General features: G+C 63.1%; 58 protein-coding genes (2 of these 58 only partly in view). 31 read left to right on the top strand and 27 right to left on the bottom strand.

Annotated features, from left to right (window positions below):
• Positions 1-257: the 3' portion of a hypothetical protein gene (locus ACFWXH_RS15755; protein WP_379121732.1), read on the top strand. It extends 844 nt beyond the left edge of the window; the window shows 257 of its 1,101 coding nt (coding positions 845-1,101); its start codon lies off the left edge, out of view; the stop codon is at positions 255-257.
• 102 nt (positions 258-359) lie between these two features.
• Entirely contained in the window at positions 360-977 is a 618-nt protein-coding gene (locus tag ACFWXH_RS15750; RefSeq protein ID WP_379121730.1) for a nucleoside triphosphate hydrolase, read from the top strand.
• Positions 978-983: 6 nt separating this feature from the next.
• Here ACFWXH_RS15750 and ACFWXH_RS15745 read toward each other — a convergent pair whose 3' ends face one another.
• From ACFWXH_RS15745 to ACFWXH_RS15735, 3 genes are all read right to left on the bottom strand, one after another.
• The gene (locus ACFWXH_RS15745) at positions 984-1,688 is read right to left on the bottom strand and encodes a glutathione S-transferase N-terminal domain-containing protein (protein ID WP_379121728.1); all 705 of its coding nucleotides are present in this window, start codon (positions 1,686-1,688) and stop codon (positions 984-986) included.
• A 190-nt stretch (positions 1,689-1,878) separates the two neighbouring features.
• Complete coding sequence (locus tag ACFWXH_RS15740) at positions 1,879-3,087, bottom strand: beta-ketoacyl-[acyl-carrier-protein] synthase family protein (protein WP_379121726.1); 1,209 nt, start codon at positions 3,085-3,087, stop codon at positions 1,879-1,881.
• 10 nt (positions 3,088-3,097) lie between these two features.
• The gene (locus tag ACFWXH_RS15735) at positions 3,098-3,352 is read right to left on the bottom strand and encodes an acyl carrier protein (RefSeq protein ID WP_054310099.1); all 255 of its coding nucleotides are present in this window, start codon (positions 3,350-3,352) and stop codon (positions 3,098-3,100) included.
• A 267-nt stretch (positions 3,353-3,619) separates the two neighbouring features.
• Here ACFWXH_RS15735 and ACFWXH_RS15730 point away from each other — a divergent pair, with 267 nt between their 5' ends.
• The 6 genes from ACFWXH_RS15730 to ACFWXH_RS15705 all read left to right on the top strand — a co-directional run bounded on the left by ACFWXH_RS15730 (position 3,620) and on the right by ACFWXH_RS15705 (position 7,079).
• Positions 3,620-3,874, top strand: a complete 255-nt coding sequence (locus ACFWXH_RS15730) for a DUF1272 domain-containing protein (protein ID WP_379121724.1) — start codon at positions 3,620-3,622, stop codon at positions 3,872-3,874.
• An 86-nt stretch (positions 3,875-3,960) separates the two neighbouring features.
• Positions 3,961-4,317: a GFA family protein gene (locus ACFWXH_RS15725; RefSeq protein ID WP_379121722.1), complete on the top strand. Its 357-nt coding sequence runs from the start codon at positions 3,961-3,963 to the stop codon at positions 4,315-4,317.
• Between the two features lie 122 nt (positions 4,318-4,439).
• A complete protein-coding gene (locus ACFWXH_RS15720; protein WP_379121720.1) occupies positions 4,440-5,033 on the top strand; it encodes a hypothetical protein in 594 nt (197 codons plus the stop codon).
• A 60-nt stretch (positions 5,034-5,093) separates the two neighbouring features.
• Entirely contained in the window at positions 5,094-5,696 is a 603-nt protein-coding gene (locus ACFWXH_RS15715; RefSeq protein WP_379121718.1) for a glutathione S-transferase family protein, read from the top strand.
• 41 nt (positions 5,697-5,737) lie between these two features.
• A complete protein-coding gene (locus tag ACFWXH_RS15710; RefSeq protein ID WP_379121716.1) occupies positions 5,738-6,178 on the top strand; it encodes a DUF3995 domain-containing protein in 441 nt (146 codons plus the stop codon).
• A gap of 136 nt (positions 6,179-6,314) precedes the next feature.
• Positions 6,315-7,079: a class II aldolase and adducin N-terminal domain-containing protein gene (locus ACFWXH_RS15705; RefSeq protein ID WP_379121714.1), complete on the top strand. Its 765-nt coding sequence runs from the start codon at positions 6,315-6,317 to the stop codon at positions 7,077-7,079.
• Between the two features lie 7 nt (positions 7,080-7,086).
• Here the strand turns inward: ACFWXH_RS15705 and ACFWXH_RS15700 are convergent, their stop codons facing one another.
• The 3 genes from ACFWXH_RS15700 to pncA all read right to left on the bottom strand — a co-directional run bounded on the left by ACFWXH_RS15700 (position 7,087) and on the right by pncA (position 9,854).
• On the bottom strand, positions 7,087-7,719 hold the full coding sequence (locus tag ACFWXH_RS15700) for an HAD family hydrolase (protein ID WP_379121712.1): 633 nt from the start codon (positions 7,717-7,719) through the stop codon (positions 7,087-7,089).
• Between the two features lie 75 nt (positions 7,720-7,794).
• On the bottom strand, positions 7,795-9,192 hold the full coding sequence (locus tag ACFWXH_RS15695) for a sodium:proton antiporter (RefSeq protein WP_379122232.1): 1,398 nt from the start codon (positions 9,190-9,192) through the stop codon (positions 7,795-7,797).
• 62 nt (positions 9,193-9,254) lie between these two features.
• Positions 9,255-9,854 carry a bifunctional nicotinamidase/pyrazinamidase gene (gene pncA / locus ACFWXH_RS15690; protein ID WP_379122230.1) on the bottom strand — a complete coding sequence of 200 codons (600 nt, stop codon included), beginning with the start codon at positions 9,852-9,854 and terminating at the stop codon, positions 9,255-9,257.
• Positions 9,855-10,252: 398 nt separating this feature from the next.
• On the opposite strand from pncA, the gene ACFWXH_RS15685 reads away from it, so the two are divergent.
• Genes ACFWXH_RS15685 through ACFWXH_RS15660 form a run of 6 tightly spaced genes read left to right on the top strand, consistent with a single transcriptional unit; the run spans position 10,253 to position 17,323 of the window.
• Positions 10,253-11,113, top strand: coding sequence for an FAD binding domain-containing protein (locus ACFWXH_RS15685; protein ID WP_379121710.1), 861 nt, complete (start codon positions 10,253-10,255; stop codon positions 11,111-11,113).
• Positions 11,110-13,872, top strand: a complete 2,763-nt coding sequence (locus ACFWXH_RS15680; RefSeq protein WP_379121708.1) for a molybdopterin-dependent oxidoreductase — start codon at positions 11,110-11,112, stop codon at positions 13,870-13,872. The genes ACFWXH_RS15685 and ACFWXH_RS15680 overlap by 4 nt, the downstream gene beginning before the upstream one ends.
• Complete coding sequence (locus tag ACFWXH_RS15675) at positions 13,869-15,404, top strand: 6-hydroxynicotinate reductase (RefSeq protein WP_379121706.1); 1,536 nt, start codon at positions 13,869-13,871, stop codon at positions 15,402-15,404. The genes ACFWXH_RS15680 and ACFWXH_RS15675 overlap by 4 nt, the downstream gene beginning before the upstream one ends.
• Positions 15,401-16,294 carry a UPF0280 family protein gene (locus tag ACFWXH_RS15670; RefSeq protein ID WP_379121704.1) on the top strand — a complete coding sequence of 298 codons (894 nt, stop codon included), beginning with the start codon at positions 15,401-15,403 and terminating at the stop codon, positions 16,292-16,294. Before ACFWXH_RS15675 ends, ACFWXH_RS15670 begins: the two co-directional genes overlap by 4 nt.
• On the top strand, positions 16,287-16,871 hold the full coding sequence (locus ACFWXH_RS15665; protein ID WP_379121702.1) for an amino acid synthesis family protein: 585 nt from the start codon (positions 16,287-16,289) through the stop codon (positions 16,869-16,871). Before ACFWXH_RS15670 ends, ACFWXH_RS15665 begins: the two co-directional genes overlap by 8 nt.
• A complete protein-coding gene (locus ACFWXH_RS15660; RefSeq protein WP_379121700.1) occupies positions 16,868-17,323 on the top strand; it encodes a MarR family winged helix-turn-helix transcriptional regulator in 456 nt (151 codons plus the stop codon). The genes ACFWXH_RS15665 and ACFWXH_RS15660 overlap by 4 nt, the downstream gene beginning before the upstream one ends.
• A gap of 205 nt (positions 17,324-17,528) precedes the next feature.
• Here ACFWXH_RS15660 and ACFWXH_RS15655 read toward each other — a convergent pair whose 3' ends face one another.
• The 3 genes from ACFWXH_RS15655 to ACFWXH_RS15645 are packed head-to-tail and all read right to left on the bottom strand — an operon-like array spanning position 17,529 to position 22,799.
• On the bottom strand, positions 17,529-20,585 hold the full coding sequence (locus ACFWXH_RS15655; protein WP_379121698.1) for an efflux RND transporter permease subunit: 3,057 nt from the start codon (positions 20,583-20,585) through the stop codon (positions 17,529-17,531).
• Positions 20,586-20,595: 10 nt separating this feature from the next.
• On the bottom strand, positions 20,596-21,657 hold the full coding sequence (locus ACFWXH_RS15650; protein WP_379121696.1) for an efflux RND transporter periplasmic adaptor subunit: 1,062 nt from the start codon (positions 21,655-21,657) through the stop codon (positions 20,596-20,598).
• The gene (locus tag ACFWXH_RS15645) at positions 21,654-22,799 is read right to left on the bottom strand and encodes an efflux RND transporter periplasmic adaptor subunit (RefSeq protein ID WP_379121694.1); all 1,146 of its coding nucleotides are present in this window, start codon (positions 22,797-22,799) and stop codon (positions 21,654-21,656) included. The genes ACFWXH_RS15650 and ACFWXH_RS15645 overlap by 4 nt, the downstream gene beginning before the upstream one ends.
• Before the next feature lie 261 nt (positions 22,800-23,060).
• Here ACFWXH_RS15645 and ACFWXH_RS15640 point away from each other — a divergent pair, with 261 nt between their 5' ends.
• Complete coding sequence (locus ACFWXH_RS15640; protein WP_379121692.1) at positions 23,061-24,335, top strand: 4-aminobutyrate--2-oxoglutarate transaminase; 1,275 nt, start codon at positions 23,061-23,063, stop codon at positions 24,333-24,335.
• Positions 24,336-24,411: 76 nt separating this feature from the next.
• On the opposite strand, the gene ACFWXH_RS15635 is transcribed toward ACFWXH_RS15640, so the two are convergent.
• Together ACFWXH_RS15635 and ACFWXH_RS15630 are read right to left on the bottom strand one after the other, a co-directional pair.
• Complete coding sequence (locus tag ACFWXH_RS15635) at positions 24,412-25,287, bottom strand: DMT family transporter (RefSeq protein WP_379121690.1); 876 nt, start codon at positions 25,285-25,287, stop codon at positions 24,412-24,414.
• A 234-nt stretch (positions 25,288-25,521) separates the two neighbouring features.
• The gene (locus tag ACFWXH_RS15630; protein ID WP_379121688.1) at positions 25,522-26,766 is read right to left on the bottom strand and encodes an NAD(P)/FAD-dependent oxidoreductase; all 1,245 of its coding nucleotides are present in this window, start codon (positions 26,764-26,766) and stop codon (positions 25,522-25,524) included.
• Positions 26,767-27,270: 504 nt separating this feature from the next.
• Between ACFWXH_RS15630 and ACFWXH_RS15625 the strand changes: the two genes are divergently transcribed.
• The 6 genes from ACFWXH_RS15625 (at position 27,271) to ACFWXH_RS15600 (ending at position 33,242) form a co-directional block, all read left to right on the top strand.
• Entirely contained in the window at positions 27,271-28,566 is a 1,296-nt protein-coding gene (locus tag ACFWXH_RS15625; protein ID WP_379121686.1) for an imelysin family protein, read from the top strand.
• 92 nt (positions 28,567-28,658) lie between these two features.
• Positions 28,659-28,970, top strand: coding sequence for a (2Fe-2S)-binding protein (locus ACFWXH_RS15620; protein WP_101939490.1), 312 nt, complete (start codon positions 28,659-28,661; stop codon positions 28,968-28,970).
• Entirely contained in the window at positions 28,936-29,421 is a 486-nt protein-coding gene (gene bfr, locus ACFWXH_RS15615) for a bacterioferritin (protein ID WP_054312639.1), read from the top strand. The genes ACFWXH_RS15620 and bfr overlap by 35 nt, the downstream gene beginning before the upstream one ends.
• Before the next feature lie 11 nt (positions 29,422-29,432).
• Positions 29,433-31,055 carry a di-heme oxidoredictase family protein gene (locus tag ACFWXH_RS15610; protein WP_379121684.1) on the top strand — a complete coding sequence of 541 codons (1,623 nt, stop codon included), beginning with the start codon at positions 29,433-29,435 and terminating at the stop codon, positions 31,053-31,055.
• On the top strand, positions 31,055-32,134 hold the full coding sequence (locus ACFWXH_RS15605) for an imelysin family protein (RefSeq protein WP_379121682.1): 1,080 nt from the start codon (positions 31,055-31,057) through the stop codon (positions 32,132-32,134). The genes ACFWXH_RS15610 and ACFWXH_RS15605 overlap by 1 nt, the downstream gene beginning before the upstream one ends.
• Positions 32,135-32,144: 10 nt before the next feature.
• Positions 32,145-33,242, top strand: coding sequence for a DUF1513 domain-containing protein (locus ACFWXH_RS15600; RefSeq protein ID WP_379121680.1), 1,098 nt, complete (start codon positions 32,145-32,147; stop codon positions 33,240-33,242).
• Positions 33,243-33,329: 87 nt separating this feature from the next.
• On the opposite strand, the gene iolB is transcribed toward ACFWXH_RS15600, so the two are convergent.
• The 6 genes from iolB to ACFWXH_RS15570 form a co-directional block, all read right to left on the bottom strand.
• On the bottom strand, positions 33,330-34,127 hold the full coding sequence (iolB, locus tag ACFWXH_RS15595; protein WP_379121678.1) for a 5-deoxy-glucuronate isomerase: 798 nt from the start codon (positions 34,125-34,127) through the stop codon (positions 33,330-33,332).
• Positions 34,128-34,137: 10 nt separating this feature from the next.
• Positions 34,138-34,374 (bottom strand): DUF3329 domain-containing protein, encoded by a 237-nt coding sequence (locus ACFWXH_RS15590; protein WP_379121676.1) that lies wholly within the window; start codon positions 34,372-34,374, stop codon positions 34,138-34,140.
• A 117-nt stretch (positions 34,375-34,491) separates the two neighbouring features.
• A complete protein-coding gene (iolE, locus tag ACFWXH_RS15585; RefSeq protein WP_379121674.1) occupies positions 34,492-35,406 on the bottom strand; it encodes a myo-inosose-2 dehydratase in 915 nt (304 codons plus the stop codon).
• Positions 35,407-35,441: 35 nt separating this feature from the next.
• Positions 35,442-37,292 (bottom strand): 3D-(3,5/4)-trihydroxycyclohexane-1,2-dione acylhydrolase (decyclizing), encoded by a 1,851-nt coding sequence (iolD, locus tag ACFWXH_RS15580; RefSeq protein WP_379122228.1) that lies wholly within the window; start codon positions 37,290-37,292, stop codon positions 35,442-35,444.
• Positions 37,293-37,314: 22 nt separating this feature from the next.
• Positions 37,315-39,246, bottom strand: a complete 1,932-nt coding sequence (gene iolC / locus ACFWXH_RS15575; protein WP_379121672.1) for a 5-dehydro-2-deoxygluconokinase — start codon at positions 39,244-39,246, stop codon at positions 37,315-37,317.
• A 123-nt stretch (positions 39,247-39,369) separates the two neighbouring features.
• Positions 39,370-40,191, bottom strand: coding sequence for a MurR/RpiR family transcriptional regulator (locus tag ACFWXH_RS15570; protein WP_379121670.1), 822 nt, complete (start codon positions 40,189-40,191; stop codon positions 39,370-39,372).
• Between the two features lie 154 nt (positions 40,192-40,345).
• Here ACFWXH_RS15570 and ACFWXH_RS15565 point away from each other — a divergent pair, with 154 nt between their 5' ends.
• The gene (locus ACFWXH_RS15565; RefSeq protein ID WP_379121668.1) at positions 40,346-41,455 is read left to right on the top strand and encodes a Gfo/Idh/MocA family protein; all 1,110 of its coding nucleotides are present in this window, start codon (positions 40,346-40,348) and stop codon (positions 41,453-41,455) included.
• A gap of 48 nt (positions 41,456-41,503) precedes the next feature.
• Here ACFWXH_RS15565 and ACFWXH_RS15560 read toward each other — a convergent pair whose 3' ends face one another.
• From ACFWXH_RS15560 to hslV, 10 genes are all read right to left on the bottom strand, one after another.
• Positions 41,504-42,595, bottom strand: coding sequence for a 3-deoxy-7-phosphoheptulonate synthase (locus ACFWXH_RS15560; RefSeq protein ID WP_054312628.1), 1,092 nt, complete (start codon positions 42,593-42,595; stop codon positions 41,504-41,506).
• Positions 42,596-42,863: 268 nt separating this feature from the next.
• Entirely contained in the window at positions 42,864-43,658 is a 795-nt protein-coding gene (locus tag ACFWXH_RS15555; protein ID WP_379121666.1) for an SDR family oxidoreductase, read from the bottom strand.
• Positions 43,659-43,677: 19 nt separating this feature from the next.
• Entirely contained in the window at positions 43,678-44,673 is a 996-nt protein-coding gene (iolG, locus tag ACFWXH_RS15550) for an inositol 2-dehydrogenase (RefSeq protein WP_379121664.1), read from the bottom strand.
• Positions 44,674-44,872: 199 nt separating this feature from the next.
• Positions 44,873-45,835, bottom strand: coding sequence for a DUF1402 family protein (locus ACFWXH_RS15545; RefSeq protein ID WP_379121662.1), 963 nt, complete (start codon positions 45,833-45,835; stop codon positions 44,873-44,875).
• Between the two features lie 166 nt (positions 45,836-46,001).
• Complete coding sequence (locus ACFWXH_RS15540; RefSeq protein ID WP_379121660.1) at positions 46,002-46,295, bottom strand: hypothetical protein; 294 nt, start codon at positions 46,293-46,295, stop codon at positions 46,002-46,004.
• Between the two features lie 54 nt (positions 46,296-46,349).
• Entirely contained in the window at positions 46,350-47,657 is a 1,308-nt protein-coding gene (gene hslU / locus ACFWXH_RS15535; protein ID WP_379121658.1) for an ATP-dependent protease ATPase subunit HslU, read from the bottom strand.
• Positions 47,658-47,669: 12 nt separating this feature from the next.
• Positions 47,670-48,833 carry a hypothetical protein gene (locus ACFWXH_RS15530; protein ID WP_379121657.1) on the bottom strand — a complete coding sequence of 388 codons (1,164 nt, stop codon included), beginning with the start codon at positions 48,831-48,833 and terminating at the stop codon, positions 47,670-47,672.
• Positions 48,834-48,840: 7 nt separating this feature from the next.
• On the bottom strand, positions 48,841-49,440 hold the full coding sequence (locus ACFWXH_RS15525; protein WP_379121655.1) for a DUF2585 domain-containing protein: 600 nt from the start codon (positions 49,438-49,440) through the stop codon (positions 48,841-48,843).
• Entirely contained in the window at positions 49,437-49,961 is a 525-nt protein-coding gene (locus ACFWXH_RS15520) for a GNAT family N-acetyltransferase (RefSeq protein ID WP_280138660.1), read from the bottom strand. Before ACFWXH_RS15520 ends, ACFWXH_RS15525 begins: the two co-directional genes overlap by 4 nt.
• A 2-nt stretch (positions 49,962-49,963) precedes the next feature.
• Positions 49,964-50,515, bottom strand: coding sequence for an ATP-dependent protease subunit HslV (gene hslV, locus ACFWXH_RS15515; protein ID WP_054312621.1), 552 nt, complete (start codon positions 50,513-50,515; stop codon positions 49,964-49,966).
• A 238-nt stretch (positions 50,516-50,753) separates the two neighbouring features.
• Here hslV and hisB point away from each other — a divergent pair, with 238 nt between their 5' ends.
• The 9 genes from hisB to coaA form a co-directional block, all read left to right on the top strand.
• A complete protein-coding gene (gene hisB, locus ACFWXH_RS15510; protein WP_379121652.1) occupies positions 50,754-51,353 on the top strand; it encodes an imidazoleglycerol-phosphate dehydratase HisB in 600 nt (199 codons plus the stop codon).
• 2 nt (positions 51,354-51,355) lie between these two features.
• On the top strand, positions 51,356-51,844 hold the full coding sequence (locus tag ACFWXH_RS15505) for a DUF2628 domain-containing protein (protein WP_379121650.1): 489 nt from the start codon (positions 51,356-51,358) through the stop codon (positions 51,842-51,844).
• Position 51,845: 1 nt separating this feature from the next.
• On the top strand, positions 51,846-52,496 hold the full coding sequence (gene hisH / locus ACFWXH_RS15500; protein WP_379121648.1) for an imidazole glycerol phosphate synthase subunit HisH: 651 nt from the start codon (positions 51,846-51,848) through the stop codon (positions 52,494-52,496).
• 10 nt (positions 52,497-52,506) lie between these two features.
• Positions 52,507-52,797, top strand: a complete 291-nt coding sequence (locus ACFWXH_RS15495; protein WP_244483469.1) for a DUF1330 domain-containing protein — start codon at positions 52,507-52,509, stop codon at positions 52,795-52,797.
• Positions 52,798-53,544: a 1-(5-phosphoribosyl)-5-[(5-phosphoribosylamino)methylideneamino]imidazole-4-carboxamide isomerase gene (gene hisA, locus ACFWXH_RS15490; RefSeq protein ID WP_054312617.1), complete on the top strand. Its 747-nt coding sequence runs from the start codon at positions 52,798-52,800 to the stop codon at positions 53,542-53,544. It begins immediately after the preceding gene.
• A complete protein-coding gene (locus ACFWXH_RS15485; RefSeq protein ID WP_379121645.1) occupies positions 53,541-54,386 on the top strand; it encodes an arginase family protein in 846 nt (281 codons plus the stop codon). The genes hisA and ACFWXH_RS15485 overlap by 4 nt, the downstream gene beginning before the upstream one ends.
• 103 nt (positions 54,387-54,489) lie before the next feature.
• A complete protein-coding gene (gene hisF / locus ACFWXH_RS15480) occupies positions 54,490-55,284 on the top strand; it encodes an imidazole glycerol phosphate synthase subunit HisF (RefSeq protein WP_379121643.1) in 795 nt (264 codons plus the stop codon).
• A 9-nt stretch (positions 55,285-55,293) separates the two neighbouring features.
• Positions 55,294-55,620 (top strand): phosphoribosyl-ATP diphosphatase, encoded by a 327-nt coding sequence (locus ACFWXH_RS15475; protein WP_379121641.1) that lies wholly within the window; start codon positions 55,294-55,296, stop codon positions 55,618-55,620.
• Positions 55,621-55,643: 23 nt separating this feature from the next.
• Positions 55,644-56,012, top strand: the beginning of a protein-coding gene (coaA, locus tag ACFWXH_RS15470) for a type I pantothenate kinase (protein ID WP_379121639.1). It continues 591 nt past the right edge of the window; only the first 369 of its 960 coding nucleotides appear in the window; the start codon lies at positions 55,644-55,646; its stop codon lies beyond the right edge, outside the window.

Raw genomic sequence — 56,012 nt, 5'->3', positions numbered from 1 at the left:
GACGCACCGCCGTCGGTCATGCCGCGTCGCTGGGCGACAACTGGTTGAAGCGGGAAGGCATAGTGACGGCCTTCGAACTCGGCCCGGATCGGCGCGTTGCCTTCCGGCATGTCATCGGTGCGCTTCCGGCGGAAACGGGCAGGGCGGTTCGCGATGTTTCCGCGGCTGCGGACCAGTTGCGCCTGACGACTGGTGAAGGCGCCGTATTGGACGCGCCTTATGACGCGGCCTTCCTGCGCATTGGCCGTATCATCTAGCCGGACAGTCTCCCGTCACAGGAGATTTGAAAGTTTCGCGGATGGCCGGCAAGATGCCGGTGCACGGCCCAAAATCGGAAATGGCAGACAACGGAGCGCCGCATGTCCGAGATTGCCACCATTGCCGCCACGATCTTCAAACGCGCGGCCAAGGCGAAACGCTTTGTCGTGGCCATCGCCGGTCCGCCCGGCTCAGGCAAGTCGACGCTTTCAGCGGCCCTTCATGACGTGTTGCCGGATGGCGCGGCGGAAGTGGTGCCGATGGACGGGTTCCACTACGACAATGTGATTCTCGATAAACGCGGTCTGCGCGCCCGCAAAGGCGCGCCGGAAACCTTCGACTTCGCCGGCTTCGAAGTGCTGCTCAAGCGTATCCGCGCCGGTGAGCCCGACATCGCCATTCCGGTCTTCGACCGCAACATCGAACTGTCACGGGCGGCAGCGGGGATCGTTGGCAGCGACACCCGTTTCATCCTGGTGGAAGGCAACTACCTGCTGCTGGACGAAGAGCCGTGGTCACGGCTGGCGCCGCTGTTCGATTTCACCATTTTCGTCGAGGTGACCCGCGGCGAGCTCGAGCGCCGGCTGCGCCAACGCTGGCACGAACATGGCCGCACAGACGAGGACGCGATCGCCTGGATCACGTCCAACGACATGCCCAACATCGAGCGCGTTCTGGCCCGCCGTCGATCGGCGGACCTGGTCATCCAGCAGGATTGACGGGCGTCAGGGCTTGGCGGGGATGGCAAGGCCGCGCTGTACGGCCGGCCGTGCGAGGCCGCGTTCCAGCCAGGCGGCGACATTGCCGAAGTCGGCAAAGCCGACCAACTCGCCGGCTTCATAGAAACCGACGAGGTTGCGTACCCAACCCAGCGTGGAAACATCGGCAATGGTGTAGTCGTCGCCCATGATCCACTTGCGTCCTTCGAGGCGCTTTTCGAGCACCCCGAGTAGGCGGCGTGATTCGCCACGGTAGCGCTCGAGCGGGCGCTTGTCGGCAATCTCGCGGCCGGCGAATTTGTGGAAGAAACCGAGCTGGCCGAACATCGGGCCGATCGACGCCATCTGGAAGAACACCCACTGGATGGTCTCGTAGCGCAGTGCAGGATCCTCGGGCAGCAACTTGCCGGTCTTTTCGGCGAGATAAAGCAGGATGGCGCCCGATTCGAACAGCGGCAGCGGTTTGCCGCCCGGTCCGTTAGGATCGATGATGGACGGGATCTTGCCGTTCGGGTTGAGCGACAGGAACTCAGGCGTCCAGGTCTCGTCCTGACCGATATTGATGAAGTGCGGTTCGTAAGGCAGGCCGATCTCTTCCAGCATGATCGACACTTTCACGCCGTTTGGCGTTGCCGTCGAATAGAGCTGCAGGCGGTCCGGGTGCTGCGCCGGCCAGCGCGAATTGATCGGGAAAGCGGAAAGATCGGTCATTGTTGCCTCGGGAAAGGGCGGCGCGAACGCCCGCCTGGGTGGGTTTGCAAGACTTAGACCGGCTGATGCCGCATTCAAGGGGTGGCCAAAGCAATTCAGCAAAAGCGCGCAGCGGTCTTGCGTTCGGAATCGTATTGAAACAAGGAGCTGGAGCGTCTCCCCGTTTCCGCGGAGAACGGACGCTCCAGGATCACACCGCCTTGAACGCAAGCACTGCGTTGGTGCCGCCGAAGGCGAAGGCATTGCTGAGAGCCGTGCGAACAGGGCGCTCGCGCGCGACATTCGGCGTGACGTCGAGGTCGCAATCCGGATCCGGCTCACGGTAGTTGGCCGTCGGCGGCACGATGCCGTCGCGGATGGCCATGACACAGGCGATCATCTCCAGCGCGCCGGACGCGCCCAACGCATGGCCGTGCATGGACTTGGTCGAGGAGACCGAGAGGTTGTAGGCGTGATCGCCGAAAGCGCGCTTGATTGCGGCGGTCTCGATCTGATCATTGGCCTTGGTGCCGGTGCCGTGCGCGTTGAGATAGTCGACGTCCTCCGGGTTGAATCCGGCATCGGCGAGACAGAAACGCATCGCCGCCTCAGGCCCTTCGACGGTTGGCGCGACGATATCCGACGCATCCGCCGAAATGCCGACACCGGCGATCTCGCCGAGGATGGTGGCGCCGCGCGCCATGGCGTGTTCGTAGCTTTCCAGCACGGCCATGCCGGCGCCTTCGCCCATCACCAGCCCCTGCCGATCAGCGGAGAACGGGCGGCAGGTGTCGGGGGAAAGGACCCGTAAGGCCTCCCATGCCTTCATGATGCCCCACACCAGCGGGGCATCCGAGCCTCCAGCCAGCATGACATCCGCTCTGCCGAGCCGGATCTGATCAACGGCCGAGGCAATAGCGTGGTTGGCGGAAGCGCAGGCCGAGGTGACACCGAAGACCGGGCCGCGCAGGCCGAATTGCATGCTGATCTGGCCAGCTGCCGCACCTGGCATGACCTTGGGCACGGAAAAGATATCGGCTCTGCTTCTGCCATTCAGCAGCAGCGCTCGGTAATTTTCCTCGACAGTTTCCCAGCCACAGACGCCGACGCCGACGGTTGCGCCGATGCGATAGGTGTTTTCGGCGCCCACGGTGAGGCCTGACTGCTGCATGGCTTCCGTGGCGGCGATGATGGCGAGAAGGCTGAAGCGGTCGAGGGTGACCAGCCGCTTGCGCTCCAGGCCATGTTCCGGCAGAGCCTTGATCTCACTGCCGACCTGGACTTTGAGTTGATGCAGATCGGCGCTGACAACCTGCCCGATCGCCGGGCGGCCTGCTTTCATCTCATTCCAGATGGCGGCGGCGTCGGTGCCAAGCCCGCAGATGCCGCCAATGCCGGTGATAACGACACGTGTGCGCATAAGGCCTCGGTCAGGCTTTCTTCGCGATCAGCGCGCGAACGGCCTCGACCATGTCGCCGACATTCTTGAGATTGCTCCAGGCATCGACCGTATTCATTTCGATTTCGATGCCATAGGCTTCCTCGAGATCGAAAATGATTTCGGTGAGCTCCAGCGAATGGATGCCGAGCGCCGTCAGCTCGGTATTGGTCGTGATCTCCTCGCCACCGGGCTCGGCATGAGCCTTGATCTTGGCGATGATCTCATTTGCCAATTCGTCAGCCATTCGAAGTCCTTCCCCCAAATCCGCATTTCGTGCCTGGAGGGCGCCTCGACGCCCCTGTTCTCATTGCTCCCGACAGAAGCATCGTCGCGTAGAGCCGCCTGTTGTGGCGGCATCAAGGCTGCCTCCTCTATAGAAACCGAAACCGGGTGAGGCAACAACCGATATGGACAAAGCCCCTCCATACTTAACTTGCGCGACCGCTAACTTTCCTCGACAAATGGCAAAAGCTGGCTTGGGCCGTTGAAATCCGACGATTGGGAGAACGAAATGCTCGAATTGCGCCCCGGATGCGAATGCTGCGACAGGAATTTGCCGCCGGACGCCGCCGACGCCATGATCTGCACCTTTGAATGCACCTTTTGCGCGGACTGCGTCGAAACCGTGCTGAAGGGCGTTTGTCCGAACTGCGGCGGCAATTTCTCGCCACGCCCGATCCGTCCGTCGGCACTGCTGCATAAATATCCGGCTTCGACCAAGCGTGTGTTCAAGGCCGAAGGCTGCGCACCGCGCGACGCGGCCTGAGCAGTTCCGCAAAACTGCTGCGCGGTTTTGCGATGAGAACCTGCGACAAACAAAAAACCAAACACGACAGACGCGAGGGATTTCACATGGCGATGAAGAAATATCACGGCAGCTGCCATTGTGGCGCGGTGAAATACGAGGCAACGGTCGATCTCGATCACACCGTATCCTGCAATTGCTCGCGATGCGGCAGGCTGGGCAGCATCCTGACCTTCGCTCCGGCAGAGAACTTCAATCTCCTTTCGGGCGAAGACGTGCTGACCGACTATCTGTTCAACAAGCATGTCATCCATCATCTGTTCTGCCGGGTCTGCGGCATCGAATCCTTTGCCCGCGGAACCAAGCCCGATGGTACGGCGTCGATTGCCATCAACGCGCGCTGCCTCGAAGGGGTCGAACCCGATGCGCTGACGCCGCAGAAGTTCGATGGGCGTAGTCGCTAAAGCGTTTCCGTTTTTCGCGGAAGCGCTCTAACTCTTTGTTTTTACGCAATTCCGGACGGAAGCCGCTACGCACTTTTTCTGGAATTGCGCTAGACCGCAACCAAGCAGATTGGTGAGCCTCGATGGAGCAGCCTCTATCCCAAGCGCACGACGTTTTTCCGCATCTGCGCATCGTCATGGGCATGGTGATCGGTCTTGGCGTCACGCGCCTGCTTTCGGGTGTCGCCCGCATCGCCCAGCACCCCAAGGCCTACAAGCTTTATCCGGTGCATCTGGCCTGGGTCGCCTCGTTGCTTTTGACGCTGGTGCATTTCTGGTGGTGGCAGTTCGGGCTCTACCAGATCGTCGATTGGACCTTCGGCAAGTATCTCTTCATCATCGGCTACGCGGTGACGCTCTATCTGCTTTGCGCCTTCCTGTTTCCCGATTCGATGCATGACTACAGAAGCTACGAGGACTACTTCTTCTCGCGCCGCAGCTGGTTCTTCGGCCTGCTGGCCGCGACCTATCTGCTCGATGTCGTCGACACCTTGCTGAAAGGCGAGGCGCATTTTGCGCGTTTCGGCCATGAATATCTGATCCGCACGCCGCTGTTCGTCATCCTGTGCGGTGTCGCGATCTTCACCACCAACCGGCGCTTCCACCTTGCCTTCGTCGTCTTCACGCTGGTCTACCAGGCGTGGTGGATCCTGCGGCTCTTCGACACGATCGTTTGAGGTCGCTTGGGCCAATGCCGGCTATGCTCTAGACTCGGCAATGTTTGGAGGAGGCGCGGCATGTACAAGGCTGTCGGATCACGCGGATCGCGGGTTTCCCGCGTGGTGTGGATGCTGGAAGAGCTGGGCGAGCCCTATGAATTCGTTCCGGTGAAGCTGCGCTCGCCCGAAGCCTATGCGCTGAACCCCTCGGGAAAGGTGCCGATCCTGATCGATGGTGGCTTTACCCTCACCGATTCGGCAGCGATCTGCACCTATCTGGCCGACAAGCACGCGGACAAAGGCATGGGCGCCAATACCGGGCTGACCGGGCGCGCCGAGATGGATTCCTGGATGCATTTCGCGCAGTCGGAATTCGAGGCGCCGCTCTGGAACAAGCTGCGTCATCGCTTCATTCTGCCAAGCGACATGCGTGTCGATGTCGGTCCCGCCGCGGCCTACGACTTTGCTTCCGAGGTGAAGGCGCTGGACCGTCGCCTGGGCCAAAAACAGTATGCGCTGGGCGATCGCTTTTCCGCCATCGACGTTTTGCTGGGCGATATGGGCGCCTGGGCGCGCGCCGGCAAATTCCCGATCACGTCCGACAGCGTCAACGCCTATATGGATCGCGTTCTGGAGCGACCTGCACGCACGCGATCGCAAGCCGCGTGCGGCTTTCAATAGTCGCTCAATCCCATCAACTGCCCAATCCGAGCAGCCTGTATATGATCATCCTTGCCTTCGCGCTTTCCGCAATCCTGCTCCTCATCACCGCCCTGCATGTCTATTGGGGCATCGGCGGTATCTGGCCTGGCCATGATGCGGCCTCTTGCGCTCGCGCCGTCGTCGGAACGCGCGGTGTCAGCGAGATGCCTTCGATGTTTGCCTGTTTCGCCGTTGCCGCCTGCCTGGTGCTGGCGACCTTGTGGCCGCTGGCGTTGATGGGCGTTTTCGCGACGCCGTTCCCACAGCAGGGCCTGGCCGCCACATCGGTGATGATCGCTTTTGTTTTCCTTGGTCGAGGTGTACTCGGCTTCACGTCCTGGTGGCGACGCCAGACCCCGGAGCAGCCTTTCGCGCGGCTCGACCGGAGCTTGTATTCGCCGCTCTGCCTGCTGGTCGGCGCAGGGTTCGCGATCCTCGGCATCTCGCAATTCCCGACCTGAATGCGCAGCTTAAAGTGTTAGAGCGTCGTTTGCGCGTCCGAACGGACGCGCGGCGCTCTAAAATCTGGATCAGCCGTTTCTGGTTGCCGCTGGGTCAAGGGCGCGGCATGCTTGCCTCTCCACGGAGGAAGAGACGATGAGCCTGGCACGCCTGAAGGAACCGCTGACCAACCTGCCCTTTTATGACCAGCGGGTCGATCTCGCCTGCGCCTTCCGCTGGACAGCGCGGCTCAACATGCACGAAGCGGTGGCCAATCATTTCTCGCTCGCGGTCAATGAAGACGGCTCGCGGTTCCTGATGAACCCGAACCAGGTGCATTTCTCGCGCGTCAAGGCGAGCGACCTTCTGCTGATCGACGCCAACGATCCTGAAACGCTGAAAGGCCCCGATGCGCCGGACCCGACGGCCTGGGGGCTGCATGGCGCCATCCATCGCAATGTCCCGCATGCACGTTGCGTCATGCATGTGCATTCGATCCACGCAACCGTACTGGCGTCGCTGGCGGATTCGACCTTGCCGCCGATCGACCAGAACTCGGCCGCGTTCTTCAATCGCACCGTCGTCGACGAGCACTATGGCGGGCTTGCCTTCGAAGAGGAGGGCGAACGCTGCTCGCAACTGCTCGCCAATCCGAAGCATAAGGTGATGATCATGGGCAATCACGGCGTGCTGGTCATCGGTGACAGCGTGGCGGATGCCTTCAACCGCATGTTCTATTTCGAGCGCGCGGCGGAGACCTATATCAAGGCTCTGTGGACCGGGCGGCCGCTACGGGTGCTTTCCGACGAGATCGCCGAAAAGACGGCATCCGAGATGGACGACTATCCCGGCCAGGCGGACCGGCACCTGGCCGAGCTGAAGGCGATCCTGGATGAGCAGGAGCCCGTCTACCGCAGCTGATTGACGGCTAGAGTCCGAGTTCGGCGCGCAACTCGTCCACGGTGTTGAGGACGACCGCGCCGTCCGGACCGGCCATCGGCCTTTCCGGCCAGAAGATCGTTTTCATGCCGGCGGCCAGGCCGGACATTGCGCCTGTTATGCTGTCGTCGATCGCCACAGCCTCGCTCGGATCGACATCGAACAACCAGGCCGCGCGCAGGAACGGTTCGGGGTGTGGCTTGCCCTCGCGCACGTCGTTGCGGCTCACGGTCTTCATGCCGGCGTGCGAAAGGCCGACCGCGCCAAGATTGGCATCGACGATCAGTCGGTCGGAGTTCGATACCACCGCCTGTTTCACGCCAAGCGCCCTCAGCTCCTGATAGATCTCGATCGCGCCCGGCCGGGGCTGCAGGCCGCCGACATTGGCCATGTAGTAGTCATATTTGAGCGCGATCCATTGATCGAACGGCAACGTCAGGCCGAACTCATCCCGCATCATGTCGTAGACGAAAGCGGCGGTCTTGCCGAGCACACGCTCGTGCAGATCGGCAGGCGCCGTCAGGCCGACACTGCGCATCGCCGAAACCAGAGCGGCATCGTGCAGCGGTTCGCTGTCGACGAGTGTTCCATCCATGTCCCAGAAAACGGCTTTTGGCGTCATCGGTCATCCTTTCGGGATCATGCTCTAGAGGTTTAGGGCGACGGGACAATGTCTTCCGACGATCGGTCTAGCGCCTCACCGGAAGAAGATGAAGCCCGCAATCACGAAGGCCGGGATCAGCACCGCCCCCGACCATAGCATATAGCCGAAGAAACCCGGCATCTTGACGCCCTGATGACGCGCGATGGCATAGACCATGAAATTGGGCGCATTGCCGATATAGGTGTTGGCGCCCATGAAGACGGCCCCCGCCGAGATCGCAGCCAGCGTCGTCGCCAGTTCCGTCATCAGATGACGCGCATCACCGCCGGCCAGTTCGAAGAAGACAAGGTATGTCGGCGCGTTGTCGAGGAACGAGGACAGCGCTCCGGTTAGCCAGAAATAGGCGAGATCGTTGGGCGTTCCGTCAGCAGCCGTCACCAGGGCAACGAGGGGCGCCAGGGCGCCATCCTTGCCGGCCTTCAGGATGGCGATCACCGGCACGATGCAGATGAAGATTGCGGCAAACAGCTTTGCCACTTCGGCGATCGGCCCCCAGGCGAAGCCATTGGCCTTGCGGTATTCGGTGCGCGACACCGCCAGTGAAACGAAGGCCAGCGCCAGGATGATCGCGTCGCGCACGAGATTCTGCAATTCCAGCACAACGCCGAACACCGATACCTCGATGCCCGGTTTCCAGGACGCCGAGAGCAGGATCGCCGCGATCACGCCGACAAGCAGCGGCAGGTTGGGCAAGCCGCGCAGACGAACTTTCGAATCCGGTGTCGGGTCCTTGATCTTCGGCTGGCCTTCCTCGCGCCAATGCAGGGTGAAATCCAGCACAAGGAAGACCGCCAGCACCAACGCGGTGACGAACAGCGTTTCCCGCCACAGGTTCGCCGTCGTCCAGAAGAACTCGACGCCGCGCAGGAAGCCGACGAACAGCGGCGGATCGCCAAGCGGTGTCAACGAGCCGCCGATGTTGGAAACCAGGAAGATGAAGAAGACGACGACATGGGCGTTGAACGGCCGGTTGTCGTTGGCGCGGATGACGGGCCGGATCATGATCATCGAGGCGCCGGTGGTGCCGACCACCGAGGCCAGCAGTGCCCCGATCAGCAGCAGGCCGGCATTCGTCCACGGCGTGCCGTGAATGTTGCCGGCAACCAGAATGCCACCCGCAATGGTGAACAACGCGAACAGCAGGATGATGAACGACATGTATTCTGTGAGCAGCGCGTGAAGCACGGCATTGAGGGAAAGGTTCGCACCGAAAGCCAGGGCCAGCGGGCCGATGACCAGCGCGGCCCAGACGGCGGCAATCTTGCCGTAATGATGTTCCCATACATGCGGAAACAACAGCGGCCCGCTGGCGATGGACAGCAGCAAGCCGGCGAAGGGTAATCCCCACCAGAGCGACATGGTTGCGCCGGGCAGTCCCTCGGCGGCGAAAGCGGGAACCACGCTCCCGCAAAGCAGCCCGATCGCCGCCAGAACTTTCCTGAAATGCACGTCGCCCCTCAACCGATCGCCCGAAAAAATAAAGAGCCAGAGCGTCAAACCAGCGCTACGCCGGCATCACGCATACGGCCAAGCATTGCGTCAAGCGAGCCATTCAGGTTGATGCCACGGCAGGCATCGAGACGCACGGTCGTCGCAAAACCTTGGCTGACCGCGTCGAGCGCGGAGTAAGCGACGCAGAAATCCGTTGCCAGGCCGACGAGCGTGATGGCCTCGATGCCGCGCTCGCGCAGATAGCCGGCAAGCCCGGTCGGCGTCGTATGGTCATTCTCGAAGAATGCCGAATAGCTGTCGATGCTGGGGCGGAAGCCTTTGCGGATGACCAGTTCGGTCTTGCTCCAGGCGAGGCCGGAGTGGAAGTCGGAGCCGAGGCTGCCTTGGATGCAATGATCCGGCCACAAGGTCTGTGGTCCATACGGCATTTCGATCATCTCGAATGGCTGCTTGCCCGGATGGCTGGACGCGAAGCTGGAATGACCGGCGGGATGCCAGTCCTGCGTCATCACCACGTGTTCGGCATTGCGGATCAGGTCGTTGACCAGTGGCACGATCTCATCGCCGCCGGTCACGGCAAGAGCGCCGCCCGGGCAGAAATCATTCTGCAGATCGACAACGATCAGCGCTTCATCGGCCATGGCGTTCCCTTTCGGCATCAGAGCAATTCCAGGAAAAGTGTGAAGCGGTTTTCCGTTCGGAATTGCGTCAAACAAAGAAATTGAGGGGAGCGCCGTTTCTGTGAAACGGTGAACCGCTCTGGAAGAAGGTCGCCTGGGGTGTGGTGAGAACCCTCGACGACCGGGGTGCAGAAACTCGATCAGATGGTCGCTCGCGTCAACCTTCTAAAGCTGGCGATTGCCGGAGCCGGATGGAGAACGCTGCTCGCTTTGACAAAGCCGGCGCGACTGATATCATTTGCATACGAATGAATTTGCCGGCGATGCACCGGTCGATCAAAGTGTTGGAGCGTCCTTTGTGTGTTCGAGCAGCGCTCTAAGGGGAGAAGCCTCCTTCGGGAGGGACCGGGAAGGCAGGCGTGATCCGTTACGCGAAACCCGCCACATTCGACGAAGCGCTCACGCTGCTCGACGAAACATCGTGGCGTGTGCTTGCCGGCGGCACCGATTTCTACCCTTCCCAGGGCAATCGACCCATTCGCGAGAACATTCTCGACATCAACGGCATCGTCACGCTGCGCGGCGTTGCCGAGAATGAGACGCACTGGTTGATTGGCGCCCGCACGACCTGGGCCGATATCATCCGCCAGTCTCTGCCCTCCGCCTTCGAAGCGCTGAAGCACGCCGCACGTGAGGTCGGCTCGCCGCAGATCCAGAATGTCGCTTCGGTTGCCGGCAATCTCTGCAACGCATCGCCTGCAGCGGACGGCGTCCCCGCGCTGTTGGTGCTGGATGCCGACGTGGAATTGCGCTCGAGCGAAGCGACCCGGTATCTGCCACTCGCCGATTTCATCCTTGGCAATCGCCGCACCGCACGCCGGCCCAACGAACTGGTCACCGCCATCCGTGTGCCCAAGACCAGTGCTGCCGGAACCTCGGGTTTCGTCAAACTCGGTGCTCGGCGGTATCTGGTGATCTCGATCGCCATGGTCGCCGCCCGGCTGGTCATCGAAGACGGTATCGTCCAGCAAGCGGCAATCGCCGTTGGCGCGTGCTCGGCCGTCGCGACACGGTTGTCCCACGTCGAAAAAGCCCTTGTCGGCCGGACGCTCGACGGTTCGCTTGCAGATATCATCCAGGCCACCCCGATGCCGCAACTCGCCCCTATCGACGACGTGCGTGGCTCTGCCGCCTACCGGCTGAATGCTGCTCGCGAGATCGTTGCCCGCGCCATCCAGGCGGCTGCCTGCCAATCTCCTCAGAGGGAGGTTGCGGCATGAGCATGGAGCGTGGGGACATAACCTTTCAGGTCAACTCCAGACAAGCGACCGTGTGTGCCTCACCGGTTAGCCGGCTGTCATCCGTGCTGCGTGACGAACTGCAGCTCACCGGGACCAAGGTGGGGTGCGATGCCGGAGATTGCGGGGCCTGTACCGTGCTTGTCGACGGCCAGCCGGTCTGCGCCTGCCTGACGCCGCTCGCTTCCGTCAGCGGAGCGAAGATCACAACAGTCGAAGGGCTGGCCAACGGCCGGCTCTCCGCGCTGCAGGCATCGTTTCTCAAACACGGCGCCGCGCAATGCGGCATCTGCACGCCCGGCCTGCTGGTGACCGCGACCGCGCTGCTGGACGAGAACCCGCATCCCGGCGAAGCCGAAGTGCGCGATGCGCTGGGCGGGATCCTGTGCCGCTGCACCGGCTATCGGAAAATCATCGCCGCGGTCCTCGATGTCGCCCGAGACAATGGCGCGGAGCTCGACTTTCGCCTGCCGATCGCCGGCAAGGCCGTCGGCTCATCTCCGGTGCGGCTGGACGGCGTGCCCAAGGTCACAGGCACCGAAAAGTTCGGCGCCGACTCCTTCCCTGAAGATGCCCTGGCCGTCCTCGTGGTGCGCTCCCGCCACCATCATGCGCATTTTGCGTTCGGCGATCTCGCAGCCTGGAGCGCAACCCATCCAGGTGTCGTCGGCATCTTCACCGCCGCCGATATTCCAGGCCGGAATCTGTTCGGCGCTATTCCCGCCTTCGCCGATCAACCCGCGCTGGCAGAGGGTGTTGTCCGCTTCCGTGGCGAGGCGGTGGCTTTGGTTGCAGTCGAGCGTTCTGTCGCTGCCGATCTCGACCTGGAGGATTTCCCGGTCACATGGAAGGAAGGCCAGCATCTGTTGGCCGCGGAAGAAGCACAGGCGCAAGATGCGATCCCGATCCATGCGGACCGCACCGGCAATCTTCTGACCAAAGGATTCGTCGAGCGCGGCGAGCCAGACAAGGCTCTGGCAGCCGCCTTCGCCACCGCTTCGGCAACCATCGAAACGTCCTATGTCGAGCATGCCTATATCGAGCCGGAGGCCGGCTATGCCTATCTGGATAACGATACCCTTGTCATCGTCGCCTGCACTCAGGCGCCATACATGGATCGTGACGATACGGCACGTGTTCTTGGGCTTGCCCCGGACAAGGTGCGCATCGTGCCGACGGCCACCGGCGGTGGTTTCGGCTCCAAGCTCGACATTTCCGTGCAGCCCTTGATCGGTCTGGTCGCTTTGAAGACCGGCCGCCCTGCCGCCCTTGCCTTTTCCCGCTCGGAATCGATGATGGCGACGACCAAGCGCCATCCGGCAACCATGCGTGCCGCCATCGGCGTGGCGGCGGACGGCATGGTCTCCGCCATGACCTTCGAGGGCGCCTTCAACACCGGTGCATATGCCAGTTGGGGGCCGACGGTCGCCAACCGCGTGCCGGTGCATGCCTCGGGTCCCTATGCCACGCCGCACTATCGTGCCGAGGGTCGCGCCATCCACACGAACGGCCCGATTTCCGGTGCTTTCCGCGGTTTCGGCGTGCCACAGGCAACGATCATGCAGGAGGCCCTTTACGATCAGCTGGCAGAAAAGCTCGGCATCGACCGGCTGGAATTCCGTTTGAAGAACTGCCTTCGGAACGGCTCGGAAACGGTCACCGGCCAGAAGCTGGAAGCCGGCGTCGGCATCGGCGCGTGTCTCGAAGCCCTCGAACCGCATTGGGTGCGTGCGCTGGCGGAAGCGGACATGTTCAACACCGGCGATCAAGCGGCAGGCCGCGCGCTGCGGCGCGGCGTCGGCATAGCCTCCTGCTGGTACGGTTGCGGCAACACCTCGCTGCCCAATCCCTCCACGATCAAGCTGGGCATCTCACAGGGTGGCGAAGTCATTCTTCATCAAGGCGCGGTCGACATCGGCCAGGGTTCCAACACGGTCATAGCCCAGATCTGCGCGGATACGCTCGGCATCCCATTGGAAAATCTGAAACTGAAAGGTGCTGATACCGCAATCTCCCCGGACGCCGGCAAGACATCCGCATCCCGCCAGACCTTCGTGACCGGCAAGGCAGCCGAAAAGGCGGGACGTGCGTTGCGCGAGCGCATTTTGCGCTATGCCAATGTCTCCGAGGCGGCCACGCTCTCGTTCGACCAGGGCGTGCTTCTTATCCGCGAGGGCGACGCCACCCGCCGCATCGAGCTGGCCGGATTGCCGGCGGACGATGACGGTTTCGTCTTTCGCGCCGAAGAGACCTATGATCCGCCGACCTCGCCGCTGGACGCCAAGGGTCAGGGCAAACCCTACGCCGTCTATGGCTATGGCGCGCAGGTCGCCGAGCTCGAAGTCGACATGCGTCTGGGGACGGTACGACTGATCAAGATCACCGCAGCGCACGATGTCGGCAAGGCGATCAATCCCGTGCTGGCCGAAGGGCAAGTCGAAGGGGGCATCGCCCAGGGCATCGGCATGGCGCTGATGGAAGAGTACATTCCCGGCCGCACCGAGAACCTGCACGACTATCTCATCCCGACCATCGGCGATGTGCCGCCGATCGAGACGATCCTGGTCGAGGTGCCCGATCCGGAGGGGCCTTTCGGTGCCAAGGGGCTCGGTGAACATTCGCTGATCCCGACCGCGCCGGCGATCCTCAATGCCATCCGCCATGCTACCGGCGTGATGATGGCGAAGGTCCCGGCGACGCCCTCGCGTATCCTGGCTGCCATCAAGGAGGCGAGCCGATGAGCGAACTCGCCGAACGTTTCGACACGCATGACCCCGGCGAAAAGCAGGTGGCGGAAAAGATCCGCTGCGATGCCTGTCCGGTCATGTGTTACATCGCCGAGGGCCGCGCCGGCGCCTGCGATCGCTACGGCAACCGGGCAGGACGCATCGTGCGGCTCGATCCGCTCACCATTCTCGACCATGCCGCTGAAACCGGCCAGGCCGTGGTGCCCTTCGTCGCCGATGGCGAGGCGTGGACCGGCGACCTCGTCAACACCGGCCGGCGTTTCGTGACGGCGATCGGCGCCGGGACCACCTATCCCGACTACAAGCCGGCGCCGTTCATCGTCAGCCAGGAGGTGGAAGGGGTGGATCTCGTCACCGTGGTGACCGAGGGCATCTTCTCCTATTGCGGCGTCAAGGTGAAGATCGACACCGACCGCCATATCGGAGACGAGACGGCGACCGTGCGTGCCGGAGGTGAGGCGATAGGCCATGTCACCACCGGCGAATACGGTTCGCAGATGCTGTCGCTGGGTGGCGTCCATCACCTGACCGGCGGCTCCAAGGCGGAAGGCCGCGCCACCTGCGACGCGTTGCTGGCGCTGTGCAACCAACAGCCGGTCGAACTTGCCATCGACGGCGGTGCCACCCTTGTCGTGCAGGCGGGCAAGGCGCCGGTGATCGACGGCAAGCTGGAACACCGCATGCGGGTCGGTTGCGGCTCGGCCACCATCGGCATGTTTGCCGCGCAATGGCGTGGGCTGGTCGACGAGGTCGTCGTGGTGGACGACCACATCACCGGCGTGGTTTCCGAACACCAGGCGGGCAAGGTGCTGGGCTGGCCGGACACCGGCATCCGCATCGTTGGCCGTCGCTCCACCCCCGGCCGCTATTTCAAGGTCTCGGAGCCTGGGCTCGGCTGGGGTGGCACCGCCATCGACGACCCGCTGTCGATCCTTGGTCCATGGAATACCGTGAAAGGCGCACGTCCCGGCCTGTCGCTGCTGATGGTTTCCACCACCGGCGAGCAGTTCGCCTATTACGAGCTCGACGAAGAGCTGAAACCGGTCGAAAAACCATTCCCGGAACGGCTCAGGAAATCGGTATCGCTCATCGAGGAGAATTGCGAGCCGGCGCTGTGCACGGTGCTGTTCGTCGGCGGGGCGGGCGGAAGCCTGAGGGCAGGCGTGACGGAGAACCCGGTCAACCTCACGCGGTCCGTGCAGCGCCTGGAGACCTATGTCACGGTTGGCGGTGCGCCCGTCTATGTCTGGCCGGGCGGCGGCATCACTTTGATGGTCGATGTCAGCCGCGTGCCGGAAGGCGCTTTCGGCTATGTGCCGACGCCGGCTCTGGTGGCGCCGATCGAGTTCACCCTGCGCCACGACGATTATCTCCGGCTCGGCGGGTATGAAGCCGAGATCCGCAGTCTTGCCGATATTTTCACGCGCGGCGGCGAATATCTCAATCCGCGTCGCAACACCGAGGCGCCCTACGCGAATTCCTGGCCGCCGATGGCGCAGCTCTGGCGTCATGGAGGCGGCTCGTGAGCGGGCCGCAGGCACACTGGCTGGCCGATGGCACGAGGCTGCATCTGAACCATGGCCCGATCGACCTGATCATCGAGGCTTTCGGCGATGCAGCTGAAGTTCGAAGGGCCTGCGAACAGGCCGTGGCGCGCTTCCAGACGATCCTGTCTGAACTGGTCAATGAACTGCCGGCGTTACGCCAGCCCGCTGCCGTCACCGCACGTCTCTTCGCCGGGCCGACCGCGCGGCGCATGGAGGCGGCTGTCTCGCCGTTGGCGGAGCGCTTCATCACACCGATGGCAGCCGTTGCAGGCTCCGTCGCCGACGAAATGCTGGCCGCGATGGTTTCAGGGCGAAAGCTCGAGCGCGCCTATGTCAACAACGGTGGCGACAGCGCGCTGCATCTGGCACCAGGCCAATCGGTGACGCTGGCGATTGCCGGAACCGGGCACGGCCTCACAGACCGCATAACCGTGCGCAGCGAGGACGGCGTGCGTGGCGTCGCCACCAGCGGCTGGCGTGGGCGGTCGTTTTCGCTGGGCATTGCCGACGCGGTGACGGTACTGGCTTCCTCCGGCGCCGCTGCCGATGCCGCCGCGACGCTGATCGCCAACGCCATAGACTTGCCTGGTCATCACGCCATCGAGCGGTGCCCGGCGCATCAGCTTGCCCCCGACAGCGATCTTGGCGAGCGGCTTGTGACAACAGCGGTTGGAACGGTATCGCCGCAGGAAGCGGCGCGAGCATTGCAGTTCGGCCTGACTGTCGCCGAGGATTATCGCCGGCGCGGGCTGATCACGGCGGCAGCGTTGTTCTTCAACGGCGCGACCGCTTTCGTCGGGAATTTCCCCAACCCTCGCAGCGATCGGCTGCGCTCATCCGACCAAGCCAAGGATTTCGCCTATGCCTGAATTCCCCATTCGCAAGATCGCGATACTGACCGAGGAGATCGTCCACGATGGCGGGCCGGTGGTGAACGTACCACGCCGCCGCGCAGCGGCGATGGCTCTGGTCAGGAACCCGTTCGCAGGGCGCTACGTGGAAGAACTGCAGGGCGCCATGGAGGACCTGAAACCGCTGGGCCTGGTGCTCACCGACCGGTTGATCGCGGCACTCGGCGGTGATGCCCACGTCATCGACGGCTACGGCAAGGGCGCCATTGTCGGCAGCGCCGGCGAACTCGAGCACGGCGCGCTCTGGCATGTGCCGGGCGGTTACGCGATGCGCGAACGGCTGGGCGAGGCCAAGGCCATCGTGCCTTCCGCCAAGAAGGTTGGGGCTTTCGGCGCCCGCCTCGATGTGCCGATCGGCCACATCAACGCTTCTTATGTGCGCTCGCATTTCGATGCCATGGAAGTCGGCGTTGCCGACGGGCCGCGGCCCGACGAGATCCTGTTCTGCCTGGTGATGACCTGTGGTCCGCGCATCTACAACCGCATGGCTGGGCTGGAGGCCAAGGACATCAAGGTCTGGGACGGCCAACGATGACGACGGGTAAAGCGCCGCTGCTATTGGTCGATGATGAGCCGGACGACACCTATCGCCTGCAGGATCAGGTCGGGTTCGTGTTGCGCAAGGCGCATCAGCGCCATGTCGCGATCTTCGCTTCGCGCATCGTGGACCTGACGCCGCCGCAATTCGCTGCGTTGGCAAGGCTATACGAAATCGGCGAGACCTCGCAGAACCAGCTTGGTCAGATGATCGCCATGGATGCCGCCACGGTGAAAGGCGTCATCGACCGGCTGAGGGCGCGCGGCTACATCGATCTCAAGAAACACGACACCGACAAGCGGCTGCTGCTGGTATCGCTGTCGGCAGCAGGGCGCGAAGCCGTGGTGGAGCTCATTGCACGGGCCAAGGCGATCACCGAGGAAACGCTGGCACCGCTGACGGCGAAGGAAGCCGCACAGTTCCTGCGCCTGCTCGTCAAGATCGCGTAGGAGGATCTGGCGTAGGGGGATCGATCGTCGGTGCCCCTCACCTGCCTGCCGGCATCCTCTCCCCGTGAACGGGGAGAGGGGCGCTTTCGCCGAAGATTTCGCCAATCGCCAACATTGCAGAATGGGTACCATCGTTGCGGCCAGCCTCCTTCTCCCCGTTTTACGGGGAGAAGTGCCCGGCAGGGCGATGAGGGGCGGCGCTAATTTACGCCTGCTCCGCCGCCTTCGGCTCCTTCAGCCGGAACCAGGCGACATAGAGGGCCGGCAGGAAGAGCAGGGTGATTGCGGTGCCGGCGATGATGCCGCCCATCATCGCATAGGCCATCGGTCCCCAGAACACTTCGCGCGCGATCGGGATCAGCGCCAGCGAGGCTGCGGCGGCGGTGAGTGCGATCGGGCGCATGCGGTGCTCGCTCGCCTCGATCACCGCCAGCCAGCGGTCCTTGCCTTCGGCGACGAGGTCCTCGATCTGCACGATCAGGATCACCGAATTGCGGATCAGGATGCCGATCAGCGCGAGCACGCCGAGCAGGGCGACGAAGCCCATCGGTGAAGAGGACGACACCAGCGCCACCACCACGCCGATCAGGCCGAGAGGCGCCACCGCCACCACCAGGAACAGGCGCTGGAAACTCTGCAGCTGGATCATCAGGATCGTTGCCATGACGAAGAGCATCAGCGGCACCACCGCGGCGATCGGGCCCTGGCTCTTGGCGCTTTCCTCGACCGAGCCGCCGGTGGCGACGCTGTAACCGGCCGGCAGCTTGGCGATGAAGGCCTCCACAGTCGGCTTCAGCTCGTTCACGACCGTGTCCGGCAAGGCATTGCCGACCAGTCCCGCCCGCACTGTCAGCGTCGGGATGCGGCCGCGCCGCCAGATCGTCGGCTGTTCCAACGCGTAGTCGAAATTGGCCACCGCCGCGAGCGGGATGGATTCGCCCGTGCCTGTCGGCAGCTGCATGTTCTTCAACGTCTCGAGCGAGCCGCGTTCGGTCTCGCGTGAACGCCCCACGACATTGACCAGATAGGTCGCGTCACGCACCTGGGTGATGGTGACGCCGCCGACCACGCTGTTCAGCGCCGAGGCGATGTCCTGCGAGGTGATGCCGAGCTGGCGCGCCTTGTCCTGCAGCACATCGACTTTCAGCACGCGCTCCGGTTCGTTCCAGTCGAAATTCGGAGCTGCGAGCTTGGGATTCGTCGAAATCTGGCCGGCGAGATCCTGGGCGAGGCTGCGTACCTTCTGCACGTCCGGCCCGCTCACGCGATATTGCACCGGGCGGCCGACCGGCGGACCGAGTTCCAGGGTCTTCACGAACGTGTCGGTGCCGACGAATTCCTCACGCAGCAGCTTGTCGATCGCCGCATGCACGCGATTGCGCTCTTCGACGCCCTTGGTGACGATGACGGTTTGCCCGTAATAGGGATTGGATGGCTGGACATCATAGGCGAGCACGAAACGCACCGCGCTCTGGCCGACATAGGAACTCCAGTGGTCGATGTCCTTGTTGCCGACCAGCGCCATCTTCTCGAAACGCTCCATCTGCGCGCGCGTCTCGGCGATCGAGCTGTTCTGCGGCAGGTTCCAGTCGACGATCAATTCCGGCCGGTCAGACGCCGGGAAGAATTGCTGTTGCACCAGGGTCAGCCCGGCCAAGGAAGCAAGAAAAAGCAAAACGGTGGCGATGATGGTCAGCCAATAGCGTCGCACCGAAAAAAACAAGGCACGCCGGAAAAGCATCGTGAAGCGACCAGGCCGATCATGATGTTTCTTCATCGTCGCCGGCAGGAAGGTGACGCCCAGCAGCGGTGCGAACAGCACCGCCACGATCCATGAGATCAGAAGCGAGACCGCGATGACGACGAACAGCGTGAAGGTGTATTCACCGGCAGCACTCGAATTGAGGCCGATGGGGATGAAGCCGGCCACCGTCACCAGCGTGCCGGTGAGCATCGGGAAGGCGGTGGAAGTGTAGACGTAGGTCGCCGCCTTGTTGAGCGGATCGCCCGCCTCCAGCCGCGCCACCATCATCTCGACGGCGATCATCGCATCGTCGACCAGAAGGCCGAGTGCGATGATCAAGGCACCCAGCGAAACGCGCTGCAGCGAGATGTCGAGATAGGTCATGACCAGGAAAGTGATGGCCAGTACCAGTGGGATCGACAGCGACACGACAAAACCAGCGCGGACGCCGAGGCTGACGAAAGAGACGATGAGCACGATGGCCACCGCCTCGAACAGCGCCCGCGTGAAGCCGGACACCGCTTCCTCGACGATCAGCGGCTGGTCGGCAACCAGATGAACGCCGACACCGATCGGCAGTTCGCTCTTCACCTCTTCCATCTTGTGTTCCAGCGCCTTGCCGAAATCCAGCAGGTTGGCATTCGGCTTCATGCCAACGGCGAGCCCGATCGCATCCTCGCCATTGAAGCGGAACAGCGAGGCCGGCGGGTCGGTATAGCCGCGCGTGATGGTGGCGACGTCGCTCAGGCGGAAGAAGCGATTGTTCACCCTGAGATTGATGGCGCGCAGACTCTCTTCCGAACTGAACTGGCCGGTGACGCGCACGCTGACCTGTTCGGGCCCCGACTGGATGACGCCGGACGGCGCAATCGCGTTCTGCGCCTGCAGCGAGGCGATGATCTGCTGCTGATTGAGGCCGAGCGCAGCGATCTGGCGGGTGGAGAATTCCAGATAGATCACATCGTCGCGCGCGCCGATCAGCTCCACCTTGCCGGCATTCGGAACCGTGAGCACCTCGGCACGCACATTCTCGACATAGTCGCGCAGCTGCCGTGGCGAGAGTCCGTCGGACGTGAAGGCGTAGATGTTGCCGAACACGTCGCCGAAGCGGTCGTTGTAGAAAGGCCCAAGCACGCCTTGGGGAAACTGCGGCTTGATGTCCTCGATCATGTTGCGGACCTGCAGCCAGGTCGGCACCACGTCGCGTGCCCTGGTGTTGTCCTTGAGGTTGACGAAGACGATGGTGCGCCCGGCGGTGGTGACCGAGCGGGTGAAGTCGAGCTTGTCGAGTTCCTCGAGTTTTTTCTCGATGCGGTCGGTGACCTGCTTGGCCTGCTCGTCCACGGAGGCGCCCGGCCAGTTGGCCTGGATCAGCATCGTCTTGATGGTGAAGGAGGGGTCTTCCTCGCGGCCGAGATTGATATAGGCGAACACGCCGGCCACGATGAAGACCAGCATGAAATACCAGACCAGCGAGCGATGCTCGAGCGCCCAGTCGGACAGGTTGAAACGCTTCACGTGTCCGCTCCTACTGCAACTTGATCTTCTGGCCAGGCGTCAGGCTGTGCACGCCGGCGGTCACCACGCGCGTTCCCGCGGCCAGGCCGTCTGCCACGGTGAAGGTTCCGCCGGTGCGGGCGGTAACCTGAATATCCTGTGGCGCGACGCTCGCCGTCTTCTCGTCGACGATCCAGACCTGCGTCTTGCCGTCCTTCTCCAGAAGCGCGGAGAGCGGAAGTTCGATCGCCGGTTTGAGTGCGGTGGTCCGCGTGACGGTGACGGTCGAGCCGATGCGGAAGGCGGCGGATGGATCGACAAGGGAAAGCCTGACGCGGCGGCTGCGCGTGGTGTCGTCGGATTGCGGCGCCATTTCGCGCAGTCTGGCCTGCGTTCTGATCGACGGCAGCGACTGTAACGAGACCTCGAATGGTGCATCCGCGGTAAGGTCGCCGGTCAGCCAGTCAGGAATATCGACCACCGCCTCGCGCGCGTCGGCGCGCGCCACGGTGACGACCATCTGCCCGGGTGACACAGTCTGCCCGACCTCGGCGCCGACCGCAGTCACCACGCCATCGAAATCCGAGAACAGACGGGCGTATCCGAGCTGTTCCTCCGATTTGGCAAGCGAAGCGCGGGCACGCTCGACATTGGCATTGGCCGCCTGCTTTGCCTGTTGCGCCGCGTCATAGACTGCTTGCGAGGCGTTCTTGGAGGCCAGCAGCTGCCGCATGCGTTCTTCGCTGGCACTGGCATTGGCCGCTTGGGCCTGCGCATTGGAGAGTTCTGCCTTGGCCGCCTGCACGGCAAGGTCGAGCGCGGTCGGATCGAGCGCGGCCAGCGTTGCGCCCTTGGCGACTGTATCGCCGACATTGACGTCGCGGGCGACGACACGGCCAAGCAGCCGGAAGGAAAGGCCTGCGCTGTAGCGTGGTTCGACGGTGCCGGCGAAACCGAAGCTTTGGGTGGCGCGCGGCTGCACGACAACCGACAGCACCGGTCGCGGCGTCTCCGCGGTCTTGTCACCGGTCTCCTGTGAGCAGCCGGCAAGCAGTGCGATCACGGGTAAGGCGAACAGGATCGAACGGCTCATCGCGCCGCCTCCATCGTTTCGACCACCAGCCCTGGGCTGAGCATCTGCCCGCCGGCGGTGACAACAGTCTGGCCGGCTTTCAACCCTTCTCCGATGGCAACAGTCGCCGTGCCATAAGCCAGCACGGAGACGGGTGCGATGGTGACTGCCTTGCTGGCAGGATCGACCACCCAGACCGCCGGCTTGCCGTCGCTGGAGGTGAGCGCTTGCCATGGCAGCATCACCGCCTGGCCATGCATGCCACTGACGCTGCCAACGACTGCCGCACCGAGCGGCATGGCGGCAGGGGTCTGGGGAATGGCGACCTTGACGCGCACTGAACTGGAAGCCGGGTCGACCACCGGCGATATCTCGCGCACCACGCCTTGCGCGGTGATTTTCGGGTCTGCCAGCAATGCCACGGCGACTGGTGGCGGCCCGCTGCCATGCACGCCGGCCACAAGCGTTTCCTGCACGTTGAAGACGGCGTCGCGGTCGCCATCCTCGGCGACGACGAACACGGTCTGAGCCGCCTGCACCACCTGTCCGGCCTCGACCGTGCGGGCTGTGACGATGCCGGGCGCGCCGGCACGCAGTTCGGTGAAGGAAAGGTTCTCCTTGGCGTTGGCCAGCGCGCTTTTCGCCGCCTCGACGCTGCCCTGCGCCACCTTCAGCGCCTGGTCGGCCTGGTCGTAGTCGCGCCGCGTCGTGTAGCCTTGGGCAAGCAGCGTCTTCTGGCGATCGAAGGTCGCGGATGTCTGCGTGAGCTGTGCCTGCGCGGCATCCAGATTGGCCTGCGCGGTCCTCAGATCCGATTCCTGCTCCTGCGGGTCGATGCGAGCAAGCGTCTGGTCCTTGTCGACGTGGTCGCCGACCTCAACCAGCCGTTCCGCCACCCGTCCGCCGACCCGGAAGGAAAGGTTGTTCACCGTGCGCGCGGCGATCACGCCAGTCAGCGATACCGTGTCGGCATAGTCCGCGATCTCGGCTTTCTGCGTGGCGACCAGAACCGGCAGCTTTTCCGCTTTCTTGGCCTCCTGCCGCTGGCAGCCGGAAACGAGCGCGGCGGTCGCGGTCGCAGCCAGTATGACCGAGGCGAGGCGCAGCGCGGGTGGAAGACGGTTTGCTGCGAGATTGGACGAGACCGATCGTCGTGCTGCCATGGCCGGGCACCTGTGCGCGGGGGGCGCCGCTTCGACATGAAGGGACGCTGATTGAGGGAGCAGGATAGCCTGCGGTCCGGAATTTGAAATAGGTCATTGATTTCGTACCGCTGACGCGGCGGAAATCGAAAGACGGCGGCTTGCGCAGGCACAATGGCTTGGGCCAAGCTGTCGGCTTGAGTTGGGTTGGAAATAAAGCCAGAAGGCTAGGCGAAAGCTGAAGGATACCGGGGCAACGAAGCCCTTGAGGAGAGAAGCACGATGAGCAACGCGACCATTTCCGCCCGCAAGAATGCCGCCATCTCGCGCGGCGTCGGCATGACGACGCAGATCTATGCCGAGCGCGCCGAAAATTCCGAGATCTGGGACGTCGAGGGCCGCCGTTATATCGACTTCGCCTCGGGCATCGCCGTGGTCAACACCGGCCACCGCCATCCCAAGGTGATCGAGGCGGTCAAGGCGCAGCTCGACCGCTTCACCCATACCTGCCACCAGGTGGTGCCCTACGAGAATTACGTCCGGCTGGCCGAGCGCCTGAACGGCCTGCTGCCGGGCAAGTTCGACAAGAAGACCATCTTTGCCACCACGGGCGCAGAAGCGGTCGAGAACGCCGTCAAGATCGCGCGCCACGCCACCGGTCGCCAGGCCGTGGTTGCCTTCACTGGCGCCTTCCACGGCCGTACCTTCATGGGCATGGCGCTGACGGGCAAGGTGCAGCCCTACAAGGCCGGCTTCGGCGCGATGCCCGGCGACGTCTTCCACGTGCCGTTCCCGGTGGCGCTGCATGGTGTGACCACGGCGGATTCGCTGGCTGCGCTCGACAAGCTGTTCAAGGCCGATGTCGACCCGGCCCGCGTCGCTGCCATCATTGTCGAACCCGTGCAGGGAGAAGGCGGTTTCTACGAGGCGCCGCGTGACTTCGTCTCGGCGCTGCGCAAGATCTGCGACCAGCACGGCATCCTGCTGATCGCCGACGAAGTGCAGACGGGCTTTGCCCGCACCGGCAAGATGTTCGCGATGGAACACCACGATGTCGCGCCGGATCTCACCACCATGGCCAAGAGCCTTGCCGGTGGCTTCCCGCTTTCAGCCGTCACCGGTCGCGCCGAACTGATGGATTCGCCGAACCCCGGCGGCCTCGGCGGCACCTATGCCGGCAACCCGCTCGGCGTCGCCGCCGCCAATGCGGTTCTCGACGTGATCGAGGAGGAAAAGCTCAACGACCGTGCCAATGCGCTCGGCTCCCGGTTGAAGCAGCGGCTGGAGGCATTGCGCGACGACGTGCCCGAGATCGTCGACATCCGCGGACCCGGTTTCATGAACGCGGTCGAGTTCAACGACATGAAGACCAAGCTGCCGTCGGCGGAATTCGCCAACAATGTACGGCTGAAGGCGCTGGACAAGGGCCTCATCCTGCTCACTTGCGGCGTCTACGGCAACGTCATCCGCTTCCTGGCGCCGATCACCGTTCAGGACAATGTCATGACCGAGGCGCTCGATATCCTCGAAGACTCGATCCGGGCGGCACGGGCGTAAGCTCTACCGCTCCCTGCTCAATGAAAGAGGCCGGCGCCCATCAGGCGCCGGCCTCTTTCATATTTCGCTGCACGCATCAGGTTCGGGCGCTGATCGTCGCGCCGACGCTGGCGCAGATGACGCAGGCTATGCCGGTGATCTGCTGCGGGCTCAGCGGCTCGTGCAGGATGAGATAGCCGGCGAGCGCGCCGATGCCGGGTTCGGCGCTCATGAGGATGCCGAACGTAGCCGAAGGCAATCGGCGCAGAGCCTGCATCTCCAGGACATAGGGCAAAAGCGGGGTCAGCACGGCGAGGCCGATCGTCTGCACGACCAGGCCGCCAGGCAGGCTGAGGCCGGCTTCGTGGAGGCCAAAAGGCGTGGCGATGAGCGCTGCCGCGACAAAGGATATGGCCAGACCATCGAGACCCTTGAAGGCGCTGCCAACGCGTTTGTTCAGCACAATATATGTGCCCCAGCCGGTACCTGCCGCCAGGGCGAAAACCAGCCCAAGCGGATCGATCGTCCACCTTTCGAGGTTTCGTACCAGAAGCAGGACACCGGCGAAGGCAAGCACCAGCCAGATCAGACGCCAGCTGCGGGCAAAACCGAAGGCTGCAACGCCGAGGGGGCCGAGAAACTCGATGGCGACGACGAGGCCAAGCGGCACACGCATGATTGCCAGGTAGAACGTCAGCGTCATGACCGCGATCGTGGCTCCCAGCGCCAGTGCGGCGGCAAGGTCTCGTGACCGGTAGCTCCGGATATCGGGACGCACGACGAGCCAGAGCAGGATCGCGGCCCAGGCGAGGCGGCCCCAGGTCACCGCAAAGGGGCCGAAGCTGTCCATGGCAGGCCGCGCCAGCGCCGCTCCCAGCTGCACCGAGATCATCGCCGTGACCGCCATCAGCACGGCCAGCCCCAGTTGCGAGGACGATTGATCCACTGCCGCCTTGTCGGGTGCGTTCTGCAAACTCGACCCCAAAGTCTTCAACGCATCGCCCCGAAAATCGGAATCGATTTTCGGAAAGCACGATGCGTAGATTCAAAAATGTTAGAGCGTCCTTTGCACGTCCGAAGGGACACGCTGCGCTCCGATTGTAGCTGCACGGCGTAGTCGAGAAACCCCATAACGTGCCGTCCGGCATTCGCGCAGTTCCACACCGCACGTGAATCTGATCCAGCCTCTGCGGCTCGTCAGGGTCGGTTAAGCGGCGGGCTCGGCCTGCTGGTGTGCCGCAAGAGCGGCCTTCAGCGCGTCGGTTCCGGCCTCGACCTGGGAGGGTGTCGGCGAGAAGCCCGCGCCCAGCATCTTGCGGCCGAGCATGTGATCGGCCGGCCGATTGATGGATTCGATGGCGATCAGCCGGTCGCCGTGGAAATGATAGACGGAAAGCTTGTTCTCGGTTGCGTCGCCCGAAACGATGTGCCGGTCGCCGGCGCTCGTCAGCCCGACCATCTGCAGTTTCATGTCGCCGATGTCGGACCAGAACCAGGGCACGGCCGAATAGGTGTCTTCGTGGCCGAGGATCGTGCGCGCGGCAAGCTTGGCCTGGTCGGTGGCGTTCTGCACCGATTCCAGCCGGACATCCGTATCAGTCGCCCAATGCCGGTAGTTGGCGACATCGCCCACGGCCAGCACTTCGGGCAATGAGGTACGCATCCTTGTGTCGATGCGAATGCCGTTGCCGATGGCGATGCCCGCCGCTTCGGCCAGTTCGACATTCGGCACCACGCCGATGCCGACGATGACGAGCTGCGCCGGCAGCCGTTCTCCAGACGAAGTGACGGCCGCCGTGACGTGGCCGTTTTCGCCGTCCAGTCTGGCCACGGTGGTGCCGGTCAGGATGCGAACGCCGCCGGCAATCAGCCTCTCATGGACATGGGCAGCAATGACCGGCGCCACGGCACGGCCGAGCACCCGGTCGGCCGCCTCGACCACGGTCACCTTGCGTCCAGCGGCACTGAGCGTCGCTGCGATCTCCAGCCCGATGAAACCGCCGCCGAGGATGACGGCGTCGGACGCCGCCACGCTGAGCTCACGGATGACGCGGGCGTCGTCCAGCGAGCGCAGGGAAATGACGCCGGCGAGATCGCTACCGGGCAAGGGCAGCAATCTTGGCCGCGAACCGGTGGCCAGGATCAGCCGGTCGAAGGGGATGGTGCCGCCCCCGGCGACATCAAGCAGCTGCGCGCCTGTGTCGATACGCTCGATGCGGAGGCCTGGCCGGAGGTCTATATCGTGGCCGGAATAGAAGGTTTCGCCGCGTAGCGGCTGCGGCTTGGCCTCGGCGTCCTTTATGAAGGTCTTGGACAGCGGCGGCTTGTGATAGGGCAAGTCCTTCTCGTCGCCGAGAAGCACGACCGGACCGTCATAGCCTTCTTCACGCAGGCTGGCTGCAGCCTGAACCCCGGCATGGCCGGTTCCGACAATGACGACACCATTCTTCATCACAACCCGCCTTCGCATGGAATTTAGATCGATGCCGCAAGTGGCAATTGTCCGCTGCCGCCACAAGAGGCCACCTGCGGGTCGCACCCTGGACAGCCGGCTGTCAATGCCATCTCTTGGGTCATTGCCGGGATCATCACCATGTGCAAATGCGGCGTAAACTTGATCCTTCTAGTTTAGAATTATTCTAAACTATTGTTTTGAAAGGCTTTATTGCCGAATTGCATTGACTTTCGCCGTTCTCGCAGCTTTATGGGAGCTCGCGCAACCCCGCGCATTCCTTTGATGTCTGGGCCTTGAACCCTTTCGATTGGAGGCAGTCCATTGCTTTTCCCGCGTGCGCCGCGCCTTCCGGCGGTTATCCGCTCGGCCTTTCGCGACAGCTGTCGCCGCGTACGCATGCCTTTTTCTCGTAGTTTGCGCCATTTGCCGGCCGGAACCTTGGTTTCCGGGGCTGGTCATTGCCCATCATTGATTGTGATTGTCCCGAGGGAGACGTTTGAAATGCAGAACAAGAAGGTGACGGCACGCTTCGGCGGCAAGATCGCCGCCACGCTGGCGCTGACCACGGCCATCTTCGCGCTGCCCGCCAAGGCGGAAACCGACCCGAAGGCGGTCATCAAGACCTATTCCGATATTGCGCTCGCCAAATATGAGGACTCGCTGACCACCGCCAAGGCGCTGGATGCCGCCGTCGATGCGCTGATCGCCAAGCCGTCGCAGGAAACCCTCGATGCTGCCCGCACGGCCTGGAAGGCGGCACGCGTGCCTTACCAGCAGACCGAGGTCTATCGTTTCGGCAATCCGATCGTCGACGACTGGGAGGGCCGGGTGAATGCATGGCCGCTCGACGAAGGCCTGATCGACTATGTCGACAAGAGCTACGGCACCCAGTCCGACGAGAATGCGCTCTATACGGCGAATGTCGTCGCCAACAAGGAAATCGAGATCGATGGCAAGAAGATCGATGCTTCCAAGCTGACCAAGGAATTCCTGTCGGGCACGCTGCAGGAAGCTGGCGACATCGAAGCCAACGTCGCCACCGGCTATCACGCCATCGAATTCCTGCTCTGGGGGCAGGATCTGAACGGTACCGGTCCGGGTGCCGGCAACCGCCCCTTCACCGACTACGACACCAAGAACTGCACCGGCGGCAATTGCGACCGCCGCGCCGAATATCTGAAGGCGGCCAGCGACCTGCTGGTGGCCGATCTGGAGGAGATGGTCGGCAACTGGAAGGAAGGAGGCGCGGCACGCAAGGCGCTCGCCGATGGCGATCCCAAGGCCGGCATCTCGGTCATCCTGACCGGCATGGGCTCGCTCTCCTATGGCGAACTTGCCGGCGAACGCATGAAGCTCGGCCTGTTGCTGCACGATCCGGAAGAAGAGCACGACTGCTTCTCCGACAACACCTACAACTCGCATCTCTATGACGCCGTCGGCATCCGCGACGCCTACCTCGCGAGCTACAAGCGCATCGACGGCAGCACCGTTTCCGGGCCTTCCGTTGCCGAGCTGGTCAAGGCGCTCGATCCGGCGCTCGACAAGGAAGTCACCGGCAAGCTCGAGACAAGCGTCGCCAAGATGGAGGCGATCAAGGCGCGCGCGGAAGGCGGCGAGGCCTATGACCAGCAGATCGGCGAAGGCAACAAGGACGGCAACGCCACTGTACAGGCGGCGATCGATGCGCTGGTCGACCAGACAAAGTCGATCGAGCGCGTGGTTGCGGCGCTGAAGCTGGACGCCATCGCCTTCGAAGGTTCGGACAGCCTCGATTCGCCCGACAAGGTGTTCAAGTAGGAGCATGGTGCCCGCCGATGAGGCGGGCGCGAACAGTAACCCAGAAAGCCACGTGGCGCCGGTAAGGCGCCGCCAGCCATCCAGAACCGCAAATGCTGATCTGTCATTGCAATATCATCACCGAAAAGGAGATCGAGCAGGCCATCATCGCCTTGCTGGATGAAGATCCGTGGCAGCTTATTGTGCCGGCCAAGGTCTATCATTCCATGCGCAAGCGTGGTCGCTGTTGCGGCTGCTTCCCAAATGTGGTGGAAACGATCATTCGGGTCACCGAGAACTACCACGCTCGCTCGGAGGCGGGCGGCGTGGATATCGTTTCACACCTGGACCGCGTGAGAGAGCTGCGTGTCCAATACGGGAGCAAAACCCATGAAGGGCGAAAAACAGGTCATCGAGCGGCTTAACGAAGCTCTTTTTCTGGAGCTCGGCGCCGTCAATCAGTACTGGGTCCACTATCGCCTGCTGGAAGACTGGGGTTACACCAAGCTCGCCAAGAAGGAGCGGGCGGAATCGATCGAGGAGATGCAGCACGCCGACAAGCTGGTGGCCCGCATCATCTTCCTTGAAGGGCACCCGAACCTGCAATCGGTCGCGCCGCTGCGGATCGGACAGAACGTCAAGGAAGTGCTGGAATCGGACCTCGCCGGCGAGTATGACGCGCGCACTTCCTACAAGCAGTCGCGCGAGATCTGCTCCCAGCTCGGTGACTACGTGACCATGAAGCTGTTCGAGGAACTGCTGGCCGACGAGGAGGGCCATATCGACTTCCTCGAGACCCAGCTCGACCTGCTCACCTCGATCGGTGAAGAGAAATATGGCCTGCTCAATGCGGATGCGGCCGACGAAGCGGAATAGGACATGCGCGCATGCGGCGCATCGTAGACTTGTTGCGCCGCGCGCTGCGCGGAACACCTGAACCGACCGACCAGCCCTTAAACGGGATGGTCGGTCTTTTCTGGCCAATTGCCCGCCATTTGGCCGTTGCCGCATTGCTTGTGACCTTGTCGCCTGCCGCGCCCGCGCTTGCCGGCGATACGTCCGGGCTGCCTGCCACGCGCACCGACCTTTCCGAGCAGGATCGTGCTCGCGTCGAGGCCATCACCAGGCCGACGACGGACTTCTCCAAACCGGAGGAGTATGAGTTGATGCAAGGCGGCGCCGGCACCTCCAGGAAACGCGTCAATGCCGACGCTTTTTCGCAATCTTCGGCCAACATCACCTTCGAGGAAGAAGGCACCTTCAAGCTCGGCAACGCCATCTTCCGCAAGAACTGGGTTTCGTCGCCCTCGTCCACGCAGGCGTCGGATGGACTCGGGCCGCTGTTCAATGCACGCGCCTGCCAGAGCTGCCATCTGAAGGACGGTCGCGGCCATCCGCCGGAAGGCAATGCCGACGCCACCTCGATGTTCCTGAGATTGGCGCGCGAAGCCTCGACCGAAGAGGAAAAGGCTGAGCGCGCCGCGCGCAAGGTGCTGAATTTCCCCGATCCGACCTACGGTTCGCAGTTACAGGACCTCGCCGTGCCCGGTCTCGCCGGCGAAGGGCGCATGCGCATCACCTATGCCGAGCGGCCGGTGACGCTCGGCGACGGCACCAAAGTGTCGCTGCGCAAGCCAAGCTACGCGGTCGACGATCTCGCCTACGGTCCGATGCATCCGGACACGACGCTTTCGCCGCGCGTGACCCCTGCGATGATCGGGCTTGGTCTGGTCGAGCAGATCCACCCGGCCGACATCCTGGCCAAAGCCGATCCGGATGACCGCGACGGCGACGGCATCTCCGGCCGCCCGAACATGGTCCGTGATGCCCTCAGCGGCGAACTCACGCTTGGCCGCTTGGGCTGGAAGGCGCAGACCCCGTCGATCCGCCAGCAGTCTGCAGATGCCTTCGCCGGCGACATCGGCATCTCGACGCCCGAGAAGCCGCAGCATTGGGGAGATTGCACGAAGGCCGAGAAGGCATGTCTGGACATGCCGAACGGCGTGCAGGAGCGGTTGGGGCCGGTCGAGGCACCGCCGCCGGTCATGGACCTCGTCACCTTCTATTCACAGAACCTGGCCGTGCCGGCGCGCCGCGACATCAACAAGCAGTCGGTGCTAGCCGGCAAGAAGGCTTTCTACGAGATGGGCTGCGTGTCCTGCCACACGCCGAAATTCGTCACCCGCCGCGACGCACCCAACAAGGCGCAATCGTTCCAGCTGATCTGGCCATATTCCGACTTCCTGCTGCACGACATGGGCGAAGGCCTGGCCGACGGCCAGGCCGTGGGCGACGCCACCGGCAGTGAATGGCGCACGCCGCCGCTTTGGGGCGTCGGCCTCACCAAGCGCGTCAACGGCCACACCTTCTTCCTGCATGACGGCCGCGCCCGCAATCTGACGGAAGCCATCCTGTGGCATGGCGGCGAAGGCCAGAAGGCGCGCGACCGTTTCGCCGCCGCAAGTGCCGAAGAGCGCGACGCGCTGATCAAGTTCCTGGAGTCGCTGTGATGTTGAAACGCCTAACCACCGCGCTTGTCGTTCCGTTTGCTCTTGCCGCCGCGGAGCCGGCGGGTGCTGCTGTGCAGGCTTCGGATGTCGTCAACAGTGCGGTCGACGGTTTCATCCGCCCGGCCTACGCTTCGCTGCAGCAACACGCCGCCGCGACAGCCGAGGCCGCCAAGGCGTTGTGCGAGACCCCTTCGCAACAGGCTCTCGACGCCGCGCGTACCGAATTCGCGGGTACGGTGATGGCTTGGTCGACAGTCGAGATCGTCCGCTTCGGGCCGATCACCGAAAACAACCGGCTGGAGCGCATGCTCTATTGGCCGGACCGCAAGGGGCTCGGCCTGAAGCAGGTGCAGGCGACGCTGGCCGAGAAGGACGTTTCGGCCACCGATGCTGCCGGCATTGCCGGCAAGAGCATCGCCATGCAGGGGCTGGGTGCATTGGAATTCGTGCTCTACGGCACCGACGCGGAGACGCTCGCCGGCAAGGACGGCGCCTATCGCTGTGCTTATGGCCTGGCTATCGCCGGCAATATCGAGACGATCGCCGCCGATGTGTCCGCCGCATGGGCGAAGTCGGACGGGTTCGCCGCGTTATGGGCCAGCCCTGGTCCCGACAACGCGCTCTACCGTGACGGCAGCGAAGCGGTGACCGAACTGATGGGCGTCTTCATCAACGGACTCGAGCTGGTGCGCGACCAGCGCCTCAAGAGTTTCCTCGGCGCCAACGCCGACGCCGCCAAGCCGAAACAGGCGATCTATTGGCGCTCCGGTCTCACCGGCGCCTCGCTTGGCGCCAATCTCGACGGCATGAACCGGCTGTTCCAGGCTTCCAACCTTGGCGACGCGCTGCCCAAGGACGATCGCTGGATCGCCGATTCGATCGAGATCCAGCTGGTCAACGGCGTCGCCGCGGCCAAGAAAGCGTCCGGTCCCGCCGCAGAGGTGCTCGCCGATCCCAAGCGTCGCGCAGCACTTGAACATTTCCAGCTGATCACCAGCAGCCTGAGCAATCTGTTCGGCACACGCCTGTCGGCCGCCTTCGGCCTGACCGCCGGCTTTTCCTCGTTGGACGGTGATTGAGGGGTTCGCCATGCGCACGCCGCTCATCGATCGCCGCGATTTCCTGAAGGCCGCAGGTGCCGGCTTCCTGGCGGCGCTCGCACCGAAGGCCTGGGCCGCGACGCTGGAGGCAGACGCCGTCTTTGCCACTGCCTACATGAAGCGCGACGGCAGCTACGGCGCTGCCGTGCTTTCCGAAGCCGGCAAGATGCTGCATGCGGTCGATCTGCCCGACCGCGGCCATGACGTGACCTTCGATCCCGTTTCGGGTCGTTCAGCGGTGTTCGCCCGCCAGCCCGGAACGTTCTTCGTCGTCTTCGACCACAAGGGCCGCGCCGAACCGCTGACCATTGCCAGCCAGCCCGACCGGCATTTCTTCGGGCATGGCGCGTTCTCGAAAGACGGCGCGCTGCTCTACGCCACCGAGAACGACTTCGACAATGCCGCCGGCATGGTCGGGATCTACGATGCCAAGGGCGGCTTCAAGAGGATCGGCGAGTTTCCGACCTATGGTGTCGGCCCGCACGAGCTGCTGTTGCTGGACGATGGCCGCACCATAGCGGTCGCCAATGGCGGCATCGAAACGCATCCCGATTTCGGTCGCGCCGAACTCAACATCGCCACCATGAAGCCGTCCTACACACTGGTCGATCGCGTCACCGGTGAGCTGATCGAAAAGCACGAGCTGCCGCCGTCGCTGCACCAGCTTTCCATTCGCCACATGGATCTCGATGCCAGGGGCACGGTGTGGTTCGGTTGCCAGCATCGCGGGCCGGCGACGGAGCAGCCGCTTCTGGTCGGGCGCGCCGAGCGCGGCAAGGACCTGGCATTGCTCGACATGCCGAAGGACGTGCTGACTGGCTTCCGCAATTATATCGGCTCGGTGGCAACCAATCCGGATGCCGGCACGGTCGCGGTGTCGTCACCGCAGGGCAATGCCTTCGCCGTGATCGAGGCGGCGAGCGGCAAGATCGTCAAGACCAGCAGCCTGATTGAGGTCTGCGGCCTGGCACCCGACCAGGCCGGCTTCCTCGCCACCACCGGCGCCGGCGCCATCATGCAGCCCGACGGCAACACGGTGAACGAGCCGGATTATGTGTGGGACAATCATATGTTGAGGATAGGGTAGGTAAGGGAGTAGGGGAGTAGGGGAGTGGGCAAGTATCGCTCGGCAGTTCCGTGCCTCACTGTTTTATTCCCCTACTCCCTTACTCCCCTACCTGTTCACCAGCCACTCATGTTCCACCGCATTGTGGAACTTCCACGTCCGCTTCGGCCCGGCCATGACGTTGAGATAGTAGAGGTCGTAGCCGTGGCAGGCGGCGCAGGGGTGGTAACCCTTGGGCACCAGCACCACGTCGCCATCTTCCACGGCCATCGCTTCGTCGAGTGAGCGGTCATCCGTGTAGACGCGCTGGAAGGCAAAGCCCTGCGGCGGGTTGAGCCGATGGTAGTAGGTCTCTTCCAGATAGGATTCGGCGGGAAGATTGTCCTGATCGTGCTTGTGCGGCGGATAGCTGGATGTGTGTCCGCCGGGCGTGATCACCTCCACCACCAGCAGCGAGTCCGCCGGTTCGCCTTCCGGCAGGATGTTGGTGACATGGCGGGTGTTGGTGCCCTTGCCGCGCACTTCCTGGCCGAGGTCGTCAGGCCGGATCACGCGCACCGGCAAGCCGCCGCCAAGTCCCGGCGCCGTGCAGACGGCAAGCTCCAGCTCGGTTTCCGCCGTCACCGACCAGTCCGAACCTTGCGGCACATAGACGGACCACGGCTTGCCGTCGAAGGGGGACATGCGTTCGCCGAGCAGGCCGAGAACCTGCCCGCCGGCTGTAGCCTTGCCCTTGCCGGTGACGAAGACCAGACAGGCTTCGCGGCCGCCCGTCTCTCCGGACAGGCTTTGTCCGGGCGCCAGACGGTGGAGGTCGAAACCGACATAGGTCCAGCCGGCGTTCTGCGGCGTGACATTGGCGACATGGCCATGACCCTTGGTGGCTTTCACCAGCAGTTTCGACATGGTCGTTTCCTCAATCTCCGGTTTCGGGCATCTTGGTTTCGCTGGCGGGTGGCTGCGGGGCCTCGTCCGCCGGCTTGTAGCTGATCAGGAATGTCCACACGGCATAAATGGCCATGCCTCCGACCAGCGTGCCCCAGAATGGCGTTCCCACCGCGAATTCGACCGCTGACCAGATCACGCACACCGCAATCACTGCGAGCCGGCGCCACAATGGCCGGAAGAAGGGATGCTGGTTGTCCTTGTTCATTGCGATGTCCGTTCAGCCAAGCATGTCGCGCAAAAGTGCGCAGGGGTTTTGCGAAAACGACATGCGCAAGATCAAAGATCTAATGCAAGGAGCGAATCTGAAACCTTGCGACAGGCATCAACTGGGAAACCCCTGTGTCTCCACCGTATAGCCTGCCGCCGTCATCACGCGCATCAGTTCCTTGTGCCCGACCTGCGCCATCTTCAGCGGCGGGTTCTTCTTCGGATCCTGCTCGGCTTCGACGACGAACCAGCCTTCATATCCATAACCGGCGAGTTTCTGCACGATCGCGCCGAAATCGAGCGAACCGTCACCCGGAACGGTGAAGGCACCGAGCGCCACTGCATCGAGGAAGGATTGTTTTTGCCAGTCCAGGCTCTTGATCACGTCCATGCGCACGTCCTTCACATGCACGTGGTTGATGCGTTTGTGATGATTGTCGATGGCGCGCAGCACGTCGCCGCCGGCGAAGGCCAGGTGACCGGCATCGAGCAGCAGCGGAATGCCTTCACCCGAATGCTTCATGAAGGCGTCCAGCTCGTGTTCGAACTGCACCACTGCCGCCATGTGGTGATGGTAGGAGAGCGGCATGCCCTGTTCGGCGCACCATTCGCCGAACGCCGTCACCTTGCGTCCATAGGCTTCCATCTCGTCGTCAGCCAGCACGGTCTTGGTGGCGAGCGGCCTGGAGCGATCCCCCTGGATCGAGCGGCCGACTTCGCCATAGACGATGCAGGGCGCGTTGACCGCCTTGAACAGCTCGATCATCGGGGCGATGCGGTCCTTGTTGGCGGCAAGCTCCTCATTGACCAGCGTGCCGGAGAACCAGCCGCCGCACAGCGTGACGTCGGCCCGTTTCAGGATCGGCAACATCTCTTCAGGCGTGCTCGGGAAACGGCGGCCCTGCTCCATGCCGGTGAAGCCGGCCGAGCGCGATTGCCTCAGGCATTCCTCGAGCGACACGTCATCGCTCAATTCCACGAGGTCGTCATTCCACCATGCGATGGGGGACATGCCCAGTTTGGCTTTCAATTCAGGACTCCGGTCTCGATGGTTGGCTCGCAAGCTCAGTCGCCGATGCTCTGCAGCTTGCGCTTTTCCTCATAGCCTTTGCGGGCGGCGTTGACTTCCTTGCGGGCACTGACTTCCGGCACCGCCACATCCCACCAATGGCCGCCAGCCTCGGTGGAGATCAAGGGGTCGGTGTTGATGACGATGACCGTCGTGCGGCTGTTCGTCTTCGCCTTCACCAGTGCGCTTTCCAGGTCGGCGATCGAGGCGACCTTTTCCGAGCTGGCGCCGAGGCTTGCGGCATGCGCGGCGAAGTCGATATCAGGCAAGGTTTCGTGGCGGGCGTCCTTGAGCAGGTTGTTGAAGTTGGCGCCGCCGGTCGCCATCTGCAGCCGGTTGATGCAGCCGTAGCCGCGGTTGTCGAGCAGCACGATGGTCAGCTTCAGGCCGAGCATCACCGACGTGGCGATCTCGGAATTGAGCATGAGGTAGGAACCGTCGCCCAGCATGACGACCACCTCCTGCTCCGGCTTCGCCATCTTGGCGCCGAGCGCGCCGGCGATCTCGTAACCCATGGTCGAGAAGCCGTATTCGGCATGATAGGAGCCCGGTGCGCCGGCCTGCCACAGCTTGTGCAGTTCGCCCGGCAATCCACCGGCGGCATGCAGCACCGTGACGCCCGAGCCAAGCGCGCGCTGCACCGCACCGATTACCTGCGCATCGGAAGGATAGGCGGCATTGGTGGGGGCGGTGACCTTGGCGGCTGCAGCCTGCCACTCCTGCTTCCCCTTGGCCGCATTCTCCGTCCAGCCTGCCGGCGCTTTCCAGCCCTGCAGGCCGGCGGCCAGTTCCGCCAGCCCCTCGGCGGCATCGGCCACCAGTGCCAGCGCGCGATGTTTGCCGGCGTCGAAAGGCTGTACGTTGAGGCCGATGATGGTCTTGGCGGCATTCTGGAACAGCGCCCAGGAGCCGGTGGTGAAATCCTGCAATCGGGTGCCGACCGCCAGGACCACATCCGCTTCTTCCGCCAGTCGGTTGGCGGCCGCGGTGCCGGTAACGCCGACAGCCGCCATGTTGAGTGGATGGTTGTCCGGCAAGGAGGATTTGCCGCCTTGCGTTTCGCAGACCGGAACGCCGGCGGCTTCGACGAAACGTGTCAGTTCGCCCGATGCGCCGGAATAGAGCACGCCGCCGCCGGCGATCACCAATGGTTTCTTGGCGCCCTTCAGCGCTTCGATGGCAGCCGCGAGTTCGGTACGGTCTGGCCGCGGCCGGCGCACCTGCCAGACACGTTCCTCGAAGAAGCGTTCCGGATAATCATAGGCCTCAGCCTGTACATCCTGGCAGAGCGAAAGCGTCACCGGTCCGCATTCGGCGGGATCGGTCAGGACCTGCATGGCGCGGGCCAGTGCCGGGATGATCTGCTCCGGCCGGGTGATGCGGTCGAAATAGCGCGAGACAGGGCGGAAGCAGTCATTGACCGAGAGAGTTCCGTCGGCAAAGTCTTCGGCCTGTTGCAGCACCGGGTCTGGAACACGATTGGCGAAGACGTCGCCGGGCAGGAGCAGCACGGGAAGCCGGTTGACATGCGCGAGCGCCGCAGCCGTGACCATGTTCACCGCGCCGGGGCCGATCGAACTTGTGGCGGCCATGAAGCGGCGGCGGAAATGCGCCTTGGCGTAACCGATTGCCGCATGCGTCATCGCCTGCTCGTTGTGGGCGCGGAAGGTCGGCAGGTCATCGCGCTGTTGGTAGAGGGCCTCGCCGATGCCGGCGACATTGCCATGGCCGAAAATCGCCCAGACGCCGCCGAAGATCGGCAGCTTCTCGCCATCGATCACGGTCATCTGGCGGGACAGGAAGCGGGTGAGCGCCTGCGCCATCGTCAGGCGGACGGTTTTGGTCATCATGCGTCTCCTCCGACCGGTCTTATGCCGCCTTGCGGCCACGCGCGGCAAGCCAGGCCCTGGTCAATTCCTCGAAACGCCGCGCCATGTCGTCCACGGCTTCCTCGTCGCTCATTTTCCCGGCGAGCCATTGTCCGGCGGCATGGGCGAAGATGGTGCGGCCGACGGCAAAACCCTTGACGATTGCTACGTCGGCGGTCGCAGCGAAGGCAGCTTCCAGCTCATTCAGCGGCGCCTCGAGACCCAGCAGCACGACACCCCGGCAGAACGGGTCGTTGCTGACGATGGTCTCTTCGATCTTCGCCCAGGCGTTTGCGGAAGCCTGGGGTTCCAGTTTCCACCAGTCGGGTTTGATGCCGAGTGCATAGAGTTCCTGCAACGCGCGCTGCACCGTGGTGTCATCGATCCTGCCATGCTTGCTGGCGATGATCTCGATCAGCAGCTCACGACCGACCTTCCGTGCAGCTTCGAACAGGGTGCGCAGCTTTTCCTGCTGCTCTTTCTTCAGGGCTTCGGGGTCGTCGGGGTGATAGAAACACAGACATTTGATGCAGTGGTCGACAGGCCAGTCGACGAGCTGTGAACCGATGTCCTGGCTGAACTCGAAGCGCAGCGGCCGGGAGCCGGGCCGTTCGACCGGACGGCCGAGCCAGGCGAAAGAATGATGTGCGAACTCGAACATCGCCTCGCGGCCATATTTTTCGTCGAGCAGCATGCCGTAGCCGGGGCGGCCTGCGGCGACCTTGGCCGCCGCCTTCACCGCCAGCACCTTGAAGGCGTTGATGCGTGAAACATCCGCACCGGCCTTGGCTGCGATATCCTCCAGTTGCAGGCGATGATCGCAGGCCAGCGCCATCAGAAGCGGGATGTCGCGGCGACGCGTGGTCGCCCAGTGGACATGATTGATCGCCTCGTCCTTGCGCAACGCCAGATGTTTCGAACCGTTCTTCAGGAAGAACTGCAGTTCCGCATAGGTCGGATATTCGGGCGCGCAGAGCAGCCGCGACACCGCGAACGCCCCGCAGGCATTGGCCCAGGTAGCGGCGGTGGCGAAATCCTCGCCGCCCAGCCAGCCACGCAGGAAGCCGGACATGAAGGCATCGCCGGCGCCGAGCACATTGTAGATTTCGATCGGGAAGCCGTCGCCGACGACGCCATCCTCGAGATCGTCGCTGATCGGTCCGTCATAGACGATGCAGCCCTTGGCTCCGCGCTTGAGCACGATGGTGGCGGCAGACAGCGAACGGATAGTCTTGAGTGCGGTCAGCAAATCGCTTTCGCCGGATGCGATCAGCACCTCCTCTTCGGTGCCGACGATCAGGTCGCAATCCGGCAGCACCGTCTTCAACTGCGCCGAGACGCGATCGGATTTGACGTAGCGGCCGAACCCCTCGGCATGGCCTGCGAGGCCCCACAGGTTCGGGCGGTAGTCGATGTCGAACACCACCTTGCCGCCATGCGCCTTGGCGATGCGGATCGCCTTGCGCTGGGCGGCGTCGCTGTTGGGTCGGGAGAAATGCGTGCCGGTGACCACGATCGCCCTTGCCGAAGTCACGAAAGCCTCGTCGACATCGTCCTCCGACAGCGCCATGTCGGCGCAGTCGGAACGGTAGAAGATCATCGGCGAGACGCCTTCGTCCTCGACAGAGAGCAGCACCAGAGCTGTAAGCCGTTCGGGATCGGTGCGAAGGCCGTCGACATTGACTTTTTCGCGGACCAGCTGTTCGCGGATGAAGCGGCCCATCTGCTCGTCGCCGACGCGCGTCAACAGCGCCGACTTCAGGCCAAGCCGCGCGGTGCCCACGGCGATATTGGCCGGGCAGCCGCCGACGGATTTGGCGAAGGACGTGATGTCTTCCAGTCGGGAACCGATCTGCTGACCGTAGAGATCCACCGAGGCGCGGCCGATAGTGATGACGTCGAGCGCCTTGTCGGCGCCGCGAGGGCTCGCCATGCTTTCCTCCCTGAAATGAAGGCTCCTGGCGTCGCAAGACGCCGTCGTCACTCCGCGTTATGAAATGTTAATTCCATTGCATAGTCAATATGGAATGGAAATTCCCGAGTTGTTTTGCCGGAATCAGGCTCCGCTGCGGCGCTCCGCCGTCGCCACGGCCAGCGTCATCGCCAGCGCCATTGTGGCCGACAGGGAGCGGAAGCCGGCACAATCGGCCTCGGCCACTTCGAACCAGACCCTGGCCGACTGGGCGAGCGGCGAAAAGGCGCTGTCGGTGATGGCCACCACCGGCACGCCTTGGTCGGCCAGCATGCGGGCATAGTCCACGGTCTGCGTGGCATAGGGCGAGAAACTGATCGCCACCACGGCATCGTTCGGCGTGGCGAAGGACATGACTTCCGGGTCGAGGCCGGCAGCGGATTCGACCAGCGTGTAGCGGATCTTCAGCTTGCCGAGCGCGTAGGCCATGTAGGAGGTGATCGGATAGGAACGACGGCGCGCGACGAGATAGATGGTCTCGGCCTTTGCCAGGATATCCACCGCGCGATCAAGAAGACTGTCGTCGAGTGAGCGCGATACCGCTTCCAGCGACCGTGTCGAGACCTCCACGAAGCCGTCGAGGATGGCGCGGTTCTGTGTGGTGCCGCTTCCACGCAGCGTTTTCAGCCGATCTTCATAGGATACGGTGCGCTCGCGCAGCCGCTCGCGGAAGACCGATTGCAGGCTGGTGAAGCCGTCGAAACCAAGGAACTGCGCGAAGCGGATGAGCGTGGAAGGCTGCACGCCGGCGGAAGCCGCGATACTCGCCGCCGTGCCGAAGGCGATCTCGTCGGGATTGTCGAGCGCATAGGCCGCGATCTGCGCGATACGTTTCGGCAGTGCGGCGCGCCGTTCCAGGACGAGGTTGCGAAGCGATTCGTAATCTTGCGGCAGGCGAGGGTTCATGAGCCGGAGAATCCCCTGTTCCGTCCCTGATCGCAAGAGCTTAGCAGTCTCAGCAAGGGCTGTCACAGAAAATAGATCGTATGTTCCAAACATGGAAAAAATGGACTAAAAAGTGCAAATGCAATGAATGCCTTGCGCTCAGAGGAGATCGCGCATGATCGGTGTCGGCCTGATTGGTACGGGTTTCATGGGCAAATGCCATGCCCTGGCCTGGACGTCCGTACGCACCGTTTTCAGCGACGTCGAACCGGTTCGGCTCGTCCATCTCGCCGAGGCCAATGCCGGGCTGGCCAGGCAGCGTGCCGGCGAGTTCGGTTTCGAGAAGGCTTCCGGCGACTGGCGCGCTGTGATCGAAGATCCGGCCGTCGATATCATTTCAGTCACCACGCCGAACCAGTTCCATCCGGAAATGGCTATCGCCGCACTCGAAGCCGGCAAACATGTGTGGTGCGAAAAGCCGATGGCACCGTCCTTCGTCGATGCAGAGGCAATGCTGGCGGCGGCGGGTCGTTCCGGCAAGGCAGCGGTGCTCGGCTACAACTATATCCAGAGCCCGGCGATCCGGCACATCAGGACGCTGCTGGATGAAGGCGCGATCGGCGCAGTCAACCATCTGCGTGTCGAGATGGACGAAGACTTCATGGCCGACCCCGAAACGCCGTTCGGCTGGAAGCATGAGGCGGCTTCCGGCTATGGCGCATTGGACGATTTCGCCGTGCATCCGCTGTCGCTGGTCAAGGCGCTGTTCGGTCGCGTCGCCAGCGTGATGTGCGACATGGCCAGGCCTTATGCCGACCGCGCCGTCGCTGGTGGCGGGCGTCGTGCCGTCGAGACATATGATGTCGCGAGTTCCCTGATCCACCTCGACAATGGCGTTTCAGGCGCGCTGCTGGTCAATCGCTCCGCCTGGGGCCGCAAGGGCCGCATTGCGGTGCAGATCTTCGGATCGAAGGGCTCGATCCTGTTCGACCAGGAGCGCTTCAACGAATTCCAGCTCTATGTCACCTCCGACCGCGCCACCGAGCAGGGCTACCGTACCATCCTGGCGGCACCGGTGCACAAGCCTTATGACCGTTTCATCCCGGCGCCGGGTCATGGGCTGGGCTTCAATGATCTCAAGACGATCGAATGCCGCGAACTGATCCGCCGCATCCGGGGTGAATCGGCAAACCTGATCGAGTTCGACGAGGGGTTGGAGATCGAGCGCACTGTGCATGCTATGGCGCGCTCGTTCGAGGAAAAGCGCTGGGTCGACGTGCGATGATGTCATTGGGCGGCAGACGTCTTCTGCCGCCCAACCGGTGTCCCGCGCTTACGCCGCGCCCGGCCGCTTGGCGATCATCGCATTGCGTGCCGCCCGGCGCTGCTCGACGGCATCGGCGAGCCCCTTGAGCACGGTCTCCGTCGTTGCCCAGTCGATGCAGCCGTCGGTGATGCTCTGGCCGTAAACCAGCGGCTTGCCGGGCACGACATCCTGCCGGCCGGCAACGAGGTTGCTTTCGATCATGAGGCCGATGATGCGCTCGTCGCCCGCCGCGACCTGTCCCGCCACGTCGGCCGCGACCATCGGCTGGTTCTCCGGCTTCTTGCTGCTGTTGGCATGGCTGACATCGATCATCAGCCGTGGCGCGATGCCGACGCGGGTGAGTTCGGCGCTGGCCGCCTCGACGCTTGCGGCATCGTAATTGGGCGCAAGCCCGCCACGCAGGATGACGTGGCAGTCCTCATTGCCGGTGGTGGCTGCGATCGCGCTGCGCCCGCCCTTGGTGACTGCCATGAAATGATGCGGGTGCGCGGCGGATTTCACGGCATCGGCTGCAATGCGGACATTGCCGTCGGTGCCATTCTTGAAGCCGACCGGGCACGACAGGCCGGATGCCAGCTCGCGATGGATCTGGCTCTCGGTCGTGCGCGCGCCGATCGCACCCCAGGCGACGAGATCGGCGATGTATTGCGGGGTCGTCATGTCGAGGAATTCGGTCGCAGCCGGCAGGCCGAGATTGTTGACTGCGGCGAGCACGTTGCGCGCCAGCCTCAGCCCCTTGTCGATGTTGAAGCTGCCGTCGAGATCGGGATCGTTGATCAGGCCTTTCCAGCCGACCGTGGTGCGGGGCTTCTCGAAATAGACCCGCATGACGATCTCGAGCCGGTCGGACAGACTATCGCGCAGTGCCGCCAGACGATTGGCGTAGTCTATGGCTGCGGCCGGATCATGGATCGAACAGGGACCCACCACGACCAGCAGCCGGTCGTCGGTACCGGTCAACATGGCGTGGATCGCGTTGCGCGACGCAGCGACCGTGCGGGTCGCCGTCAGCGTGCGCGGTATCTCCTGCATCACCTGTTCAGGTGTGCTTAGTTCCTTGAGTTCCTTGACCCGAAGGTCGTCTGTGGTGGTCAACACGGCTTTCTGCTCCTGGTTGGGAGACCTGCCGGCTGAAACAAAAAAGCCGCCAGGTCTGGCGGCTGTTCGGATTTTTATGCTGCAATCTTCAGATCGAGCGCAATCCTCCCGCCGCCAGCGAGCTACCGTAGCTAAAGTACCAAAACGAGGCGGTCAGGTGGATCATGGGGAGGCTAATAGCCGAAGTCATTGCGTTTGTCACGCCCCAGAACACCAACCAAAATCGCTTCGGCTGCCAACTGACGGCGCTTTCTGTGTTCAAGGCATACTATTCGCCGATGATGCCAGGCACATTCTGGTCGTAATCCACCAGCGCGCCGGTCATCACGCCGGATTGGGGCGACAGCATGTAGGTGATGAGACCCGCCATCTCATGCGTCTTCACGAGCTGTCCCATCGGCGCGGCGGCTTCGGCCTTGGCCAGCCAATCGGCTCCGGCGCCGTGGAACCTCGCCTGCGTATCGGCCTCGCCCGGCGTGTCCATCCAGCCCGGCAGCACGGCGTTGCTGCGGATGCGGTTGCGGCGATAGGCGTTGGCGACATTCTTGGTCAGCGTCGCCAGGGCGCCCTTGCTGGCCGAATAGGAGGACAGGAACGACTGGCCGCCATGCACGTTCACTGAAAGCACATTGACGATCGAGCCCGCCTGCCCGGTTTCCAAGAGATGCTTGACCAGGCCCTGCATCAGGAAGAACGGGCCGCGCACGTTGATGGCGAACATCTCGTCGAACATGGCGGGCGTGGTTTCGACCAGCGAGCCGCGCGCCGCCGAGGCGGCGGCGTTGACCAGCGCATTCAGGCTGCCGAAGCGCGTCACGCCGGCTTCGACGGCGGCGAGACAGGCGTCCGGGTCGGCAAGGTCTGCGCTGATGAAGATCGCTTCCGCGCCCTTCTTTTCCAGCTCCGCAACGGCGGATCGGCCTTTAGCTTCGGAACGTCCGAGCAGAACCAATGCTTTGCAGCCTTCGTCTACGAGTTGCCGTGCGACGGCCAGTCCGACGCCCTGCGCGCCGCCGGTGATCAGCGCGCGCGTCGCGCCGTTGCGTGTACTGAGAGTGGTCATCCCGACCTCCCGTTTTTGACTATTTGTCGAGACGGATCGTCTTGCCCTGCTTGGCGGATTTGAGCGCCGCATCGGCGATTTTCAGCGCGATCAGTCCGTCTTTGCCGCTGGGTGACGCCTTCTTGCCAGTCGTCGTCGCCTCGATGAAGGTCGCGATCTCGTTGGCATAGGCGTCGATGTAGCGGGTCATGAAGAAGTCGTGCAGCGGCGGACGGACATACCCCTTCTCGCTGGCCACTTCGATCGAGACCGGGCGCTGGTTTTCGGCTGCGACCATGCCTTTCGAACCATGCACTTCGATACGCTGGTCATAGCCATAGGTGGCGCGGCGCGAATTGGAGATGACGGCCTGTTTGCCCGACGCCGTTTCGAGGATGACGCTGACGGAATCGAAATCGCCGGCCTCGCCGATCTTCTTGTCGACCAGCACCGACGCGTGCGCCGATACCGCCACAGGCTCCTCGCCGAGCAGGAAACGCGCCATGTCGAAATCATGGATGGTCATGTCGCGGAAGATGCCGCCCGAACGCTTGATATAGTCGACCGGCGGCGCGCCCGGGTCGCGCGAGGTGATCACCACCTGCTCGACCTTGCCGATGGCACCGTCGTCGATCGCCTTGCGCACCGCTGCAAAATGCGGATCGAAGCGTCGGTTGAAGCCCACCATCAGCGCCGTCTTGGTCTTGTCGACCACGGCCAGGCATTTCTCCACGCGCTTGACGTCGAGATCGATCGGCTTCTCGCAGAAGATCGCCTTGCCGGCCTTGGCGAAGCGCTCGATCAGGTCGGCATGGGTGTCGGTGGGCGTGCAGATGATCACCGCATCGATGTCCGCAGCCTTCTCGATCGCTTCGATGGACCGGACTTCGGCGCCATAGCTCTTTGCCAGTTCCTTGGCCGCCTTCTCGAAGGCATCGGCCACGGCGACCAGCTTGGCCTGCGGGTTCGAGCCGACCGCCTGCGCGTGAACCTTGCCGATGCGGCCGGCGCCGAGGAGACCAAAACGCACTGTCATGACAACCCCTTTGCTAGGCGCGCCGGTCGAGGTCGCACCGGATTCGGAATGAAAAGGCCAGAAAGACTCTGTATGAAATATTTATTCCACATTCTCTCAGGCCGTCAAGCACCAAGGCATGCCGGATGCGATCCGAATACAAGCATGTGTTCTTGGTGCGAACGCAGCTTCGACCAACCCTGGGGCAGGCTGGTCGAAGCTAGAACAGCGCCTTCAGTTCGGCCAGCTTGTCGTTGACCAGCCAGCCGTAATAGTTCTCTTCCGGCAGCTTCTCCGGTTCGCCGGCGGCGCGGCGGCGGTCGTTCTCGGCCTTCAACTGAGAAGCGCGGGCTTCCGGATTGCCGACATTGTAGAGCGTGGCGGTAAGGCCTGGATTCTGCGAGATGTCGAAGCCCGCGATGTTGCGATAGGCCTGGATGGATGTCTTCACGATCGCGGCGACGTAGGGCAGCGTCATGTCCGGGTCCATGATCGTCTTGTAGATCTCGTTGGGATCGTCGACATCGAGCTTGGGGAAGCCCGAGACCTTGTTGACCATGTCGCTCATCTGCAGCGCTGTCAGCGGGTTGAGCTGGCCGAGCCCAAAGGTCTGGCCGGCATAATAAGGCTGGAAGAAGGTTGCGCCGAAGCGGTCGTTGGGGAAGCTTTTGCCGCCCACCGTCTTGCCTCGGAAGGAGCGGTTCCACACCTGCTCGCGGCATTCCCAGATGTCGTTGCTGCCGGTCTCATTGGCGCATTTCGCGAATTCCGGACGCCGAATGAATTCGGAGACATCCTCGCCCTTGTAGGCGAAGGTCAGCTTCGAGGAGAGGTAGGACATCGCCTTGACGTAATAGGTCTGCAAGCGGTCATAGGCGCCGACATTGTAGGTGTGCTCGCCGACAAGCGCGCCGACGATGTGCATGGGATCGACACCGTAGGCTGCTGCGGCTTTCTTGATCTTGCCACGCAGTTCGGCGTCGTTCTGCAGAAGCGCATAGACCTTGCGGTATTTGGCATCGAAGGAGGTGTTGGTTGCCTTGGTGCGCTTGGTGGAGGCGCCGGGGACGGGTGGCTGTTCGGCATTGCGGTTTCCCGGCGGCACCAGGGTGGCTGCATGTGCTGCAACCAGTGTCCCTGCGGCCAGCGCCGAAGCGAGAAGGAAAGAGACCAGTTTCGTCATCAGCGGCCGCTCGAAATCGTGCTATCCAAGAACCCGCAAAGGTCCGGAACAGACCTCGCGCTGGATTTGCTCTAGGAAAAGCGGGAGGGCGAGTCGAGCCTTTCGTGCCCGATTGCGGCGAAAGGCGTAGGCCTGCTTCCATTTGGCCACACCGGGATGGTGAGATCTAGTCGAGCGCCGAGTTCTTCAGGAACTGCACGAATTCTTCAACGAGCCCGGCGCACATGCCCTGTTGGGGGACGTCGAGCACCAGCAGCAAGTCACGCAGTTCTTGTTTCGAAAGCGGGCCGTGCTCCGAGCTGACTTGGCCATATTGAGCGGTGCCGCGCGATGCGATCGATCGGTTGAGAGTGTAGTTCCTTATCTGGTCGCCGATCGAGAGCTGAACCCACAGCGAACCACCATCGGCGGCAGCGGCACAGTCCACAACGGTAACAAGAGGCGGCGTGGTGAGCGTCATCTGGAATCCTGATGTATGGCGCTGCCAGGCAACCTCTTGTCACAAAGACCGAGATTACAGGATGAAGCGCGACAGGTCGGTGTTCTTCGACAGGTCTCCGACATGCTTCTTCACATAGTCGGCGTCGATCGTCACCTTGCTGCCGTTGCGGTCCGGCGCATCGTAGGAAATCTCGTCCAGCACGCGTTCCATCACCGTCTGCAGGCGCCGCGCACCGATGTTCTCCACCGTCGCGTTGAGGTCGACGGCGATGCCGGCCAGCGAATCGATGGCATCGTCGGTGAAGTCCAGGTCGACGCCTTCCGTCTTCATCAGCGCGATATACTGCTTGATCAGGCTGGCTTCGGTCTCGGTCAGGATGCGCACGAAGTCTTCCTTCTCCAGCGCCCGCAATTCGACGCGGATCGGCAGGCGGCCCTGCAACTCCGGCAGAAGGTCGGACGGTTTGGAGACGTGGAAGGCGCCGGAGGCGATGAACAGGATATGGTCGGTCTTCACCGGTCCATATTTGGTCGCCACCGTCGTGCCTTCGACCAGCGGCAGCAGGTCGCGCTGCACGCCTTCGCGCGAAGGGCCGCCCGAAACGTCGGAGCGCGCCGCGATCTTGTCGATCTCGTCGAGGAAGACAATGCCGTCATTCTCGGCCGCTTCCATGGCGCGGCGCACCACTTCGTCCTGGTCGAGCAGCTTGTCGGACTCGTCCTGGATCAAAAGGTCGTAGCTTTCCTTGACCGTGGTCTTGCGCATCTTGGTGCGCTTGCCACCCATGGCCTTCGACAGCATGTCGTTGATGTTCAGCACGCCGACGCCGCCCGGCATGCCGGGGATCTCGAAGCCGGGCATGCCGCCGGTGCCAGTATCGGTCACCTCGATCTCGATCTCCTTGTCGTCCAGTTCGCCGTCGCGCAGCTTCTTCTTGAAGCTTTCGCGTGTCGCCGGCGACGCAGTCTTGCCAACCAAGGCCTCCAGCACGCGCTCTTCGGCGTTCACATGGGCGCGCGCCTTGACGTCTTCGCGCATCTTTTCACGCACCAGGCCGATGCCGACCTCAACCAGATCGCGTACGATCTGTTCGACGTCGCGGCCGACATAGCCGACCTCGGTGAATTTGGTTGCCTCGACCTTGACGAAGGGCGCGCCTGCCAGCTTGGCCAAGCGGCGCGAGATCTCGGTCTTGCCGACGCCGGTCGGCCCGATCATCAGGATGTTCTTCGGCATCACCTCTTCGCGCATCTGGCCTTCCAGCTGCTGGCGGCGCCAGCGGTTGCGCAGCGCGATCGCCACGGCGCGCTTGGCATCTTTCTGGCCGATGATGAAACGGTCGAGTTCGGAAACGATTTCGCGGGGAGAGAAATTGCTCATGAAATTACACGTCTACGCTTGTTTGATGGGAGGGAGTTTTTCGAGCACGGATGTGGGGAGCGTCGGGCGTACGATCAAGCGCCTGATATGCTGCCAGCCGGCGCCGAAGGTTATGATCAGCGCGCCGACCACCAGCAGGATCAAGGCAAAGGGTGGAATTCCGGTGCTGTTGGCCGTTGAATTGACCAGATAGTAGATACCGAGCGACCCGAAATAGGCAAGCGTCGGCACCAGCAGCGAACGACGATCGATGGCAAGCGCCACATAGACGAAGGCGATGATGAGGATGGCCAGCATGACCGTGGCGTTCGCGTCGGGTTCGATGCGGCCCATCACGACATCCTGACCCGTGGCCATGATGAAGAGCGGGTGCACCAGCATCGGGGCCGACACGACATGAAGCCAGAACGCGCAATCGGACCAGATCTTGCGCCGTTCGCGGTCATACACGTCGAGCGCGACAGCTGTGCCGAAAACGATCAGACCGCAGATGAGCGGCATGTAGAGCGCGGCCCGCATCAGCTCCGGCATGTCTTCCAGCCTTGGCGGCGCAACCATCCCGGTGGTCACGCCGTCGTAAAGCAGGAGCGCGGTCTGAAGGAAGGCGAGAAGCGTTGCGGCGATCGCAAAAACGCCTGCAAGGATGGGCACCCTGAAGCGCCAGAAATAGAGCGCGACTGCCGCCATGATGCCGCCGAGAAAGAGATAGCCGGCGCCCGAGGCCTGCTGGCGAAGCGCCAGCAGCTGCCAGATCGATTCCGGTTTCTGGATCGGATAGCGCGCGAAGATTTCCAGCCCGAGCGCGACGGTGAAGGAAATGACGAAAAACAGGCTGAGCACCGTCGACGACAGTTTCATGCGGTGCTGGCGGGTCACCACTTCGGCGAGCCCCCAGGAAAACACGGCAACGAGCGCCGCGATCCAAAGTCGCTGGCCGGGCAACAGCGTGTTGAGCACGAAATAGAAACCGACCGTCAGCAGGATCGTGCCGACAGTGACGAAAAGATCGTTTCCGCCGCCGATCAGCCGCAGGTTCTCCTCGGCCGACTCCGCTGCGTCTTCCGCATTGAAGGAGCCGCTGCGCTCCAGCGCATAAAGCCGGTCGCGCTGCTGCACCGTGATCACGCCCTGGGTAACCGCGCTGTCGAGTGTTTCCTGGCTGATCACGACTGACATCCCGTCATCATGCGGCACCTTGCCAGGCTTTGACGACCTCGAGCGGGTAGACCAGCATCAGGACGTTGAGCGTGAGATTGTCGCGGATCATATAGCCGGTGCCGAGCTCGAACAGAATGGCGAAGGTCACGACCAGCCACACGGGAAAATAGCGGGCGGCCGCAAAGCCTACCATCATGGCCAGTGTGTCCGACACCGAATTGATGATGGAATCGCCATAATAGTCGAGCGAGATCGTGCCAGCGCGGTAGCGGTCGATGATGATCGGGCTGTTTTCCAAGATCTCCCAGCCACCCTCGATCACCAGCGCGAGGGCAAGCCTTACCCAGATCGACGAGCGCGGAAACAGGAATTTCGCCAGCGCATAGAACAGGAAGCCATGGATGACGTGCGAGGGCGTGTACCAGTCGGTGATGTGCTGGGAATTCTCCGAGCTCATCACCACGCCATGCCACAGCTTGACAGTGCCGCAGGTGCAGATCGCCGGATGACCCTGAAAGTAGAGTGTCAATGCCTGGATGGCGACCAGCGACACCACGATCACCAGACCGGCCGGCCAGGCCAGTCGCTGATGCAACGGCAGATCGCTGGCGCCGGCAGCGGTCATTCGCCGTCCGTGTCGTCTGGATTGTCGATCGCCATCAGCAACGCTTCGCCTGTGGCGGTCTTGAAGCGACGGACCGGGCGGAAACCGACTTTTTCATAAACCCTGACCGCAACCTCATTCGCTGGGTCCGGATCCAGGATAACGCGCGGCGCGCCCTCTTCGAACAGCATCTCCACGAATTCCGTGATCAGCCGGGTGCCGTGACCTTTACCGATCAGGTCGGGTTCGCCGATGAACTGATCGATGCCGAGCGTACCGGTCGGCTGATCCTGGAACGGGTTTTCGTCCTCGTCGAGGTGAGGGTCGTAGCTCTGGATGAAGCCAATCGGTTTGCCGTCCAGCTCGATAATGAAAGGTTCGGTGTCGACGCTGTCGATCGTCCCGGCGATGCCTTCCATCTCTGTTGCCTTGGCGCCCCACCATGCCGCGACATGCGGCATGACGAGCCAGCGCGCCAGTAACGGCATGTCCTCATGCGTCAGTGGACGAAAGCCGTAGCTGGGCGCCTTCGGGGAATTCACGATCAGGCGGCGTCCAGCGTCTCGACGACGAAATTGTGGTTGGTATAGACGCAGATATCGGCCGCGATCTGCATGGCCTTGCGGGCGATCTCCTCGGCGTCCTTGTCGGTGTCGATCAGGGCGCGCGCGGCGGCCAGCGCATAGTTGCCGCCCGAACCGATCGCCATCACGCCCTGTTCCGGCTCCAGCACATCGCCATTGCCGGTCAGTGCCAGAGACACATTCTTGTCCGCCACCAGCATCATCGCTTCCAGCCGGCGCAGATAACGGTCGGTGCGCCAGTCCTTGGCGAGCTCGACGCTCGCGCGCATCAACTGGTCGGGATATTGCTCGAGCTTGGCTTCCAGCCGCTCCAGAAGCGTGAAGGCATCGGCCGTCGCGCCGGCGAAACCGGCGATCACGCTGCCACCCTTGCCGATGCGGCGCACCTTGCGCGCATTGCCCTTCATGATGGTCTGGCCAAGGCTGACCTGGCCGTCGCCGGCGATCACCACCTTGCCACCCTTGCGCACGGTGACGATGGTCGTGGAGTGCATGGAACGTTCGTCTGACATGTTTTGCTCCGATTCCGCGCCATCCCTTCCGAGGCGATTGGCGCGTTACGAGTTGAGTTGCGGCATATGTATGCAGCGCCATCCCGTTTGCAAACCCGGAATGGAGCTGCAGCCCAACCCGACTCCAAGTGCACAATAGACTGCAAAGCCTTATGTTTCGACTGGCGGTTTTGGCAACTGGCAATCGCCGGATCATGCTGTTAGAACGCACTCGTTTTCCTGTAACGAGGATGAGGTCATGGCGCCCCGTTCGGCCGAAATCAGCCGCAAGACCAAGGAGACCGACATCACCGTGTCGGTTCATGTCGACGGCACCGGCAAGTCCGACATGTCGACCGGGGTCGGCTTCTTCGACCATATGCTCGACCAGCTGTCGCGCCATTCCCTGATCGACATGACGGTGAAGGCAACAGGCGACCTGCACATCGACGATCACCACACTGTCGAAGATACCGGCATCGCCATCGGCCAGGCGCTGGCCAAGGCTCTCGGCGAACGGCGCGGCATCATGCGCTACGCCTCGATCGATCTCGCCATGGACGAGACGCTGACACGCGCCGCCATCGACGTCTCGGGCCGGCCATTCCTGGTCTGGAACGTCGCTTTTTCGGCGCCGAAGATCGGCACTTTCGACACCGAGCTGGTGCGCGAGTTCTTCCAGGCGCTGTCGCAGCATGCCGGCATCACGCTGCATGTGACGAACCACTATGGCGCCAACAATCATCACATCGCCGAAACCTGCTTCAAGGCGGTTGCGCGCGCCCTGCGCGCCGCGCTCGAAAGCGATCCGCGCCAGCCGGACGCGGTTCCTTCCACCAAGGGTTCGCTGCAGGGTTAGTCATGGCCAGCTACATCGTCATGGAGCCACCTTCCGATGGCCTCGATACGAGGCCCGAGGGGACGCGGTTGATCCGTGACGGATTTTCCTGGGTAGGCTTCATCCTGCCGCCGCTCTGGCTGCTGTGGCATCGGCTCTGGTTTGCCGCAGTGTTGGCCTTCGTCATTCTAGGCGCGCTGTCCTTTGTCGGTGAAAGCGAGGGGCTGGCTCTTGCCGGCTCGCTGCTGACCTTGCTCGTGTCTTTCATTGTCGGGTTCGAGGGGGTGGCGTTGCGGGTTGCCGCATTGCGCCGCGCAGGCTGGACCGAGTGGGGCATTGTTGAGGCCGAGAATTTTGCCGATGCCGAAACCCGCTATGCGTTCGGGCGCCAGCCGTCCGAGCCAGCGGTCGAGCCAACCGAACCGCGCCCGACGATCGTGCCGGCCGCCAATCGCGCGCGTCCGGTGCAGACCGGCATGGCGCTTGGACTTTCCCACCCCGGACGACACTGACATGCTGGTTGCCATCATCGACTACGGCTCGGGCAATCTGCGCTCGGCCACCAAGGCCTTCGAACGCGCCGCGCGCGAAGCGGGCATTGCCGCAGACATCGAACTGACAGCGGATGCCGAGCGGGTGCGCCGCGCCGACCGCGTCGTGCTGCCCGGTGTCGGCGCCTATGCCGATTGTGCAGCCGGCCTGCATGCGGTCGACGGCATGTGGGAAGCGGTCCAGGAGGTCGCCATCTCCAAAGGCCGGCCTTTTCTGGGCATCTGCGTCGGCATGCAGCTGATGTCGGAGCGCGGGCTGGAAAAGACGATCACCAAGGGCTTCGGCTGGATCGGTGGCGATGTGAAGGAGATCAAGCCTTTCGATGCCTCCCTCAAGATCCCGCAGATCGGCTGGAACACGATCGAGGTGAGGCGCGAGCATCCGTTATTTGCCGGCATACCGACCGGGCAGGATGGTCTCCATGCCTATTTCGTCCATTCCTATCATCTCGATGCCCGCAATCCAGGCGAGGTGCTCGCCGTGGCTGACTATGGCGGTCCAGTGACCGCCGCCGTTGCGCGCGACAACCTTGTCGGTACGCAGTTCCATCCCGAAAAGAGCCAGGCGCTTGGTCTTGCACTGATCGCCAATTTCCTGCGCTGGAAGCCGTGAGGAGGATATCGTGAGCAAGAAGGGCTACTGGATGGCGATGGTCGATGTCCGCGACGCGGATATCTACAAGAAGTACATCGAAACCAATGGCGCGGCCTTTTCCAAATACGGCGCCAAGTTCCTGGTCCGTGCCGGGCGCCACACCGAACCGGAAGGACCGACCGGCAACCGGCATGTGATCATCGAATTCAGCTCCTACGAGACGGCGCTCGCCTGCTACAATTCGCCGGAATACCAGGAGGCCCTGAAGCATCGGCTGGCCGGATCGATCGGCAAGGTCGCCATCGTCGAGGGGGCATAGATGATCCTTTTTCCGGCGATCGACCTGAAGGATGGCAAGTGCGTTCGCCTGAAATTAGGCGACATGGACACCGCCACCGTCTACAATGAAGACCCCGCCGACCAGGCGCAGGCCTTCGAGGCGCAAGGCTTCGAATGGCTGCACGTCGTCGACCTGAATGGCGCCTTCAAGGGCAAAAGCGTCAACAGCGCCGCCGTCGGCGCCATTTTGAAAGCCACCAAAAACCCGGTGCAGCTCGGCGGTGGCATCCGCACCTTGCCGCAGATCGAGGATTGGCTGGACCGCGGGCTTGCCCGCGTCATCCTGGGGACGGTCGCCGTGCGCGATCCCGAGCTGGTCAAGGAAGCCTGCCGGGCATTTCCCGGCAAGGTTGCCGTCGGCATCGACGCCAAGGGCGGCAAGGTGGCGGTTGAAGGCTGGGCGGAAGCCTCCAGCCTCGGCGTCGTCGAACTGGCGAAGAAGTTCGAAGGCGCCGGCGTCGCGGCCATCATCTACACCGACATCGACCGCGACGGCGTGCTGACCGGCATCAACTGGGATTCGACCATCGATCTTGCCGAGGCGGTATCGATCCCCGTCATCGCTTCCGGCGGGCTGGCCTCGATCGCCGACATCGTGCGCATGACCATGCCCGACGCCGCCAAGCTCGAAGGCGCCATTTCCGGCCGTGCGCTCTACGACGGCCGTATCGATCCCGCGGAGGCGCTGGCGATCCTGAAGGGCAAGACGAAGGAGGCAGCCTGGTGAAACTGTCGATTATCCTGGCCTCCTATGACAGTGGCCATTTCCATGGTGGCTGCGGCCAAGGGCCCGACGCGCTGATCGCCGGCGGACTGGTCGAAGCGCTGACGCTTGCCGGTCACGAAGTCGACGTGGAAGATATCGGCAAGGTCGGTGACGAGCAGGGTCGCGAGATCGCCACGGGATTCGCAGTCTGCACCGCGGTAGCCGAAAAGGTACGCGCCGTGCGGGAAAATGGCCGGTTTCCTGTCGTGCTGGCGGGCAATTGTCTGACGGCGTCTGGAGCGGTTGCCGGCGAGGACGCCGATTCCGTCATCTGGGCCGATCAGCACGGCGACCTCAACACGCCCGAGACTTCGATCTACGGCTTTCTCGACGGCATGGCGCTGTCGACGCTGCTCGGCCTGTGCTGGAAGCCGATGGCGCTGGAAATACCCGGCTTCAAGCCGGTCGATCCCTCGCGCTGCATATTGGTCAATGCACGCGATCTCGACCCCGACGAAAAAACGCTTCTGGAGACCCTGCCTATCATCCGCACCGAATGCGGTGGCGTCGTCGGAGCCGTTGCCAAGCTCAAATCAGCCGGCGCGACGCGCACCCATATGCATATCGATCTCGACGTGCATGATCCGAACGAGTTGCAGGCCAACCGCTACACGACGGAAGGCGGTCCAAATCCTGTACAATTGCGCCGCGCGGCCTGCATCATGGCCAAGGACGTGCCGGTCGTGGGCATCACCATCTCGGCTTACGACCCGGCCTTCGATGCCCAGGCCGAAGTGCCGCCATTGGTTGGGCAACTGCTCACCGACCTGCTTGCCACGGTGGAAAAGGAGGCCGTCGCTTGACACTGAAGGCACGCGTCATTCCCTGTTTGGATGTGAAAGACGGCCGCGTCGCCCGCAGCTGCGCAGCAGCGAGGACGCGCACACAAAAAATGGAGGCCGTTCTTTGACACTGAAGGCAAGAGTCATCCCGTGCCTGGACGTGAAGGACGGCCGCGTGGTGAAAGGCGTCAACTTCGTCGACCTGGTCGACGCCGGCGATCCGGTGGAAGCCGCCAAGGCCTATGACGCGGCCGGCGCCGACGAGCTTTGCTTCCTCGACATCACCGCCTCGTCCGATAACCGCGAAACCATCTTCGATGTCGTCGCCCGCACTGCCGAACAGTGCTTCATGCCGCTGACGGTCGGCGGCGGCGTGCGTCAGGTGGCCGATATCCGCAAACTGCTGCTTGCCGGCGCCGACAAGGTGTCGATCAACACCGCGGCCGTTAAGAATCCTTCCTTCGTGGCGGAAGCCGCCGACAAGTTCGGCAACCAGTGCATCGTCGTCGCCATCGACGCCAAGAAGGTGTCGGCGGCAGGCGAAGCCGACCGCTGGGAGATCTTCACCCATGGCGGCCGTGAAAAGACCGGCATCGATGCCGTCGAATTCGCGGCCAAGGTCGTCGATCTCGGCGCCGGCGAGATCCTGCTGACCTCGATGGACCGCGACGGTACGAAGGCGGGTTACGATATCGCCTTGACGTGTGCTGTCGCGGACGCGGTTCGCGCGCCGGTGATTGCTTCTGGCGGTGTCGGCAATCTCGATCACATGGTTGCCGGTATCCGCGATGGCCATGCCACTGCTGTGCTTGCCGCATCGATCTTCCACTTCGGCACCTACACGATTGCCGAGGCCAAGCGGCATATGGCGGCGGCTGGTCTGCCGATGCGACTCGACTCACTGTCCAAAGGGTCTTAAACGGCGGTTATGACTGGCTTTTCGCTTTCCGACCTCGAAGCGACCATCCACGAGCGCGCGCATTCCGGCGACCCGGAATCGTGGACGGCCAAGCTTTATGCGCGTGGCATGGACAAGGCCGCGCAAAAGCTCGGCGAAGAAGCCGTCGAGACCGTCATCGCCGCAATCAAAGGTGACCGGCAGGGGCTCGTTTCGGAAAGCGCCGATCTTCTCTATCATTGGCTGGTGGTGCTCGGCATCGCCGGCGTGCCGCTGGATGAGGTGCTTGCGGAACTCGAACGCCGGACCGGGCGTTCAGGCATCGCCGAGAAGGCCTCGCGGGACGGGCGGGACTGATGTTGGAAAGGGCGGGGAACTCGATGGACCAGCTCACGCCGACCGAGAAATACTCCCCCTATCTTTTCTTTTCCGCCGAGGACTGGGCCAAGTTCCGCGCCGACACGCCCATGACGCTTGGTCGAGACGAGATCGACAGGCTGCGTTCGCTGAACGATCCGGTCGACCTGGAAGAGGTGACGCGCATCTACCTTTCGATGTCGCGCCTGCTTTCGGCACATGTCGAATCCAGCCAGATGCTGTTTCGCCAGCGCCGGGCCTTCTTCAACAAGGCAAGCGTGGTCAAGACGCCCTACATCATCGGCATCGCCGGTTCCGTTGCTGTCGGCAAGTCGACCACCGCGCGTGTCTTGAAGGAATTGCTCGCGCGCTGGCCGTCCAGCCCCAAGGTC

It is taken from the genome of Mesorhizobium sp. NPDC059054, from assembly GCF_042739215.1.
Lineage (GTDB): Bacteria > Pseudomonadota > Alphaproteobacteria > Rhizobiales > Rhizobiaceae > Mesorhizobium.
This window is presented reverse-complemented; position numbering and strand designations above follow the sequence as displayed.

Bases quoted from the DNA above. Each gene is read 5' to 3' on its own strand.
- ACFWXH_RS15545 (WP_379121662.1), bottom strand. From the start codon at position 45,835: ATGACGAAACTGGTCTCTTTCCTTCTCGCTTCGGCGCTGGCCGCAGGG.
- ACFWXH_RS15710 (WP_379121716.1), top strand. From the start codon at position 5,738: ATGATCATCCTTGCCTTCGCGCTTTCCGCAATCCTGCTCCTCATCACC.
- ACFWXH_RS15640 (WP_379121692.1), top strand. From the start codon at position 23,061: ATGAGCAACGCGACCATTTCCGCCCGCAAGAATGCCGCCATCTCGCGC.
- ACFWXH_RS15720 (WP_379121720.1), top strand. From the start codon at position 4,440: ATGGAGCAGCCTCTATCCCAAGCGCACGACGTTTTTCCGCATCTGCGC.
- ACFWXH_RS15715 (WP_379121718.1), top strand. From the start codon at position 5,094: ATGTACAAGGCTGTCGGATCACGCGGATCGCGGGTTTCCCGCGTGGTG.
- hisH (WP_379121648.1), top strand. From the start codon at position 51,846: ATGCTGGTTGCCATCATCGACTACGGCTCGGGCAATCTGCGCTCGGCC.
- ACFWXH_RS15730 (WP_379121724.1), top strand. From the start codon at position 3,620: ATGCTCGAATTGCGCCCCGGATGCGAATGCTGCGACAGGAATTTGCCG.
- ACFWXH_RS15680 (WP_379121708.1), top strand. From the start codon at position 11,110: ATGAGCATGGAGCGTGGGGACATAACCTTTCAGGTCAACTCCAGACAA.
- ACFWXH_RS15660 (WP_379121700.1), top strand. From the start codon at position 16,868: ATGACGACGGGTAAAGCGCCGCTGCTATTGGTCGATGATGAGCCGGAC.
- iolG (WP_379121664.1), bottom strand. From the start codon at position 44,673: ATGACAGTGCGTTTTGGTCTCCTCGGCGCCGGCCGCATCGGCAAGGTT.
- ACFWXH_RS15590 (WP_379121676.1), bottom strand. From the start codon at position 34,374: ATGAACAAGGACAACCAGCATCCCTTCTTCCGGCCATTGTGGCGCCGG.
- ACFWXH_RS15700 (WP_379121712.1), bottom strand. From the start codon at position 7,719: ATGACGCCAAAAGCCGTTTTCTGGGACATGGATGGAACACTCGTCGAC.
- ACFWXH_RS15750 (WP_379121730.1), top strand. From the start codon at position 360: ATGTCCGAGATTGCCACCATTGCCGCCACGATCTTCAAACGCGCGGCC.
- bfr (WP_054312639.1), top strand. From the start codon at position 28,936: ATGAAGGGCGAAAAACAGGTCATCGAGCGGCTTAACGAAGCTCTTTTT.
- hslV (WP_054312621.1), bottom strand. From the start codon at position 50,515: ATGTCAGACGAACGTTCCATGCACTCCACGACCATCGTCACCGTGCGC.
- ACFWXH_RS15740 (WP_379121726.1), bottom strand. From the start codon at position 3,087: ATGCGCACACGTGTCGTTATCACCGGCATTGGCGGCATCTGCGGGCTT.
- ACFWXH_RS15605 (WP_379121682.1), top strand. From the start codon at position 31,055: ATGTTGAAACGCCTAACCACCGCGCTTGTCGTTCCGTTTGCTCTTGCC.
- ACFWXH_RS15675 (WP_379121706.1), top strand. From the start codon at position 13,869: ATGAGCGAACTCGCCGAACGTTTCGACACGCATGACCCCGGCGAAAAG.
- pncA (WP_379122230.1), bottom strand. From the start codon at position 9,854: ATGGCCGATGAAGCGCTGATCGTTGTCGATCTGCAGAATGATTTCTGC.
- ACFWXH_RS15650 (WP_379121696.1), bottom strand. From the start codon at position 21,657: ATGAGCCGTTCGATCCTGTTCGCCTTACCCGTGATCGCACTGCTTGCC.
- iolC (WP_379121672.1), bottom strand. From the start codon at position 39,246: ATGGCGAGCCCTCGCGGCGCCGACAAGGCGCTCGACGTCATCACTATC.
- ACFWXH_RS15725 (WP_379121722.1), top strand. From the start codon at position 3,961: ATGGCGATGAAGAAATATCACGGCAGCTGCCATTGTGGCGCGGTGAAA.
- ACFWXH_RS15570 (WP_379121670.1), bottom strand. From the start codon at position 40,191: ATGAACCCTCGCCTGCCGCAAGATTACGAATCGCTTCGCAACCTCGTC.
- hisB (WP_379121652.1), top strand. From the start codon at position 50,754: ATGGCGCCCCGTTCGGCCGAAATCAGCCGCAAGACCAAGGAGACCGAC.
- ACFWXH_RS15625 (WP_379121686.1), top strand. From the start codon at position 27,271: ATGCAGAACAAGAAGGTGACGGCACGCTTCGGCGGCAAGATCGCCGCC.
- ACFWXH_RS15620 (WP_101939490.1), top strand. From the start codon at position 28,659: ATGCTGATCTGTCATTGCAATATCATCACCGAAAAGGAGATCGAGCAG.
- ACFWXH_RS15475 (WP_379121641.1), top strand. From the start codon at position 55,294: ATGACTGGCTTTTCGCTTTCCGACCTCGAAGCGACCATCCACGAGCGC.
- ACFWXH_RS15610 (WP_379121684.1), top strand. From the start codon at position 29,433: ATGCGGCGCATCGTAGACTTGTTGCGCCGCGCGCTGCGCGGAACACCT.
- ACFWXH_RS15645 (WP_379121694.1), bottom strand. From the start codon at position 22,799: ATGGCAGCACGACGATCGGTCTCGTCCAATCTCGCAGCAAACCGTCTT.
- ACFWXH_RS15705 (WP_379121714.1), top strand. From the start codon at position 6,315: ATGAGCCTGGCACGCCTGAAGGAACCGCTGACCAACCTGCCCTTTTAT.
- ACFWXH_RS15600 (WP_379121680.1), top strand. From the start codon at position 32,145: ATGCGCACGCCGCTCATCGATCGCCGCGATTTCCTGAAGGCCGCAGGT.
- ACFWXH_RS15505 (WP_379121650.1), top strand. From the start codon at position 51,356: ATGGCCAGCTACATCGTCATGGAGCCACCTTCCGATGGCCTCGATACG.
- ACFWXH_RS15555 (WP_379121666.1), bottom strand. From the start codon at position 43,658: ATGACCACTCTCAGTACACGCAACGGCGCGACGCGCGCGCTGATCACC.
- ACFWXH_RS15530 (WP_379121657.1), bottom strand. From the start codon at position 48,833: ATGTCAGTCGTGATCAGCCAGGAAACACTCGACAGCGCGGTTACCCAG.
- hisA (WP_054312617.1), top strand. From the start codon at position 52,798: ATGATCCTTTTTCCGGCGATCGACCTGAAGGATGGCAAGTGCGTTCGC.
- ACFWXH_RS15525 (WP_379121655.1), bottom strand. From the start codon at position 49,440: ATGACCGCTGCCGGCGCCAGCGATCTGCCGTTGCATCAGCGACTGGCC.
- hslU (WP_379121658.1), bottom strand. From the start codon at position 47,657: ATGAGCAATTTCTCTCCCCGCGAAATCGTTTCCGAACTCGACCGTTTC.
- iolB (WP_379121678.1), bottom strand. From the start codon at position 34,127: ATGTCGAAACTGCTGGTGAAAGCCACCAAGGGTCATGGCCATGTCGCC.
- ACFWXH_RS15665 (WP_379121702.1), top strand. From the start codon at position 16,287: ATGCCTGAATTCCCCATTCGCAAGATCGCGATACTGACCGAGGAGATC.
- ACFWXH_RS15745 (WP_379121728.1), bottom strand. From the start codon at position 1,688: ATGACCGATCTTTCCGCTTTCCCGATCAATTCGCGCTGGCCGGCGCAG.
- ACFWXH_RS15630 (WP_379121688.1), bottom strand. From the start codon at position 26,766: ATGAAGAATGGTGTCGTCATTGTCGGAACCGGCCATGCCGGGGTTCAG.
- iolD (WP_379122228.1), bottom strand. From the start codon at position 37,292: ATGACCAAAACCGTCCGCCTGACGATGGCGCAGGCGCTCACCCGCTTC.
- ACFWXH_RS15540 (WP_379121660.1), bottom strand. From the start codon at position 46,295: ATGACGCTCACCACGCCGCCTCTTGTTACCGTTGTGGACTGTGCCGCT.
- ACFWXH_RS15735 (WP_054310099.1), bottom strand. From the start codon at position 3,352: ATGGCTGACGAATTGGCAAATGAGATCATCGCCAAGATCAAGGCTCAT.
- ACFWXH_RS15565 (WP_379121668.1), top strand. From the start codon at position 40,346: ATGATCGGTGTCGGCCTGATTGGTACGGGTTTCATGGGCAAATGCCAT.